The sequence below is a fragment of the Haloarcula nitratireducens genome (genome assembly GCF_019599505.1).
On sequence record NZ_RKLT01000008.1, the window covers coordinates 54870 to 111046 of the forward strand.

57 protein-coding genes and 2 pseudogenes (2 of these 59 cut by a window edge) are annotated in these 56177 nt (G+C 59.2%); 25 read left to right on the forward strand and 34 right to left on the reverse strand.

Annotated features, from left to right (window positions below; translation table 11 throughout):
* The 8 genes in view from EGH23_RS16930 to EGH23_RS16965 are tightly spaced (at most 28 nt apart) and all read right to left on the reverse strand, a layout consistent with a single transcriptional unit that may run on beyond the window.
* On the reverse strand, window positions 1–4219 hold the 5' portion of the coding sequence (locus EGH23_RS16930; protein ID WP_220581166.1) for a type IV secretory system conjugative DNA transfer family protein. Its footprint begins 101 nt before the window's first position; 4219 of the gene's 4320 nt are visible here — the first part of the coding sequence; its start codon is at window positions 4217–4219; its stop codon lies beyond the left edge, outside the window.
* Window positions 4185–6392, reverse strand: a complete 2208-nt coding sequence (locus EGH23_RS16935; protein ID WP_220581167.1) for a VirB4 family type IV secretion system protein — start codon at window positions 6390–6392, stop codon at window positions 4185–4187. Before EGH23_RS16935 ends, EGH23_RS16930 begins: the two co-directional genes overlap by 35 nt.
* Window positions 6385–7506 (reverse strand): TraC-like domain-containing protein, encoded by a 1122-nt coding sequence (locus tag EGH23_RS16940; protein ID WP_220581168.1) that lies wholly within the window; start codon window positions 7504–7506, stop codon window positions 6385–6387. Before EGH23_RS16940 ends, EGH23_RS16935 begins: the two co-directional genes overlap by 8 nt.
* A gap of 2 nt (window positions 7507–7508) precedes the next feature.
* A complete protein-coding gene (locus EGH23_RS16945; RefSeq protein ID WP_220581169.1) occupies window positions 7509–8624 on the reverse strand; it encodes a TrbL/VirB6 family protein in 1116 nt (371 codons plus the stop codon).
* Window positions 8625–8626: 2 nt separating this feature from the next.
* Complete coding sequence (locus EGH23_RS27230) at window positions 8627–9463, reverse strand: hypothetical protein (RefSeq protein ID WP_220581170.1); 837 nt, start codon at window positions 9461–9463, stop codon at window positions 8627–8629.
* A gap of 3 nt (window positions 9464–9466) precedes the next feature.
* Entirely contained in the window at window positions 9467–11203 is a 1737-nt protein-coding gene (locus EGH23_RS16955) for a DUF8186 domain-containing protein (protein WP_220581171.1), read from the reverse strand.
* 28 nt (window positions 11204–11231) lie between these two features.
* A complete protein-coding gene (locus EGH23_RS16960) occupies window positions 11232–11654 on the reverse strand; it encodes a DUF7985 family protein (protein WP_220581172.1) in 423 nt (140 codons plus the stop codon).
* Window positions 11655–11660: 6 nt separating this feature from the next.
* Window positions 11661–11909 (reverse strand): hypothetical protein, encoded by a 249-nt coding sequence (locus EGH23_RS16965; protein WP_049983715.1) that lies wholly within the window; start codon window positions 11907–11909, stop codon window positions 11661–11663.
* A gap of 443 nt (window positions 11910–12352) precedes the next feature.
* Here EGH23_RS16965 and EGH23_RS16970 point away from each other — a divergent pair, with 443 nt between their 5' ends.
* The gene (locus EGH23_RS16970) at window positions 12353–13045 is read left to right on the forward strand and encodes an HNH endonuclease (RefSeq protein WP_144927670.1); all 693 of its coding nucleotides are present in this window, start codon (window positions 12353–12355) and stop codon (window positions 13043–13045) included.
* Window positions 13046–13121: 76 nt separating this feature from the next.
* Here EGH23_RS16970 and EGH23_RS16975 read toward each other — a convergent pair whose 3' ends face one another.
* Together EGH23_RS16975 and EGH23_RS16980 are read right to left on the reverse strand one after the other, a co-directional pair.
* Window positions 13122–13682: a TATA-box-binding protein gene (locus tag EGH23_RS16975; RefSeq protein ID WP_220581173.1), complete on the reverse strand. Its 561-nt coding sequence runs from the start codon at window positions 13680–13682 to the stop codon at window positions 13122–13124.
* An 80-nt stretch (window positions 13683–13762) separates the two neighbouring features.
* Window positions 13763–13930: a DUF1931 domain-containing protein gene (locus tag EGH23_RS16980; RefSeq protein WP_119712803.1), complete on the reverse strand. Its 168-nt coding sequence runs from the start codon at window positions 13928–13930 to the stop codon at window positions 13763–13765.
* A gap of 127 nt (window positions 13931–14057) precedes the next feature.
* Here EGH23_RS16980 and EGH23_RS16985 point away from each other — a divergent pair.
* Window positions 14058–14336, forward strand: a pseudogene (locus EGH23_RS16985) (helix-turn-helix transcriptional regulator).
* 118 nt (window positions 14337–14454) lie between these two features.
* Here EGH23_RS16985 and EGH23_RS16990 read toward each other — a convergent pair.
* Window positions 14455–14760: an SHOCT domain-containing protein gene (locus EGH23_RS16990; protein WP_236044897.1), complete on the reverse strand. Its 306-nt coding sequence runs from the start codon at window positions 14758–14760 to the stop codon at window positions 14455–14457.
* A 115-nt stretch (window positions 14761–14875) separates the two neighbouring features.
* Complete coding sequence (locus tag EGH23_RS16995; protein ID WP_220581175.1) at window positions 14876–15442, reverse strand: DoxX family protein; 567 nt, start codon at window positions 15440–15442, stop codon at window positions 14876–14878.
* Between the two features lie 111 nt (window positions 15443–15553).
* Between EGH23_RS16995 and EGH23_RS17000 the strand changes: the two genes are divergently transcribed.
* Genes EGH23_RS17000 through EGH23_RS17010 form a run of 3 tightly spaced genes read left to right on the forward strand, consistent with a single transcriptional unit; the run spans window position 15554 to window position 17143 of the window.
* Complete coding sequence (locus EGH23_RS17000) at window positions 15554–15904, forward strand: ArsR/SmtB family transcription factor (RefSeq protein WP_220581176.1); 351 nt, start codon at window positions 15554–15556, stop codon at window positions 15902–15904.
* 3 nt (window positions 15905–15907) lie between these two features.
* Window positions 15908–16183 carry a DUF7521 family protein gene (locus EGH23_RS17005; protein ID WP_211087819.1) on the forward strand — a complete coding sequence of 92 codons (276 nt, stop codon included), beginning with the start codon at window positions 15908–15910 and terminating at the stop codon, window positions 16181–16183.
* Between the two features lie 27 nt (window positions 16184–16210).
* Entirely contained in the window at window positions 16211–17143 is a 933-nt protein-coding gene (locus EGH23_RS17010) for an alpha/beta fold hydrolase (RefSeq protein WP_220581177.1), read from the forward strand.
* 4 nt (window positions 17144–17147) lie between these two features.
* Here EGH23_RS17010 and EGH23_RS17015 read toward each other — a convergent pair whose 3' ends face one another.
* Window positions 17148–17594: a YHS domain-containing protein gene (locus EGH23_RS17015; protein ID WP_328766311.1), complete on the reverse strand. Its 447-nt coding sequence runs from the start codon at window positions 17592–17594 to the stop codon at window positions 17148–17150.
* 52 nt (window positions 17595–17646) lie between these two features.
* Between EGH23_RS17015 and EGH23_RS17025 the strand changes: the two genes are divergently transcribed.
* The 4 genes from EGH23_RS17025 to EGH23_RS17040 all read left to right on the forward strand — a co-directional run bounded on the left by EGH23_RS17025 (window position 17647) and on the right by EGH23_RS17040 (window position 21532).
* Window positions 17647–19356, forward strand: a complete 1710-nt coding sequence (locus tag EGH23_RS17025) for an ABC1 kinase family protein (RefSeq protein ID WP_236044898.1) — start codon at window positions 17647–17649, stop codon at window positions 19354–19356.
* Window positions 19357–19428: 72 nt separating this feature from the next.
* Complete coding sequence (gene budC, locus EGH23_RS17030; protein ID WP_220581180.1) at window positions 19429–20157, forward strand: meso-2,3-butanediol dehydrogenase; 729 nt, start codon at window positions 19429–19431, stop codon at window positions 20155–20157.
* A gap of 179 nt (window positions 20158–20336) precedes the next feature.
* Window positions 20337–20837 carry a CBS domain-containing protein gene (locus EGH23_RS17035; protein ID WP_220581181.1) on the forward strand — a complete coding sequence of 167 codons (501 nt, stop codon included), beginning with the start codon at window positions 20337–20339 and terminating at the stop codon, window positions 20835–20837.
* Between the two features lie 59 nt (window positions 20838–20896).
* Complete coding sequence (locus tag EGH23_RS17040) at window positions 20897–21532, forward strand: adenylate kinase (protein ID WP_080508370.1); 636 nt, start codon at window positions 20897–20899, stop codon at window positions 21530–21532.
* Between the two features lie 259 nt (window positions 21533–21791).
* On the opposite strand, the gene EGH23_RS17045 is transcribed toward EGH23_RS17040, so the two are convergent.
* From EGH23_RS17045 to EGH23_RS17060, 4 genes are all read right to left on the reverse strand, one after another.
* A complete protein-coding gene (locus tag EGH23_RS17045; protein WP_220581182.1) occupies window positions 21792–22892 on the reverse strand; it encodes a succinylglutamate desuccinylase/aspartoacylase family protein in 1101 nt (366 codons plus the stop codon).
* The gene (locus tag EGH23_RS17050) at window positions 22889–23506 is read right to left on the reverse strand and encodes a methyltransferase family protein (RefSeq protein ID WP_220581183.1); all 618 of its coding nucleotides are present in this window, start codon (window positions 23504–23506) and stop codon (window positions 22889–22891) included. Before EGH23_RS17050 ends, EGH23_RS17045 begins: the two co-directional genes overlap by 4 nt.
* A 5-nt stretch (window positions 23507–23511) precedes the next feature.
* Window positions 23512–25863 carry a copper-translocating P-type ATPase gene (locus EGH23_RS17055; protein ID WP_220581184.1) on the reverse strand — a complete coding sequence of 784 codons (2352 nt, stop codon included), beginning with the start codon at window positions 25861–25863 and terminating at the stop codon, window positions 23512–23514.
* A 124-nt stretch (window positions 25864–25987) separates the two neighbouring features.
* Window positions 25988–26185: a heavy-metal-associated domain-containing protein gene (locus EGH23_RS17060; RefSeq protein WP_220581185.1), complete on the reverse strand. Its 198-nt coding sequence runs from the start codon at window positions 26183–26185 to the stop codon at window positions 25988–25990.
* Window positions 26186–26317: 132 nt separating this feature from the next.
* Here EGH23_RS17060 and EGH23_RS17065 point away from each other — a divergent pair, with 132 nt between their 5' ends.
* The 5 genes from EGH23_RS17065 to EGH23_RS17085 all read left to right on the forward strand — a co-directional run bounded on the left by EGH23_RS17065 (window position 26318) and on the right by EGH23_RS17085 (window position 32303).
* Window positions 26318–26917 (forward strand): AsnC family transcriptional regulator, encoded by a 600-nt coding sequence (locus EGH23_RS17065; RefSeq protein WP_220581186.1) that lies wholly within the window; start codon window positions 26318–26320, stop codon window positions 26915–26917.
* A gap of 105 nt (window positions 26918–27022) precedes the next feature.
* The gene (locus EGH23_RS17070; RefSeq protein ID WP_220581187.1) at window positions 27023–29680 is read left to right on the forward strand and encodes a heavy metal translocating P-type ATPase; all 2658 of its coding nucleotides are present in this window, start codon (window positions 27023–27025) and stop codon (window positions 29678–29680) included.
* 20 nt (window positions 29681–29700) lie between these two features.
* Window positions 29701–29925 carry a DUF7123 family protein gene (locus tag EGH23_RS17075; RefSeq protein ID WP_220581188.1) on the forward strand — a complete coding sequence of 75 codons (225 nt, stop codon included), beginning with the start codon at window positions 29701–29703 and terminating at the stop codon, window positions 29923–29925.
* Window positions 29922–30923, forward strand: a complete 1002-nt coding sequence (locus tag EGH23_RS17080; protein ID WP_220581189.1) for a DUF63 family protein — start codon at window positions 29922–29924, stop codon at window positions 30921–30923. Before EGH23_RS17075 ends, EGH23_RS17080 begins: the two co-directional genes overlap by 4 nt.
* A 165-nt stretch (window positions 30924–31088) precedes the next feature.
* Window positions 31089–32303 (forward strand): NAD(P)/FAD-dependent oxidoreductase, encoded by a 1215-nt coding sequence (locus EGH23_RS17085; RefSeq protein ID WP_220581190.1) that lies wholly within the window; start codon window positions 31089–31091, stop codon window positions 32301–32303.
* Window positions 32304–32393: 90 nt separating this feature from the next.
* Here the strand turns inward: EGH23_RS17085 and EGH23_RS17090 are convergent, their stop codons facing one another.
* From EGH23_RS17090 to acnA, 4 genes are all read right to left on the reverse strand, one after another.
* Complete coding sequence (locus EGH23_RS17090; protein WP_220581191.1) at window positions 32394–32693, reverse strand: hypothetical protein; 300 nt, start codon at window positions 32691–32693, stop codon at window positions 32394–32396.
* A gap of 380 nt (window positions 32694–33073) precedes the next feature.
* Window positions 33074–33772 (reverse strand): methyltransferase family protein, encoded by a 699-nt coding sequence (locus tag EGH23_RS17095; RefSeq protein ID WP_220581192.1) that lies wholly within the window; start codon window positions 33770–33772, stop codon window positions 33074–33076.
* Between the two features lie 33 nt (window positions 33773–33805).
* Entirely contained in the window at window positions 33806–34360 is a 555-nt protein-coding gene (locus EGH23_RS17100) for a DoxX family protein (RefSeq protein WP_220581193.1), read from the reverse strand.
* 161 nt (window positions 34361–34521) lie between these two features.
* Complete coding sequence (gene acnA / locus EGH23_RS17105; RefSeq protein WP_220581194.1) at window positions 34522–37302, reverse strand: aconitate hydratase AcnA; 2781 nt, start codon at window positions 37300–37302, stop codon at window positions 34522–34524.
* Between the two features lie 240 nt (window positions 37303–37542).
* On the opposite strand from acnA, the gene EGH23_RS26435 reads away from it, so the two are divergent.
* Window positions 37543–38181, forward strand: coding sequence for a MaoC/PaaZ C-terminal domain-containing protein (locus tag EGH23_RS26435; RefSeq protein WP_236044899.1), 639 nt, complete (start codon window positions 37543–37545; stop codon window positions 38179–38181).
* A gap of 36 nt (window positions 38182–38217) precedes the next feature.
* Complete coding sequence (gene phaC, locus EGH23_RS17120; protein WP_220581195.1) at window positions 38218–39534, forward strand: class III poly(R)-hydroxyalkanoic acid synthase subunit PhaC; 1317 nt, start codon at window positions 38218–38220, stop codon at window positions 39532–39534.
* Window positions 39535–39875: 341 nt separating this feature from the next.
* On the opposite strand, the gene EGH23_RS17125 is transcribed toward phaC, so the two are convergent.
* The 6 genes from EGH23_RS17125 to EGH23_RS17150 form a co-directional block, all read right to left on the reverse strand.
* Window positions 39876–40127 (reverse strand): hypothetical protein, encoded by a 252-nt coding sequence (locus EGH23_RS17125; RefSeq protein ID WP_236044900.1) that lies wholly within the window; start codon window positions 40125–40127, stop codon window positions 39876–39878.
* 32 nt (window positions 40128–40159) lie between these two features.
* Window positions 40160–40798 (reverse strand): adenylate kinase, encoded by a 639-nt coding sequence (locus EGH23_RS17130; protein ID WP_220581196.1) that lies wholly within the window; start codon window positions 40796–40798, stop codon window positions 40160–40162.
* A 284-nt stretch (window positions 40799–41082) separates the two neighbouring features.
* Window positions 41083–43197 carry an acetate--CoA ligase family protein gene (locus tag EGH23_RS17135; RefSeq protein WP_220581197.1) on the reverse strand — a complete coding sequence of 705 codons (2115 nt, stop codon included), beginning with the start codon at window positions 43195–43197 and terminating at the stop codon, window positions 41083–41085.
* Window positions 43198–43202: 5 nt separating this feature from the next.
* Window positions 43203–43583, reverse strand: a complete 381-nt coding sequence (locus EGH23_RS26440; RefSeq protein WP_236044901.1) for a Zn-ribbon domain-containing OB-fold protein — start codon at window positions 43581–43583, stop codon at window positions 43203–43205.
* Between the two features lie 2 nt (window positions 43584–43585).
* The gene (locus tag EGH23_RS17145) at window positions 43586–44743 is read right to left on the reverse strand and encodes a thiolase domain-containing protein (protein WP_220581199.1); all 1158 of its coding nucleotides are present in this window, start codon (window positions 44741–44743) and stop codon (window positions 43586–43588) included.
* Between the two features lie 307 nt (window positions 44744–45050).
* Window positions 45051–45719 carry a S16 family serine protease gene (locus EGH23_RS17150; RefSeq protein WP_220581200.1) on the reverse strand — a complete coding sequence of 223 codons (669 nt, stop codon included), beginning with the start codon at window positions 45717–45719 and terminating at the stop codon, window positions 45051–45053.
* A 210-nt stretch (window positions 45720–45929) separates the two neighbouring features.
* Here EGH23_RS17150 and EGH23_RS17155 point away from each other — a divergent pair, with 210 nt between their 5' ends.
* Window positions 45930–46463 carry a hypothetical protein gene (locus EGH23_RS17155; RefSeq protein ID WP_220581201.1) on the forward strand — a complete coding sequence of 178 codons (534 nt, stop codon included), beginning with the start codon at window positions 45930–45932 and terminating at the stop codon, window positions 46461–46463.
* On the opposite strand, the gene EGH23_RS17160 is transcribed toward EGH23_RS17155, so the two are convergent.
* Window positions 46456–46881 carry a hypothetical protein gene (locus EGH23_RS17160; protein WP_220581202.1) on the reverse strand — a complete coding sequence of 142 codons (426 nt, stop codon included), beginning with the start codon at window positions 46879–46881 and terminating at the stop codon, window positions 46456–46458. The two genes, EGH23_RS17155 and EGH23_RS17160, sit on opposite strands and share 8 nt — an antisense overlap.
* Window positions 46882–46941: 60 nt before the next feature.
* Complete coding sequence (locus EGH23_RS17165; protein ID WP_220581203.1) at window positions 46942–47589, reverse strand: plastocyanin/azurin family copper-binding protein; 648 nt, start codon at window positions 47587–47589, stop codon at window positions 46942–46944.
* A gap of 116 nt (window positions 47590–47705) precedes the next feature.
* On the opposite strand from EGH23_RS17165, the gene EGH23_RS17170 reads away from it, so the two are divergent.
* From EGH23_RS17170 to EGH23_RS17180, 3 genes are read left to right on the forward strand one after another with little or no spacing between them, the layout of a single operon-like run.
* A complete protein-coding gene (locus tag EGH23_RS17170) occupies window positions 47706–48056 on the forward strand; it encodes an ArsR/SmtB family transcription factor (protein WP_220581204.1) in 351 nt (116 codons plus the stop codon).
* A 2-nt stretch (window positions 48057–48058) separates the two neighbouring features.
* Window positions 48059–48346 (forward strand): DUF7521 family protein, encoded by a 288-nt coding sequence (locus EGH23_RS17175; RefSeq protein WP_220581205.1) that lies wholly within the window; start codon window positions 48059–48061, stop codon window positions 48344–48346.
* A gap of 4 nt (window positions 48347–48350) precedes the next feature.
* Window positions 48351–48626, forward strand: a complete 276-nt coding sequence (locus EGH23_RS17180; RefSeq protein ID WP_220581206.1) for a DUF7521 family protein — start codon at window positions 48351–48353, stop codon at window positions 48624–48626.
* Window positions 48627–48638: 12 nt separating this feature from the next.
* On the opposite strand, the gene EGH23_RS17185 is transcribed toward EGH23_RS17180, so the two are convergent.
* The 4 genes from EGH23_RS17185 to EGH23_RS17200 all read right to left on the reverse strand — a co-directional run bounded on the left by EGH23_RS17185 (window position 48639) and on the right by EGH23_RS17200 (window position 51143).
* Window positions 48639–49544: a universal stress protein gene (locus EGH23_RS17185; protein WP_220581207.1), complete on the reverse strand. Its 906-nt coding sequence runs from the start codon at window positions 49542–49544 to the stop codon at window positions 48639–48641.
* Between the two features lie 24 nt (window positions 49545–49568).
* Entirely contained in the window at window positions 49569–50102 is a 534-nt protein-coding gene (locus tag EGH23_RS17190) for an SRPBCC family protein (protein ID WP_220581208.1), read from the reverse strand.
* Between the two features lie 32 nt (window positions 50103–50134).
* A complete protein-coding gene (locus tag EGH23_RS26445; protein ID WP_236044903.1) occupies window positions 50135–50434 on the reverse strand; it encodes a hypothetical protein in 300 nt (99 codons plus the stop codon).
* A 136-nt stretch (window positions 50435–50570) separates the two neighbouring features.
* Window positions 50571–51143, reverse strand: a complete 573-nt coding sequence (locus tag EGH23_RS17200) for a DoxX family protein (RefSeq protein ID WP_220581209.1) — start codon at window positions 51141–51143, stop codon at window positions 50571–50573.
* A gap of 379 nt (window positions 51144–51522) precedes the next feature.
* Between EGH23_RS17200 and EGH23_RS17205 the strand changes: the two are divergent.
* A pseudogene (locus EGH23_RS17205) lies at window positions 51523–52119 on the forward strand (permease); the annotation flags it as partial.
* 207 nt (window positions 52120–52326) lie between these two features.
* Window positions 52327–52920 (forward strand): helix-turn-helix transcriptional regulator, encoded by a 594-nt coding sequence (locus EGH23_RS17210; protein ID WP_220581210.1) that lies wholly within the window; start codon window positions 52327–52329, stop codon window positions 52918–52920.
* 247 nt (window positions 52921–53167) lie between these two features.
* Here the strand turns inward: EGH23_RS17210 and EGH23_RS17215 are convergent, their stop codons facing one another.
* Window positions 53168–54496, reverse strand: coding sequence for a permease (locus EGH23_RS17215; RefSeq protein WP_220581211.1), 1329 nt, complete (start codon window positions 54494–54496; stop codon window positions 53168–53170).
* Window positions 54497–54746: 250 nt separating this feature from the next.
* Between EGH23_RS17215 and EGH23_RS17220 the strand changes: the two genes are divergently transcribed.
* The 3 genes from EGH23_RS17220 to EGH23_RS17230 form a co-directional block, all read left to right on the forward strand.
* Window positions 54747–55346 (forward strand): AsnC family transcriptional regulator, encoded by a 600-nt coding sequence (locus tag EGH23_RS17220; RefSeq protein WP_220581212.1) that lies wholly within the window; start codon window positions 54747–54749, stop codon window positions 55344–55346.
* Between the two features lie 251 nt (window positions 55347–55597).
* Window positions 55598–55936: a four-helix bundle copper-binding protein gene (locus tag EGH23_RS17225; protein ID WP_167938963.1), complete on the forward strand. Its 339-nt coding sequence runs from the start codon at window positions 55598–55600 to the stop codon at window positions 55934–55936.
* Window positions 55937–56073: 137 nt separating this feature from the next.
* Window positions 56074–56177: the start of a DUF7967 family protein gene (locus EGH23_RS17230; protein ID WP_220581213.1), read on the forward strand. It continues 169 nt past the right edge of the window; 104 of the gene's 273 nt are visible here — the first part of the coding sequence; it begins with the start codon at window positions 56074–56076; its stop codon lies beyond the right edge, outside the window.

The following is a 56177-nucleotide window of genomic DNA, read 5'->3' on the forward strand; positions in this document are numbered from 1 at the left end:
CGAACCAGGGTTTGCTATCTGTATCAATCCCGTGAGCTTCAGCCCACTGTTCGTAGATTTCGTAGACCTCTCCGGCGGATACTCTGCTTTGCGGGTCTTCGACGAGGTGTGTCTCTGCGAATCGCTCAACAACCGCCTCTGGATCATCAGCAATATCGTCAATCAATGGCTGAGGCGCCTGTTGGATATGGTCAGCCTGTTGTCCCGCCGTTTCTTCGCCCTCACTTGTGGTGACGGTATCGAGTATGGTGTCCATTGAGTACGTACCGTCAGTATCGTACACGACCGGATTGCCTTCCTCAGGGAGAATGACGATAGCGTACGACGTGGGGCTATAATCGGGTGTCTGGAGTTCGGCTTCGGGGATGAATGGCTTCTTGACACGTACCCAGTCGTCCTCGAACGCCGATTTCGTCTCGTAGATGTGTTGCTCACCGTGCTCGTATACGATGTACTCGTCGGCAGCGTGATCGTAGCTGTAGATGGCCGGAACACGATCTTTCGAGAGTTTTCCAAGCGATGGGAGGCGGATGTGTTCCGTCCCGCTGGTATCATGAAGGACGATCTCGTCGCCATCACGCTGCCAGATGTTCTGGGTCCCGTTCTCGTCGTCGGTCGCCGGTCGCACGGCCGTCACTCCACCTTCTTCGGTCGCTCCGCCGTTGAACGTGAGATTCGAGTCAGTCGTGTAGAACCGTGTCTCACCATTCTGGAGGGTACGGACGGGTGGCGTGAGAATGCCGTCGACACGCTCGGCCCACTCAGTTTCGTCGTTTCCTGGGCGAACGACAAACAGCGGGATATCCCCTGCTTCTTGGGCCTTCCGGAGGTTCGTGAGCACCTTTGCGGGATTCTCGGGCGTCGTCGTCTCGACCTCGATGGCGAAGCGGTCGTCAACGTCGGGGTGACTCGCCCTCGCGTCAGGTTTCTCGCTGCCATCCTGTGCGAGGATCGAGACGGTGAAGCCGAGTGCGGTGAGCTCTTCTTCGATCTGGAGAAGTGCTGCGTCGTGGGCACTCCCACCAGCGGCCTGCACGCTACCAGTCTCGGGTGTCGAGACATCCTCTCCGGCTTCAGTGAGCCGGATGCGGAGCTCGTCAGCGTCGATATCGACGGTCGTATCGAGGTATCGTGATCGTTCTCGGATGTCCGCGAGTGCATCATACGATGGCGGCTCGACGTCGTCAAAGAGTCGTCTGAGTTCGTCGTCAACTGCTTCAACGGCCACCCAGCCGTTCTCCTCGCGGCAGCCCTCTCGAAGCTGCAGACTCCGAACCACCTTCGCAATCGCGACGTCCAGGTCGTCACTCCCGATATCGAGGACCTCGTGTACGTCGGTCGGTGTTCTCGTTGTTGAGGCGTCTGTTGCAGCCGGCACGCCGTGTTCGTCGCTGATGTCCTCGTGCATCGAGGAGAGCGTCTCAGTGAACTGCTCCTCTTCACGCTCAGTGAGCGGGGATTCACTCTCGGGGTGGCCCGGTGGAATCGGGAGTGGTTCGAGACTGAACGGGTACGGCCCCGTTTCACCGAACGTCGGGCTTGGCAGGCTGGCGATCCACTCTCCGCGCGGCAACGAACGAATTCGATTGGCGAAATCTGCAGGGTCCATCTCTTCGTGGGCCATCGCTCGCGCCAGTTCTCGGTCGACGTTGATTTTCCCGATGAGCGAACTGCCGATGTTGTTCAGGGCGTTCAGGTAGATTTTCCGCCCGCCTTCGGTCTCCATCTGTTCGGGGAACTGCATCGACAGGCCAACAGAGAGCCGGAATCCCCGGCCTTTCTCGAGGAGATCGTTCATGATGTCGGAGACCACGACCGACGCTGCCTCGTCGACGAGCAAGTTCACGACGTAGTCGTCCGGGTGCTGGGAGAGCGCCTGTTTGCGATCTTTGAGGGCTGCATCGAGATTGGTCAGGATCACACCGGTCATTATCCGGGCAGCGTCGTCGCGGAGGTCGCCGAGGTCGAAGAGGATGACCGTATCCTCGTCGAGAACATCCCGAAAGTCGAACTGGTTCTCGGTATTATTGAAAATCTGCCGCAGGTGCGTATCCTGTGAAATGTACGCAAGCCGGTTTCCGACACCGCCCATCACGTTCGCGAAGGTGTTCGGATCTAACTGGAGCTGCCGTCGAATCGTCCGCGTGACTTCCTCGTCGCTCGACCGTGGAGCGTCGCCGATGTTTTCGTTCGGTGGCCCGGCCTCCCAGAGCTGGTCGACGACGTGTTCGAGCTGTCGGTGGGCGAAGTAGTCCGTCGACGCTCGGTATAGCCCGTTCTCACGGCCGTATTCTTCGTCGAACAGTGCCTTGATGAGTGTCTTGATGAGAGTAGGGGCCACAGTCGCCCGCTCGTAGCGGTCGGTTCCTATCACGAGCTTCAAAATCTCTTCGTAGTGGTCGGCCTTCCGTTGGACGGCGTCTTCGCGGCGCCGTCCGCTCTCCATCGACGGTTCGAGATCGAAAAACGAGAACCCTGGGAGGACGTCCGGGATCGGGAAGTGGACGACGTTCTCTTCGAGGTCGGTCATTCCGAACCGACGCGCGTGAGCCCGCATGTAATTCTGGGCCATATCGTCGTTCTTCGGGATGATGAGGATCGTCGGCCCCTCGGTGTTGTCGTACAACGACAGCATATCGTTGATCAGGGCTTTCGACTTCCCAGAGCCGGTTGTTCCGAACCGGCCGTAATGTGTGGGCAGCAGTCGGGGCGGAATCTGTGTCGGCTCGTCTTCGGCCTCGCCGGTGTCGTCGAGGGCATACCCGATTGCCATCCCGTCGCGGAATTCACTCATGAGGTCCTGGTGGGGGCGTGGCAATGGATTCCGACTCTGCTGTTCCGCACGCGTCCCACGTGCCCCCTCGACAGTCAGCTGTTCCGAGGAGGGCACGAGTACGAAATTCGCGAGCTCTCGGCCACTCAGCACGAACTCCGGTCGGGTCTTCCCACGTCCGGTTGTGATCTCACGATCTAAGAGCCGCTGCAGCGCCGCTCGTGCATTCCGTTCTTTCGTGGCTGCCCGGAAGCCGCTGTCGCGTATCCGTTCGGCCTCCACCTCGTAATACGGCCCGTCGAGTGGATCGAAAACTGGCGCGAGTGACTGCAGGTGCTTGTCGAGCGCTTCACGCTCGCCGTCACTGGATGGAACGCTGAGTGCTCGAATATTCGCGGTGAACGAGCGCTTTGGGTTTTTGGCCTCGATGGCCCCGACGCGTTTTGCTTGTGGGCCACTCAACTCCTCCCGGCTTCGGTGGTCAGATTCGTCGTCAAACTGGAAGAGTGACCCGAAAACTCGCTGAGCCCAGGTATCCCGGCCATCGATGATGTCTTCCTTGCGAAGTTCGGCATCGCCCTGCCAGCTATCTCGCTGCTGGAAGACGACCTGGAACGCGATTGGCGCACTCGCCTCCGTCAAGTCATCGACGAGTGATGCGAGCGCACCGCCAGGCTGGTCGACAGCGTCGGGGCTATCGTCGACGTCGTCGGCAGTGAATGGCGAGAGTGAGGTCATCCAGTCCTGCTTTCGGGTCGCCGAGCCCTGCCACCGCACGCCGAGTGGGGAGACGGTATCGGTCGCTGGCCGGGCGAGTATCGTTCCCTCTGACGTCATCGTTGGTTTCGCTAGCGCCGTGAGTGGCTCATCCTCGAGAATCGCATCTGGTGGAGCGAGTTCGAGGGCAGTATCCCCAGCTTCGATGACGTGGTCGGCAGACAGGTCGGTGACCGTCCCTCCATCTGCAGCTGATTCAGCTTCCGTTAGTTCCGCTTGACTGTCGTCATCAGTCTCGAGCTCGTAGTGCTCGTCAGGGCCGAACTCGTACGTGAGCTCGCCCGACTCATAGTGCTCGACGAATGTCTCGCGGTCGAATTCGACAGGCTGTACGAGTCGGGATGCGACGTCGACCTCGGTACGCTCGATGTCGAACGTCTCGGGATAGATCGACCGGAGCCGTTTCTCCAGGGTATCCAGATGGTCGTCGGCACCGTAGTAGAATTCGACGGGGTCATCTTTCCCCTCGCTCAGCGCGAGGAATTCGAAGCGTAGCGGTGTGTCGCTATGTAGCGGATTGAGTTTGTCAGCTAGCCCTGTCGAGTCCGTTGAGGTCAGTTTGTGGAGGCTCTCCAGTGCCTGCGGCAGACGCTCCGGATTGAGTCGTTCGGAGGTTGGCGTCACGCGAAGGTACTCACGCATCGTCGTCACCTCCCGTTTCACCGCCATCAGTCTCTGTTGGCGTCCGCTCAGGTGTGTGGTGTCCGTTGTCGGTCGCTCGGCTTTCAATATCGTCTTGGAACGCCTGTACGTCCGCGTCTACAGCATTCTCGCCAGTTCCGGGGAGTGAGTCTCGCCGTTGCTCGGTTGGCTCGAAGTCGATGACCTGCTTCTCCTTGGGCATCGCTTTGACCTGGATGCCGCGCCACTCGCCGTCGACGCCCACGAGTGCCTCGGAGAAGCCGGCGTCCTCGTTGCCGGGTACGGCGTCTTGGACGAACCGCATCTGTGCGTAGTTCAGGCCGAACTCGTCGGCCCACTCCTTGTCCATCCCGTCGAGGCGGTGGAACTGCTTGACCGCACACTGGTCGAGAATTGCCTCGCTCTCGGCGTGCTCGAAGAACTCGTCGACGGTCTGGGTGACCAGCCGGATCGAGAGGTCGTGGTGGCGGTGATGCCGGAACACCGTTTCGAGGAACGCCAGGCTCGCGGCGTCCTGCATGATGTAGCGCGCCTCGTCGATGTAGAACACGACTTCTTTGTCCGAGACCTTCGCCCGCTCGTACACCAGCGAGATCAGCAACTGCATCGTCAGTGCTGTGCTGCTGTCAACGCTACCCTCCTGCTGAGCGAGGTCGAGGTAGATGACCTTCTCGTCCCGAATGTCGAAGTCGGACTCCTGGCCGAGATTCGCGTGGCGACCGTCGTCTTCGAAGGGGCGGAGCTGATCGAGCAGCCACGTCGCGTCCTCTTTGATCTTCCCTGCCTCTTCGTCGGATCGAACGACGAACTCCTCAGGGTCGTCGACCATGTCCTCGAAGACGTCCATCATATCGCGGATGGTCGGACTCGGATTGCTGTGCGTAGAGATGTCGTCGGTGATACCCTTCCGCTGGTAGGCACGTTTGAGGGCGAGTTCGAGCGTGGTGCGCCGATCTCCCAGTGAGATGCCCCGGAGGGCGAAGAAGTTCGTGAGGAAGCTCATCGCGTCGTCGAGCTTCTCGTTGAACGGGCTCGCGTCCTCGCCCATCGCCCGCTGGACGTGCTCGGGCGTCTCTCGAATTTCCAGCGGATTCAGCCCGAGCGTCCCACCGACGGTGATTCGCTTGGCGTCGAGCGCCTCTGAGACCCCCGCCCAGTTGTTCAACGGCTCGAGGATGATGCCGATACGGTCCTTGCTCTGCTCGATGGAGCGGATGAAGTTCTGCTTGGAGCTGAACGACTTCCCCGAACCCGTGTCGCCGACGGTGAACATCGCGTACCCGTTATCTCGGGCGAACGGGTCGATGACCACGGGGCTCTGGTTGTCCTTGTGAATCCCGAACTCGACGCCGCCCTCCTCGAGGATCGTCGCGTTGTGCGGCGAGGAGAGTAACGCACCGACGGCGCCACCGAGCGCAATCGATGTCCGGCCGAACTCGTTGTCGCCGATGGGCGCGGCGGACTGAAGGGCGAGGTCCTGCCGACAGATTGCGGTCTTCGGCGTGAGGTTCGCCGGGTCGTCGCGAAGCGCACTCTTGACCTTCTGGACAGCGTCTCTGAGGTCGTCTTTCTCGTCGGCCCGGACCGTGATGAACATCCCCTGGTCGAAGACGTTCGCGCCGTTCTCGACGGCCTTGTACGTCGCTGCGGCCTCGTTGGCGCGCTCTTGGAGATAGGCGCTCCGGATACTCTGTTCGAGGTCAGCATCGACCTGGAGGTCGTCCGCGATGTCTTGCAGTTCGTTCCGGGCCCGCTCCTGATTTTTCGGCGTGATGTGGGCCGTCAGATCGAACTGGACGTCGGTCATCTCGAAGAGGTCGCTCAGATACCCGTCGTTGGGATAGTCGGCATAGTTAGCGATATACAGCGTCGTCGTCCACTGCTCGCCGACCCGTGCGGCGCGCGTTTCCCACTCGACAGCTCCGGGCGCGGTGACGGTCTTGTGCGACTCGGAGATGTCGTCGAGGAGCTTGCGTTCGGCCTCGCCTTCTTCGAGTGTCTCCTCGTCGAGGACATCGGTAAAGTCCACGTCTGGTTCATCATCCGCAGTGAAGCGGTCCCAGAGGTACTTACTGCCGACGCCAAGGCCGAGACCCACCACAAGGGCAAGTACTGCACCCTCTGCTGGTGTCAGGTTCTGGAACCACTCGGCGACGGGGCCAAGCGCGTCACCACTTGCCTGGAGGATCACGTTACGCATCGTGTGGGTCCTCCCGGCGTGAGTGGCCGATGATCGATTGGTCGCGAACGGCACGTTCTGCCTCGTCGTAGTCGTGTTCGCGGCCGTTCCAAAAGTCCATATTCAGAACGAACAGCTCGACCGTGCTGAGTCGACGTGCGGACCACCCCGACGCCTGCTGGATGAACTCGGATCGCACGTCGTTGACGCGACTGTCGAGCTTCTCGAACATCTGCGCACGACGTTCGACGTCGGTAAGGTCCTCGCGGCGGGTGACGAACGGGTTGAACAGGAAGCCGATGACCGGGAACTGGGTCAGCTTCTCGGCGGGGGTGCCCTCGTCGCGGAAGCGGTCGTAGACCTCTATCGGGCTAACTTCAACGCCGATGTAGTACCGGACCTGCTGGATGCCCCGGTCACGCATCTCCTTCGGCCGTGTCTCCCGGTACTCTTCGAGGAGTTCCCGGAAAATCGGGTTCTCCGTGACGTCTTCGTCAGTGAGTCGATCCTCGATGGTCTCGGTGATCTGCTCGACCGGGAAGGAACGGGTTGTGGCGTGGAGTTTGAGCTTCGAGTCCAGCTCTTTGTTGGCGAACTCTTCGCCAGCGTCCTGGAGCTGCGCCCAGTCGTCGGACATCGCGAAGTCCATGTTGGCCGGATCGATCTCGATGAACGCCTCCATCGCGCCGTCTTCACGCTGGATGGCACCAGCGCCCGGCCACGCCCGCTTGATGTTCGTGAGGTCCTGTGTCCGCTCGTCCGGCTTGAACGGCGTGTAGTTCGCGAGTCCGCCTTCGTTCCGCTCTGTCTCGTTGGTACTCGTGTCGGCGTCGGCGGGCGCACTGAACGTGATCTGAGGTCGCTTGAGGTACCGATAGACGTCTTTGGTCCACGTCCAGGCGTTCAGGTGGGTTGGTGAGACGTAGATGACGGCGACGCCAAAGCTAAGCCCGCCAGCGACGAACGGGAGGGCAAGCGACTCGATCCCGGTGAGCCCCGCGATAAACAGCCCAATAATGGGGAAGGCGATGAGCATGCCAACGTCTCCTTCCTCGATATTGAGATACGGGATGCGACTCTCCTCGCCGAACTGATCCATGATGCGCCGTGCGGCCGCGTCTTGATCTGCTGACATTGTTAGTGGATTCCTCGATCAAACTCCATCCCATGGTCGTCACTCGCCGATTCCGCTGTCGCTCCACCAGGGTCATTCTCTGTTCGACGGTACGATGGCGTCCCGCCATCGTCTCCTCCATGCCCACCGCGGGCAGCCGCTTTTTGGGCGACAGCGTGGCCAGCGGCGGCTTTCGGCCCCCACCGAGCGGCGGTCGTCGCGACGCCGGCGCCACCGACGTAGGCTCCAGCGGCGACACCGCCGACGAGTGCTGCGCCTTTCGTCGCACCGCCGACGACTTTGGCCGTCAGCGGAGTCGCGTATTTGAACGTCTTCCACGTGATGTAAAGGGCGACCAGCGGGAGGGACGCAGCAACGAGATATTTGAGGAACGCTGTTCCTGGTGTGAGCGTCCCACCGCTGTAGATCAAGTCGTATCCCTTGAGGACCATCGCTGCGGGAAGCGGGAGGACAGCCAACGGGACAAACCGTTTGCAGAATCCCATTGCGATATCGGATACGACCGGAATATTTCCGTAGGCTAGTGCAAATGCAATCGGCATTCCGTACAGGTAGACATACAGCAGGATCATCCGGATGTAGAACAGCGCCTCCAACGCCCACATTGAGATTCCACCAATCACGGCGAACAATAGCCCCAGCCCTGGGTTTGTGATGGCTGCACCCAAGAACTGAAGCATTGCCGAGGCTACGGAGGAAAGCTCCGGCATCAGTGCAATGGTGAACCCGTCGACGAGGTAGAGCGTAAGAGTTCCAACCCAATACCACGTAATGATTAGAAAGGCCCCGACCCAGGCCGTCTTCTTCGTTTTTCGGGCTTCGTAGGTACTTCCAATATTGAAGATCCGAACCGTGTGACGGCCCTGAACACTCATTACAAGGAGCAAAAGGGCAATCAGCATGATTTCGCCGCCGATGAGAGCATCGTGAATCGCTGGCCAGGGTGCGTTGGTTGGTTCACCGAAGACAAATGCTCCGTTCGTCTCTGGGGTCGGGGTTCCGAACATCCCCTCAGTCAGAGTCTCATACCCCGACCTGAGACCGTCCATGAACAGCCCGATGAACCAATCAACGACGCCTTTGATACCCTCAAGGACGACGTCAATGAGATCAACCATCGTCAGGCCTCCGTGATCGTGACCTCACAGTCAGTCATCTCGTCAGACCCGGAATACTGGACATCGTAGGTACTCGTGACCCGATTGCCACTGACTTGAGTCTCGACGATAACCGTGAACTGCCCGCTGTTACCATCTGGGGAACACCCCATTCCGTCCTCACTCTCAGAACCGAACGGGAACGAATTACTGAACAGGTCGGCCGTCTCGCCAGGGGAGACTACTACCCGGTCGGTTTCGTGCATTCCACTGCCTCTGGGGTTCTCAATTGGATTGGGAACGTCCCCGGAGAAGATTAGTTCAGTTATCGCTTCCGGACCGCTTCCTGTGTTCTCTACCGTGACGAATGCCTCGCCATTCTTGATCCGGTCTGTCTCGCTCTCACCATAGACTTCGTCCCACGGCTTATCTGGGTTATTCCGATAGAGTCCGACATCCTGTATCTGCATCTCTGGACGGAGTTCAGTCGTGGTCTCAACTACTGTCTCCTCGCCTTTCAACGCGAGTACGCGATACTCACCGGGCGCATACGCGGTGCCAATCTCGAACGAGACCTGTTGAGCACCCGCGGCTACGTCACGCTTCCCGAATAGCTCGCCGTTCGGTTGGATGAGGTTGACTTGGTCGACGTCGGCCTCTTCGGAGAGTTCGACGACGAGTGTTGTCCCCTCGACAGCGATACGCGTGAGTGGGCCGTTGCCATCTGGAGAGGTCGTTCCGTCACCAGGCGTCCCAGAGCCGCCATTGTCGTTCAGACAGCCAGCGACGCTTACGAGCGCAGCACCTGCGACTGTTCGGAGGGCGGTTCGCCGACTGATGTGTGGATGGTTTTGAGTCATGGGCTATGGGTTTCGCTGGAAGATGTCTTCTGGACCGAGCATTCGGAGAAGTCGCTTGCCAGCGTAGAACATCACGAAGAACGGGATGAGCTGCCAGCCCACCTCGAAAATGAACGCGAACCAGCCGTCGATGGTGCCGAGCGGATGCCAGCGAGCAGTAGCCGTCGCACTCACATATGCGGGGTTGTGCCCGAGCCACGAACCCGGATGGTACCGTGCCGTGTAGATCCCCGGCTCGTCAATCGTCACGATCGCCACCCCGGAGGCGTTGGTCTCGATGCGTTGCTCCGCGACGGTGATGTACCCGTTGCGAGTGGTCCCGCCGATTGGATATCGTCGGTCGGGATCGCTGAGCACGATTGGTGCGCCGGTCTCGTTGTCTCGGAGCTCGATGCGGAGTGTGGCCTGGCTTTCGTTCTGCTGGAGCACCTCAACAGTCAGATTACTGCGCCGGAGCTGCCGTTCAGAACCAGCGTCAGGTGCCACAATCGAGGCGTTCACACCCCGCACGATCCCCGCTACTTGGAGGGCGTTGCGGTCGACGCTCTCCGCGCGAACCGCAACACCGTACGTCGTCGTGTACGACTGGTTGACGATGTCGATGTTGATGTTCTCGCCGAGCGTGCCGACGGGAGACGGTCGGTCAGTGCCCCAGGTGTCGATGATCTCTGGGCCATCGCGAACTGGTTCAGCACGCGGGCCGATTCGCGACGGGTACGCGTGAACATAGACAGGAATCGCATCCGACTCGACGGTGGAACTGTCGGTCCGGTTCGACCTGACGAGCGTACCCCAGTTGGTGTTCCGAGCGGTGTAGAACCGCCAGACGCCACGGACTCGTGCGTTTCCATTCTCCGTCAGCGTGTACCCCTGCCACGGTCTGGACTGGAAGATAGCAACACCGGCGTCACCATTGGGATACTCGGCGTAGTAGGGGTACGCCGAGAGGTCGTAGATCTCGACGGCGATCGAGTCGGAGACGTTGAGCGATTCGGTACGGTACGTGACCTCGACATCGGTCTCGTCGCCTCGGTCGATTCGCGTGGTCTTCTTCAGTCGGACGCTGATCTCGGCTTCAAGCGTGAGGTTTGCACTCCAGTCATCCTCGATCTGGTAGTCGAGGGCCGGCGTGTGCGAGCCGTCGCGCTCGACGATGGTTTCGCCGTCCTTCTGCAATCGAACCTCCTCGACCTCGCTGCTCGTGAGCGACCACTCGATCGTCGTGTTCCCCGAAGAGCTTCCGTTCGGGACGCGAACACGATAGTCAACGAACCCCCGCATCGTGCCGTTCGGCGCGATATAGAGCGGCGTTTCACCCGACTCCAAGTGACCTCGCGTCGACGGCTGCACTGCGAACCCCGTGGCGTGGGCGTCCTCGATGAACACCCCGTCTTCGAGCGACGCGTGGCGCGGATGCACGGACGTATCCGACCCACCGGCTTCGAGATCAGCGAAGTCGTTTCGCGTCCACGTTGCAGCTGTCGCCGGCGGGCGCGTGAACGTGATGTCCGTCCCGTTTGCGAGCTGGTGCATCGCGGTCCGGCTCTCGCCGTAGCGCTGCTGGTACTCCTCCTGGCTGATGTAGGTGTCCGCGTCGCGAGACCACAGCGTCGCGGATTCATTCTCAGTGAGCCCATTCCCCTCCGTACCTGGCCGTGGCGGGCTTGCAGTGACGAGACCCGTGACTAAACTCGTCACGAACAGGGCGGCCATGAGCACGGTGAGCTCTCGGTGTTGCATGGGGCTTTCGGCAGGGACGGGAAGCTGCCTACCAGGGGGCGAGATCGACGCACTGCGCCAGCGGGAGGTTCATCATCGATCCGGCGACTGTGTAGAGTGGCCCGAGGGCGACAAGGACGACCGCAGACTTCATCGCGGAGCGCTTGTGGCGCTTGAGGCCCTTCTTCTGGTCGGGCGTGATCGTGAACATCTCGATAAGGGAATCGGCCTGCCACACGACCGCGAGGCCAACAATCCCCAGCGCCGTGGTGAGCTGGAAGAAGCCCTCGATCATACCAGGGAGGTTGTCCGCACTGCAGACGGCGTTCGTCTGTGCAGCGGCGGGTTCCACAGCGAACAGGCTTAAGAAGACGATGACGAGTCCCGCCTGCTTAGGGAGCCTACTTGCTGCCGTCGACTGGCTTTCGGCGCGATTCGGAGTCGTTTCGGAGGGCGTGGTGTCCTGTGACATAGTGGGTTACTCCTCTGCGTCGTCGACGAGTGTCTTGAGATCGGCGTAGCGGTTGGTCTCGGCGACGATTTCGTCTTTGCTGTAGCCCTGTTCGCGGGCCCGTTCGAAAAGGTCTCGAAGCTCGTCGGGATCGACATCCCGAACCGCCATCTCTTCGCGGAGGGCGCGGCGATAGAGGGCCGAGGCGTTGATGTGGTCGTTCCACATCAGGTACAGCTCATCGATGTCTTCGATGGTGACTGACCGTGTAATCATGTGTGCGGGTTCAGGTATGCACCGATTAAACCGTGGTACACGTTGACGTGGTAGTTGTATGTGAGGTAAATACTTTCTGGCTACTGGGATAGATCCTGAATAGAACTCGATTACCATCCCGATCAGAAGACTCACCACTCAAGGACCGTATTAACCAACAGTGGTGCCACATCGATCTACGGTGTTGGTTAACCATGTCATGAAACGTCTGCGGCAATCCAGTTCGAGAACTGTGCGGTGCTGTACCCCCTCTCTACTGCGCTATTCGGTCACTTCGCTCCCTGCGTTGCTCCTTGAGGAAGAGAACTCAGCACCTCAATTCAGTTAAAATAATATTCCGTTAATCGGTTATTTCTGTATGAGTCTCGAGAGCATCACTCACCAACGGAGTACCTGCGGGCACCACCTATTTCATAATCCAGCAGCACTCAATTGTAAAACTGATGGGCACGGCCAGATACGACATCCATCCCCAATGGGACGACCCATCGGCGTATGGGGGTGAGTATCCACCGGATTGGGACGCCCGTCGTCGGACGGTCTACGAACGCGATGACTGGACGTGCACGAATTGTGGGCGCAAGAGCGGCCCTCACGCCGGCGACGATGGTGTTCGCCTCCACGCCCACCATATCGTCCCGCATTCGGCAGGCGGCTCAAATCGTCTTTCGAACTTGACGACACTCTGTGAACCCTGTCATGCCGAACTCCATGGGCATGACCTGTTCGAGACACCGCAGCAAAGCCGGCGATCGAGCAGCGCTCCGCATCGAAACGGTCCACCGCTCGTTCCTCGACTTCTCGCGTATCTTGCCCTCCTCGCCCTCGGAACCGTTGGTGGCGGGTTCGCCTACTCCTGGGCAATCATTCAATTGCTGACGATGTCGATGACATGGCAGACTCTCATCGCGGGTGGCGTGATGGGCGTGATTGTTGTCGTCGGTTACCATCTCCCGAAGGTAGTGGCCGGAAGTTCGCTCGGTGCCGGTCTCCTGTTCGGCGGAATCCAGTACTACGCAATCGGCTATCCGCTCGTCAAGACGGGTCTCGTGACCGGCGTTCTTTGGCTGCCGGCAGGCATCATTATCGGAGGCACTCTGCTCAAACGAAGCAACCCAACCATGACCAAGCTCTGATATGAGTGCAAAAGTGAAGCAGTATCTTCTCCAACTACTATCGAGTTGCCGTTCTCGATCGATAACAGATTCAGGCTCACTCGAGCAAGCCGAGCTCGGTGAGCTGGTCCTCGATCACCTCGAGGGCTTTTTCGGCATCCTCAATCCGTTTCCCACCTGTAATGACGAGCTTCCCGCTCCCGAACAGCAGTGCGACAACAGACGGCTCGTCGAGCCGGTAGACGAGACCAGGAAACTGCTCTGGTTCGTACTCGATGTGCTCGAGACCAAGGCCGATCGCAATCGCATTCAAATTGAGTGTGTGGTCGAGATCCGCACTCGAGACGATGTTTTGAATCTCAATCTCAGGTGAGTCATCGACCTGAATACCCACGCCCCGAAGTTCGTCGAAGACCTGTTCGAGCGCAGCCGTAACATCGGCGACGCTTTTGGCGCCGGTGCAGACGATCTTCCCCGAGCGGAAGATGAGGGCCGCGGCCTTGGGGTCCTGCATGCGATAGACGAGGCCGGGGAAGTGATCGGGGTCGTACTTGGTTGCCCGGAGGTCGTCTGCGAGGGTTTCGAGATCGAGTTCCTGGCCAATACCGGTCGATGCGACCACGTTCTCGACCTGAATCGACTCTGTGAGCGTACCCATATCACTACATAGTTCACACGCCGCTCTTAAAGACCGGTCGCACTATCGAGAATGCGCCCCGGGTATTGGCGCTGGCCGCGTTAGAGGTCGCGAGGCTGGACCGTCTTCCGGTCGTTGGCCTCAGCCCGCTTCGCGGCGTCGTCGAGCAGGTCAGCAACTTCCTCGTCGAGGGCGTCGTAGAAATCGGCCGAGACGTTGTGGTCGTTGAGCGCTTCTTTCACGGCTGATTTGACGATCAGGTCTGCCATACGCAGCGACATTTCTCCCGTCCTCTGTATAAACATACAGGTATCTGATTCGGTGTCTGTGGGGTTGTATTGCCCTCTGAGGGGGAACAGACGTATGCGATAGCGCTTCGTATCAGTGAGCAGGACGATGTACGACCTGACCGGCTTCCAGCGCGACCTCCTGTACGTTATCGCCGGCCTCTAAGATTCTCACGGCCTCGCTATCAAGCAGGAACTCGAAGACTACTACCAGAACGAGATCCATCACGGGCGACTTTACCCGAATCTCGATACGCTCGTCAAGAAAGGCGAGAAAGACCGACGGACGAACGTCTAGACGCTCACGCGGCGCGGCCGCCGTGAAATCGAAGCCCGCCGTGAGTGGGAACGTCAGTACATCGAGATTGGTGAGTCTGCGCCTGCGTAGGTTCTCTCGTACAGATCAGCTACCCCATTGTCTATGAATCATCTGAAAATCCGCGATGGGCGTGATTTCCATCTCGGATGATGTCGGTAGTAGCTCTCCTCTTCGGGAGCGACGTACGTCAGCGATTCGCCGTGAGGCGGCCACGGCGGCGTTCGAATTCTTCGTCGTCGATCTCACCGCGGGCGTACTGCTCACGGAGAGCCACGAGCGCTCTATCCTCAGCGGGTCCATCAGTCTGAGATCGAGCCACCAGCCAGTAGACGAGGTAGATGGGAAGACCGATGATGAGGGCCATCCAGAGGAGGCCGAACAGCATCATCCCCCATCCCCATAGTCCCCAGCCGGTCATGTGTCCGTCGTCCCACATTCCGTAGTGCCAATCCCACATCACCGCGTCCGGGACGGCTGCGTGCGTCAGGGCCATACCCCCGATAACCGCGACCGTCAGCGCACCGACGACGATCAGTCCGAGGGATCGAGTACCGCGTGGTTGAATTGAGTTTGTCATGTGTATCTCTCCTGAAATGGTTCGGCGTGGGTTAGCCGAGGATGTACTCGAGGACGGGGTAGCGCTCGACGAGCGCCTCGCCGCCGACCTCGTACTGTTCGATGTACTGGTCGAGCCCGAGGATGCGGCCCGCACCGAACGCCGCAACCGCGAGGAACACGAGCATGTACGCGAAGTCACCGTTGATGACGCCGTGGGCGATGTCCCAGTTCCCGAAGTAGAACATGAGCATCATGAGCGCGCCGAAGAACGCCGCGAGGCGGACGACGGCACCGACGAGCAGTCCGAGACCGATGAACAGCTCGCCCCACGGGACAGCGACGTTCGCGAACTCGACGAACCACGGGGTCGACCCCATCCACGCGAACATACCCGCGAGGGGGTTGCCGTTGGTCGCCGCGACGTTCGCCAGATAGCCACCCGCCGAGAACGGCTCGGCGGCCACGATCTTCGTGAATCCCGAGTACGCAAACGCGTAGCCCATCATGAGCCGTAGCGCGAGCACGAACCAGGCGCTCAGGCTGTGGACACGACCACCGATGGTCAGTCCGCCGACCTTGCTCTCTAGCTGGTTGACTCCAGAGGGAATCGTAGACATTGTTACTTCACCGAGTGAGTGTAGGCAGGGAGAGACGATATACCGGTGAGCCAGTGTTCTGAGTCAGAAAACCGGGCGGCTATTTTACCCCACTAGGACGAGTATGCGAGTGTGACTGAGGAGTTGAGCCCACCAGCCGTCTTTGCCACACTCGACGACGAGTACGCTCGCGATATTCTCGTGGCGACGAACACGGACCGACTCTCTGCAAAAGAACTCAGCGAGGAATGCGATATGTCACGCCCAACCGTCTCTCGTCGCGTCAACACACTCGTCGAGCAAGGACTTCTCGAAGAGTACACGCACGTCGATCCCGCTGGTCGGCACTATCGGGAGTATGAGGCACGTCTCGAACGTATCGAAGTCCTCCTCCAAGACGAGGGGTTTGACATCCAGATCGATGTCCGGCCGAATCCCGCGGACCGGATCACCTCCATCTTTGAAAACATGCGGGGAGACTGATTCATGGAACACACATTATTCGTCATCGCCAAGTTGTTCATGACCGCGTTGGCTCTGGTTATCGCGTACCAAGCCTATCGCGGCTACCAACGCCACGGAACACAGCTGATGCTCTACGTCGCCCTTGGGTTCGCACTAATTGGCCTCGGTGGACTCCTCGAAGGAGTTCTATTCGAACTGCTCCAGGTATCGATCTTCCAGGCGGGTCTCGTGGCTGCACTAGTCGCGGCGGCGGGAATGCTTTCCATCCTGTATGCGCTCTATGCGCCGAATCCCTGAATATCCCACTCGACAAAGTGTTTTGGTATGTCCTCATCTGACTTCCCTCTGGGATACGTCAAGTTCGACGATGTTCGAGAGTCGCTCCCAGAATCGACACCCATTCAGGTGTCAGAATCAGTCACACTGGAGACACTGCATCTTCCTGGTCCAGACCCAACAATCGTATTTGTCCACGGTGGTCTCGGGTCACTTCGGAACCCGTATCCACAGCTTGGCGCTTTTAAAGGGAGCCACAAACTAGTCACGTACGCGCTCGCCGGCAACGGAGAATCGACCACACGCCAAGAGCAGACCCTTTCGGGACATGTTTCCGATCTCGCGAATCTCCTCGATGAACTCGACATCGAGTGCCCTATCGTCCACGGCCACAGTTATGGTACCGCCCTCGCAATCGAGTACGCGAAGCGCAACCCGACGGCCGGGCTCGTTTTGCATGCTGGGGGTGACCACGACCTAACACCCACGTGGGAGAAACCGCTCTTACGACTGTTTCTCGCACTCCAACTCTACAAGATTCCCGCGAACGACGCGCTCATACGGCAGTTAGCCTACATCGTAGGCTTCCACGAAGGGACGTCATGTGCCGTTGTCGAAGATTTCCTGCAATCGAACCCACTTCCCCACCGTCGCTCAGCGTGGACGACTGTCACCGAGGCCTTCTGGGGGTACGACGGTCGCCCCGATATTGAGCGAGTCGATGCCCCAACGCTCGTCATCCACGGACCAGCCGACGGTATTGTTCCCATCGAGGGGGCACGCGGAACCGCGAGGCGGATTCCCGAGAGCGTTTTCTGCAGGCTACAGCGTACCGGTCACGTCGCTATGATTGAGCGCCCGAATGCGTATAACAGTCTGCTTGAAGCACTCATCAAGACGGTTCGAGAGGACCGGGATTTGGAAATGACGGTTCGAGAATCGGTCGACGAAAACGGTAGCGAAGTATCCGAAGTTCGCTAAGGAATCACGATCGTTCTGCAGCTTTATTCGCCCGTTCGAGATCGAACTGAAGGTCGGTATCGTCCTCGAGACCGACGCTCAGCAATTCCGGGTCGGCGACCGTCTGGTTGAACTCACCGACGGCGCGGCCGTAGTGCAAGCGCGGTACCATTACGCCACTCGCATCACAGAGGTGGGGTCGTGGCTCGTCGACGAATCGCTTCGGGTGCTCTTCGAAGAAATCACGACAGTCGGACGAACAGAAGTAGAACGTCGTCCCCTCGAAATCGGCGGTGATTTCGCTTGAGTCGCTGGCTTCCATACCGCAGACCGGCTCAACTGGTATACTGGCAGTACGCCTCGCCCTTCCATAAACGTCAGTCGGCCATTTGCTACTGTGCGTAGGCTCCCTACTCGGTGTATACTGCGGGCTGTTTCTCGAAGCGCTGTCGACATTCTTCGCTACAGAGATAGTACGTCACCTGGTCGTGCCGGACTGAAGCTACCGCTTCGTCAACTCTGAGTTGCATACCGCAGACGGGATCCCTCGGCATTCTGTTCACAGATCCGTCTCCAAGCCGATTGGGTATTTCGAAGTAGGTCGACGGGCACGTATTAAGGGCCGTCGGAAGAACTCTATGACAACGCCCATGGTTCGATTTCTTCTCCGTCTAATTCGTATTCTTGGGACGTTCATCCCGTTCATCCTACGCTTTCTCCGTGATCGGCATCGGTTTCTGATCGTCGGTGGGTCACGCACTGTGCCACGGGACCAGCACGAGCAGCGTGCCCGCCGTCTACGGGAGGCGATGCTCAACCTTGGGCCGACGTTCGTAAAGATCGGCCAAGTTCTCTCGACGCGCCCAGATCTCGTTCCGCAAGTGTACGCGGAGGAGTTCGCAGTGCTCCAAGATGCGATCCCGGCGGGTCCGTATCGCGAGATGATTCCGGCTCTCGCCGAAGACGTCGGGTATCACTCGTACGACGACTTCGATCCCGAACCCATCGCCGGCGGATCGCTAGCACAGGTCTATCGGGCGACCTATCAGGGAAAACAGGTGGTCGTGAAAGTAAGACGCCCCGGAATCAAGGACCTCATCGAGACCGATCTGCGCATTATTCGTCGCCTCGTTCCCCTTGCACTGTTTCTCGCACCTGATCGGTTCAGTTTCTCACTCCGGAACATGGCGGACGACTTTGAGCGCATCATTCTGGAGGAACTGGACTTCGAGCGAGAGGCCCAGATGATGGAGGAGATTCGGGAAAATTTCGCTGCCGACGAGAATGAGACCGTTACGATCCCACGCGTGTTTCGTGACGTCTGCTCCGAACGTGTCCTCACCATGGAGTACGCCGAGGGAACGAAGGTTACTGACCTCGAGGAACTCGAAGCGAAGGGCTACGATCCGGAGAACGTGGCCCGACGAGTGGCGAATGCCTACTTCATGATGGGACTCGATCACGGTGTGTACCACGGCGATCCCCATCCTGGAAATCTCGCTGTCGACGATGATGGCCGCATCGTCTTCTACGACTTCGGGATGAGCGGTCGGTTCACGCCGGCGATGCAAGCGAGCGTGGTCAACCTCTATCTGGCCGCTGTCAACCGGGATGTCGAATCCATCATCGACGAACTTGTCGCCCTTGGTGCACTCGATCCCGACGCCGACAGGGCCGCCGTCGGCCACGTTCTCGAGTTAGTTATCGATGACCTCGAAGGGAGTGGTGATGTGAACTGGCAGCAGATAATCGACGTGGTCGTCGGAATGCTCCGAGAGTTTCCGTTTCGTATCCCGCCAGACGTGATGTTAGTCATTCGGGTGGGATCGATCGGTGAAGGTGTTCTTAGACAGCTCGATCCCGAGTTCAATATCCTCGCAGCTGCGCAGGCGTTCCTCCGTGAACACGGCTTCCTCCAGCGAGCAGCCCGGATGAAACTCGCCGAAGCTCAGTCCGACATCGAAACCTCCCTCTGGGCCCTCCTCCGGCTACCCACGAAATTGGATCGTGAACTGGACGCACGAGAACAGGAACGCACAGTGATACCTCAGGAGATCGCACAGAGCCAACGACGGCAGACTCGTTCGATCGGGTACGCCATCCTCGCAGGAGGAACATTTGTAGCGAGTGGTCTCGCATTATCCGTAAGTCAGATCTCTGCTACTGTTGGGGTCGTCGTCGCACTCGGCTTCACCATTTTATTCATTCATTCATCAAGGCACCAGCGTCGATAACTGGTATCTCGAATACGGAGTACCTCCACGACGCCTCAAATTATTTTGTGGCGTCTATGCGAAGTACCTGATATGCTCAAAGATAAAGTTGCGATCATCACTGGTGGTGCAACCGGGATCGGTAAAGCAATTGCTTCGAAGTACATTGATTACGGAGCCGAAGTCGTTATCGCAGGTCGCACGGAAGAAACCGGCCGAGAGACTGCCGAAGAACTCGGCTGTGAATTCCACCAATGTGACGTCACGGAGTATGAGCAGGTAGAGACCCTCGTCAACAGTACGGTTGACGAATACGGACAGCTTGACGCAATCGTAAACAACGCTGGAATTGGCCAAGTAGGGTCCATCGAAGAAATGTCGCTCGAAGAGTGGGATACGGTCATTCAAATTAATCTCACGGGGGTTATGTACGGCTCGCGGGCGGCGATCCCGTATCTCAAAGACAATGAGGGGTGCATCATTAATGTCGCGTCGGTTTATGGCCTCGTTGGCGGTCCTGGATCACCTGCCTATTCGGCAGCAAAAGGTGGTGTCGTGAATTTCACACGAGAGCTCGCCATCGACTACGCCACAGAAGGGATACGTGTCAATAGTATCTGCCCTGGATTCGTTGAAACGCCGATGACAGACGACTACCTCGACCAGGAACAGTTCTACGAGTTCGTCCGAGACGAGACACCCATGCAGCGAGTGGCCGAACCCGAGGAGATCGGCGGCATTGCGATGTTTCTCGCCTCTGATGAGGCGACGTACATCACAGGCACAAACATTCCTGTCGACGGAGGCTGGACTGCCCACTAGTAACTACGGTCGCACATTCACCACACTTGGTTCCAACATTACGCGGGAGACCAGTCGGATAGTAGCAGCGCAAAACGTGCTACTATCTACCGAAGGCAAGCACCGTAACTCCCTGAGATGCTTCTATGAAGTGAGGAACTGCCGCCATATTATTTAATCTCTCTAACCAATCTCCCAGTATGGAACAGAATCGATCCGATCTCACACTACGTGTTGGGAGTATCGCCGACGAGTCAGTTGGTCGCGTTACTCCGGATACGTCGGTAGCAGAGGTCGCCCAAACGATGGTCGCGCAAACCAAATGTGCCCGCTACGTCGTTGTGGAAGAAAACGACCAGCTCGTGGGCATCATTACAGATCGAGATTTGATTGGCGCGCTCCTCACGCCAGATAGTGAGTTCAACGTTCTCGCAACGGAACAGAGCGAATCCAACATAACCGCCGGAGATGTGATGACTTCCGACCCCCTCACCGTAACGCCTGAGGCGGAGGTACCGAGGGTACTGCGACAAATGAACGAAGCGGCTGCCCGCCATGTTCCCGTTGTCGAAGATGGCTCAGTTGTGGGAATCGTCACCCTTGACGATCTCATCACTCACCTCGCGGGAGAAGCTGCCCATGTCTCCGCACAGATGGACAATCTCTCCGGGATCATCCGGTCAGAGTCCCAGAGAAAGTAACCTCCGCATCTGAGACTCTCGATACGTGTCTTTTTCGTGACTGACATCAAAAGAGAGACATGGCCGAACCACGGATTCTAATCCTCGGTGGACCAGGCGCAGGAAAGGGGACGCAGAGTAGAAAGGCTTCTGAGGAGTTTAATGTAAAGCATATCACTACCGGGGAGCTCCTTCGGGCAAATAAGGACAGGGATATTTCAGAATTTGAATCGGAGTATGATGTCCCGCGCACATATATGGATCAAGGTGAGCTTGTTCCGGACGAGGTTGTCACTCTGCTCGTTAAAGAGGCTCTATCGCAAGTCAATGGCTTTGTTCTGGATGGGTATCCCCGCAACGTAGAACAGGCTGAGGAACTCAATAATATGACCGACGTTGACGTTATTCTATATCTTGACGTAGACGAGGAGGAACTTGTTCAACGACTCACGGGTCGCCGTATAGACCCAAAAACAGGGGACACTTATCATATAAAATATAGTCCGCCTGAAGATCCTGAAGTTGAAAGACGACTTGAGCAGCGGGATGACGATACTGAGGAGACAGTCCGTGAACGTCTACGTGTATTTCGTGAGACCACTGAACCAGTTATTGAATACTACGAAGAACGAGGCCAACTGGAACGTGTCGACGGAAAACAGTCTCCTGATGAAGTCTGGGTTGACGTAAGGAAAGCGGTTGAAAACGCGCAATAGGTCGCGAAAAAATTGGGGTGAGCGTTACTATACCGGGCATCACCTAGCAGATCTGTACAGTTTACACACTGGTACCCGGCGAGTCTGTAGTTGAGAGGGCACGATCTTGCTGAGGTGATCTCGACGATGTTCGATAAAAGCCGACCATCATACCGTACGAATTAGAACTTGGAACGGTTATTAGCCGAAGAACGATCCAGTAGGCAATTATGGGGGGCTCTCCGAACCGATGAAGAGCCTGTCAGCAGACGCTGGCCCGTCAAGAGAGCGGATCTCGTCCTTCATACTCACCGCTCTCACCATATTCCGGCCGCTGGAAACCACCCTCACGGTAGACATCGAACTCACCCCGCTCGATGTCGTCCCGGATGATGTCTGCGGTCGTTTCGTCGACGCTCACGAAGTGACACAGCGGATGCCCCGGGTACGCGACTGCGTTCTCGAGTACACCGACGACGAGGCCAGTTGACGGTGCACGAACGACTTCGACCTCATCTTTGAAGTGATCGGAGATAGTGAACAGCTGCTCCCCGTCCTCGACGAGCGGCTGTGGGCCCCACTTCATATCGACGAGTCCGCCGGTGGCAGCACGAAGCCACGTCTTCTCACCGTCGCGTGCGACCACACGCGTCCACCCAGGCCAAGAGACCGGCCGGTCTGGCAGAACCTCATGTTCAGCGAGGACACTCGCCACGCAGTGAAGGGCGCGTTCGAGATGCGTCGATTGGAACCGGTGGGCGCGCCCCATTTCCACAGTTACGGTCGGAACCCCCGTCTTCGATGCTGCCTTTCGGAGCGTCCCGTTTGAGCCTTCACCGTCGAGAATCACGCTCGTTCCGAATGCACGGGCGATGCGTTCGACGTCAGAGTCGCGCATATCTGCCCGAACGTGATACATCGTCGTCCTGTTGCGCGTCGAGGTGTGGAAATCCAGCCCTAGGTCGCACTTCGAGACGAATTCCTCGAAGATAGTATGGGCGAGACGTTTCGCCATCGTTCCCTGTGGATTCCCGGGGAACGACCGGTTGAGGTCCTCGTCATAGATCGGGATGTAGCGCTGTTGGGCCATGAATCCCGGGACGTTCAGTACGTGGAGGCAGACGAGTGCCCCATGGATGTCCGGGGGACCGTAGGTTTCTGCGACCTCTTGGACGATCTTGATGCCGTTCAGTTCGTCGCCGTGCACGGCAGCACTGAGGAACATCGCCGGGCCATCATTCTCTCCGTTGACGACCGTGACCGGAATGTCGATCGGGTCGCCGTGGAAACTTGTTCCCACCGAATAGCGGAACTGGCGCTTCTCTCCGGGTGAGATGGTTTGGCCGCCGACCTCAATCGGTTGTGTCGCGGATCCAGTCATTGAGAATCACTCTCGGACTGCTCTGAATGTGTCTGCGCTGCACGTCTACTGGGTTTACCAAGGAATCGTGGAACCGCCTCGCAGTATGACTCGTATTCGCCCCCGTACTGCTCGCGGAGCCACGGCTCTTCGGCGAGTGGTGCGAGCAGGAACCACACGATTCCACCGATAGCGAGAATGACCGTTTGAATCGAACCTGCGAGGAGGCCTCCGCTGGCGAGCATGGTGATGAACCCCACGTACTGTGGATTGCGAGAGAAGCGATACGGTCCCTCAGTTTGAAGGTGGCCTTCGAGACCACTGCTCTCCCAGAATCCGAGTGTCCACATCGCCCAGATAGACAGCGCTGTGCCTGCTACGAAAACAAGCACACTGACGAGTTGCACCACCACCGGTGGTTCGTACCAGTGCCACCAGTCGAGGTATGCAATGCCGAGCAGACCCACGACGTATAGCGTCCAGGCTGTCCAGCTGACCCAGAACGTCCAGTTCCGCGTCCCGTGCGGCCAGAACCGGAATGTCGGACTGACGATGGTGGCAAGGAGGCCACCCAGTAGGAGTCCCCCGGATAGGAGACCGACGCTGAACAATGTCTGTGTCGCCTGGAGTGCCATAGGGATCACGCATCAATGCCGGGCACGGAAATATCGGCGCTGCGGAGACGACGGGCGTTGATAGCGACGATGATTGTCGAGAGAGACATGAACACCGCGCCGATCGCCGGCGACAGCAGGATACCGATAGGCGCGAGGACTCCGGCAGCGAGTGGGAGCGCGAAGACGTTGTAGCCGGTCGCCCAGACCAGATTCTCCTGCATCTTCCGGTAGCTCGCCTTCGAGAGCTTGATGAGACGGACGACATCCAGGGGATTGTTGTCGACGAGGATGATATCGCCCGACTCGATGGCGACGTCGGTCCCTGAACCGATGGCAATACCGACATCTGCTCGCGTGAGCGCCGGCGCGTCGTTGACGCCGTCGCCGACCATCGCGACCAGTTTCCCCTCGGACTGGAGCGCTTCGACTTTCGTGTCCTTTTCGTCGGGGAGTACCTCCGCGAAGTACTGGTCGATGCCGAGTTCCTCCGAGACAGCCCGTGCGACGTCCTCCGAGTCACCGGTCAGCATCGCCACCTCGATATCCATCGCGTGTAGCGCCTCGATGGCCTGCCGGCTTTCTTCCCGAATAACGTCCGCCAGCGCGAATGCTGCGACGACTTCGGATTCGTCGTGGACCAGGTAGATAACCGTCTCTGCGTTCGAGCCAGCTTCCTCCGCGAAGGCAGCGATTTCGTTGGACCGCTCGATACCGAATTTCTCAATCAGGTTCGGTCCACCGATATGAACCGTCTCGCCGTCCACAGTGGCTCTGACGCCGAGACCGCGGAAATTCTCAAAGTTCGAAACCTTCGCTCGCTGGATATCCCGTTCCTCGGCGGCGTCTCGGATGGCGCGAGCGATCATATGCTCGGAGTCACCCTCGACACCAGCGGCGACTTCGAATGCTCGCTCTTCAGTCCAGTCGCCTGCCGTCTCAACGCCGACGACGCCCTGTTCGCCCTTCGTGAGGGTCCCGGTCTTGTCAAACATCACCGTGTCCAGATTTCGAGATTCCTCCATGGCGATGCGGTCGCGGATGAGCATCCCGTTTTGGGCAGCCGTGGAAGTGTTGATCGCGACCACGAGCGGGACGGCAAGTCCAAGTGCGTGGGGACACGCGATGACCAGGACCGTCACGACGCGCTCGAGGACGGTGATGTTGTACCCGGTGGCGACGACCCACGCGACGGCCGTAATCGCCGCGACGCCGAGTGCAATGTAGAACAGCCAGCCAGCTGCCTTGTCGGCGAGTAACTGGGTTCGAGATTTCGATTTCTGAGCTTCATCAACAAGCCGCATGATGCCCGCCAGCGTCGTCTCTTCGCCCGTCTTCGTGATCTTGATTCGGAGGCTCCCGTCCTGATTGACCGTCCCGGCGACCACTTCTGATCCGGGTTCCTTGCCCACGGGCCTGGATTCGCCCGTAATCATTGATTCGTCGACCGAGGACTCCCCCTCGACGACTTCCCCATCCGCAGGTACACTCGCACCCGGACGAACGAGAACGACGTCGTCCTCGCCGAGTTCGGAGACAGGAACCTCTTCCGTGTCCCCACTCTCGGTGACGCGCTCGGCGATGTCGGGCATGAGCTTCGCCAGCTCGTCGAGCGCACCGGATGCCTGCCGGACCGACCGCATCTCCATCCAGTGGCCCAGCAGCATGATGTCGATCAGCGTGACGAGTTCCCAGAAGAACGGCGTCGTGCCCGGGAGGAACAGACTCCCGATAGAGTAGACGAACGCGACGGTTATCGCCAGCGAAATGAGCATCATCATCCCCGGCTCACGGTTCTCGAGTTCCGTCCGGGCCATCGAGAGGAACGGCACCCCACCATATCCGAAGACGATCACCGCGAGAACGGGCGTGATCCAGGCGCTGCCAGGGAATGTCGGTGCCGTGTACCCGAAGACGTCCTGGATGAACTCGCTGAAGAAGATGACTGGCACCGAGAGGACGAGCGACACCCAAAACCGCCGGCGGAACATCCCTTCGTGGCCCGTGTGGTCCGTGTGGGCTCCGTGATCGTCGTGTGAACCCCCTTCGTGACCGTTCGCCCCGTGGTCGTGCGTTGCTTCTCCGTGGTGAGTGTGTCCGGTTTCGGCTTGGCGGTGCCCGTCCTCGGCTTCGTGCTCGTGATGCGCGTGTTCGTCCGGGGAGTCGGATTCCGTGGTGGCCTCATCCGCCGCAGTGTGTGCTTCGTGCTCTGGGGAGTGGGTCTGCTGTTCGGATGACGCGTGGGTTGTTGCCAGCGCTTCAGCATCTGCTTCTAGCTGGCAAATTCGACAACAGTAGACGGATCCTTCGGATTGATGCGAGGAGTTACCCTCTGCAGAGGGGTTTTCGGAGTTCTCGTGGTCTGGATGGTTGCTCATGGCGTGGGTTTTGGTGCCGTCCCTCATTATATTGTCCAGGCCCTGACACTGCGCGGTGCCATCGGAAGGGCCGGTACCGAACGAGAACGGCGGCGCGTTCGTCGACGTCCGTTTTCGGCGTTTCTCAGGCGGAGGCGGTGTATCCAGCGTCTTCGACGGCATGGACGAGTGCCGTGACGTCAGCATCGCCATCGACGCTCGCCTGTTCGGCTTCTCGATCGGCGGTCGCGTCGGTCACGCCGCTCACCTCTCGAAGCGCGTCTTCGACCGTCTGTTCACAGTGGCCGCACGTCATTCCCTCGACGGTGATGGTCATCGACATACAAGAACACCTACGCTCCCCTTTCTTATGTGGATTTTCCCTTCGATATAGCGGCTGATAGCCAATCCAAAGCTTGGGAAACTAAGCAGTTCCCTCCGAGTTGCTTTAGTTGATGGTCGCCATTGGTTCACTATGCGCGATCTCGACGAAACCGATCTGGAAATCCTCCAGCTCCTGCTGTCGAACGCTCGTCGACCATACAGTGATATCGCGGACGCCGTCGGTCTCTCGGCACCGGCCGTTTCGGATCGGGTGGCGAGACTGCAGGAGAGAGGTATCATCAACCGATTCACCCTTGACGTTGATCACTCACAACTCCGGAAGGGGATTCCTGTATTGCTGACGCTGGACGTCTCCTCTGAGGGGCCAGGAGTCGCGTCACTCAAAGATGTCCTGCTCAACGAGGGAGCGGTCGAACACGTATTCACCACCGCTGAAGCCGATTTAGTCGTCTATGCGCGCGTTCCGGACAACGACGTTGCGAGCTGGCTCGACGACACGCTCGAAGACGGAGCGATCGCAGATTTCGAAGTGACGCTCCTGGCAGGCGCTGACTGGTCGCCTGATCTGGGCGGAACGGAGTTCGCCCTTTCCTGTGCTCAGTGCGGGAATACGGTCGATACCGAGGGGACAGCGACCCGTATCGACGGGGAGTTGTACCAGTTCTGTTGTCCGTCGTGTGAATCCCGATTCGAGGAGAAATACGAGCAGCTCCAGCAAGGTGCTGATTGATGAGAGATGTCTGCTAGGCTGCTTTGGATTCGAAGTTTCACAGCCCTATTTTCCGAACACTTGAAAGGGCAAATCGATTGAACAAGGGGGCCGTATGAGCATATAATGAGTCAGCGCCGAAGCCAAATCAACATCCAGGGGATGAGTTGCGCGAATTGTTCGCAGACCATCGCCGACGCCGTCAGGTCCCTAGATGGCGTCTCGGACGCGAACATCAATTTCGCGACCGACGAGGGAAGCGTCGAGTACGATCCGGACGAGATCTCACTCGGTCGAATCTTCGATACCATCGAGGACGCCGGCTACTCGCCGGTCACGAATTCGGTGAGCATCGGTATCACGGATATGTCGTGTGCGAACTGCTCGGAGACAGTCCAAGATGCGCTTGAGCGAACGGCAGGCGTCGTCAGCGCCGACGTGAACTTCGCGACCGACGAGGCACAGGTCACGTTCAACCCGGCTGAGGCGATCCTCACGGACTTCTACGACGCTATCGAGGACGCTGGCTACTCACCCGTTCGCGAGGACGCCGAAACTGGAGATGGATCAGGAGGTGACGCGAGAGAGGCGGCCCGGCAGGAGGAAATCAAACGCCAGTTACGGCTGACGCTGTTCGGTGCGGCGCTCGCGGCCCCCATGCTGTTTTTCCTCGCCGAGAAGTTCCTCCTCGGCGGTGGCGTCCTCCCGGAGACAATTCTCGGGATCAAGTTCGGCTGGGCAGAGTTCCTGCTGGCGACACCCGTCCAGCTGGTCCTCGGCTGGCCGTTCTACAAGAACTCCTACAAGGCGCTCGTCAAGAACGGCCGCGCCAACATGGACGTGCTGATTGCGCTAGGCTCGACCACTGCGTACGTCTACTCCGTCGCAGTCTTGCTCGGCGTAATCGCCGGGGGGCTGTACTTCGACACGGCGGCGCTCATCTTGGTGTTCATCACGCTCGGGAACTACCTCGAAGCTCGCTCGAAGGGGCAGGCCGGCGAAGCGCTTCGGAAGCTCCTCGAAATGGAGGCCGAGACGGCCACTATCGTCGATGAGGACGGCAACGAGGAGGAAATCCCGCTTGAGGACGTCGAGGTCGGGGATCGAATGAAGGTCCGACCCGGTGAGCAGATTCCGACTGACGGCGTCGTCGTCGACGGACAGTCCGCGGTGGACGAGTCGATGGTGACCGGCGAGTCCGTCCCTGTCGAGAAGAGCGAGGGCGACGAGGTGGTCGGCTCGACCATCAACGAGAACGGCGTGCTCGTCGTGGAGGCGACGAAGGTCGGCAAGGACACGGCGCTCCAGCAAATCGTTCAGACGGTCAAGGAAGCCCAGTCACGCCAGCCCGACATCCAGAACCTCGCCGACCGCATCTCGGCGTACTTCGTGCCGGCAGTCATCGCGAACGCCGTTCTCTGGGGCGTCGTCTGGTATCTGTTCCCCGAACTCCTCGTCGGAGTTGTCGACGCGCTTCCGCTTTGGAGCCTCGTTGCTGGCGGTCCCGTCGCTGCGGGTGGTGTGTCGGTCTTCGAGTTTTCTATCATCGTGTTCGCGTCGGCCGTGCTCATCGCCTGCCCCTGTGCGCTCGGGCTGGCGACGCCTGCCGCCACGATGGTCGGGACGACTATCGGCGCACAGAACGGCGTCCTGTTCAAGGGCGGTGACATCCTCGAGCGAGCGAAGGACGTGGACACGGTCGTCTTCGACAAGACCGGGACGCTGACGAAGGGCGAAATGGAGCTGACCGACGTTGTCGTCTTCAACGGTGACGGACAGCCGATCACAGACGGCGGCGACACCGCTGCCGATGGCGGTCCCGCGAGCGGTGCGAGCGGGTCCTCGTCGGATCGCCGATCCGACGGCGGCCAACTAACTGCACGTGACCACCTCAGCGAGGACGACGTATTGCGGCTCGCAGCCACGGCCGAGAGCGGGAGCGAACACCCGCTCGCCCGCGCTATCGTCGACGGAGCCAGAGACCGCGGGATCGACGTGACCGACCCCGAGGACTTCGAGAACGTCCCCGGACACGGCATCAAAGCGACCGTCGGTGACAGCGAGGTACTGGTGGGCAACCGGAAGCTGCTTCGCGACAACGGAATCGACCCCTCACCCGCCCAGGAGACGATGGAACGCCTGGAGAACGAAGGGAAGACGGCGATGCTCGTCGCCTACGAGGGCGAACTCGTGGGTGTGGTCGCCAATGCCGACACGATCAAAGAGAGCGCGAAAGACGCTATAAGTCAGCTACAGGAACGTGGTGTCGACGTGATGATGATCACGGGCGACAACGAGCGGACCGCCCGCGCGGTCGCCGAGCAGGTCGGCATCGCTCCCGAGAACGTTCGCGCGGAGGTTCTCCCCGAGGACAAATCCGATGCCGTCGAGAGCATTCAGGACGAAGGCCGGAAGGCGATGATGGTCGGCGACGGCGTCAACGATGCGCCCGCCCTCGCCGTCGCGTACGTGGGGACGGCCATCGGCTCGGGGACGGATGTCGCCATCGAGGCGGCGGACGTGACGCTGATGCGGGACGATCCGCTGGACGTGGTGAAGGCGATTCGCATCTCGGACGCGACGCTCGCGAAGATCAAGCAGAACCTCGTGTGGGCGCTGGGCTACAACACCGCGATGATCCCGCTGGCGTCGCTGGGCCTACTCCAACCGGTGCTCGCTGCCGGTGCGATGGCGTTCTCCAGCGTGTCGGTGCTGTCGAACAGCCTGCTGTTCCGACGGTACACCCCCGATCACGACTACAAACTGCTCGGAAAACTCCGCTGAGCGCCAAAGCCACTTGATCCATGTCATCTATTTCCCGCCGCACGGTGCACGCGTACCTCGTCGAGACAGCCGATACCGAGCCCACGTATCTTCGGGCTCGGGATATCGCTAGCGACCTCGATGGATCGCTGAAAGCCGTCGCACAGTATTTGAGCCAGCTCCAAGATGACCTCACTGACGTGTCGCTCGAACAGTGGGGGCGCTCGAAAAGTATCACGTGGCGAGTCGAGGTGAGCGAGTCGTGAGCACCGTCACACGACGTGTCGAATCCTTCCTCCCCGACACCGGGACTCGGGAGTGGTGGGCGCTGTATCTGCTTGCCCCGGTCGTCCTCATCGGTGCAGCACTCCTCGCATTCCCGACGCTCATCTACGACCGATTCGTCTGGCAGTATCTCTGGGGCCCGGTCGTCGCCGACGCTGCCGGCCAGCCAGTCACGCACGAGGGAATACGGGCCGTCCGGGGGTATAATGCCGTGAACACGGTGACCTATCTCGGTGCAGTCGTGTACAGCCTTCCCGGCCTCCGAGCGTATCTCAACCACCTCGGTGTCACGTTCGACGCGCGACTCGCATACGGGTTCGCACCGATAATCGTCGCCGGCGGGGCGATGCGCGCTCTCGAAGACCTCGGACTGCTCGGTGACTACGCGGTATGGTTCATCACCCCGTCGATCTATTTCGTCGTCACAGGCGTCACAGTCCTCGCGCTCGGCCTTGGCACACTCGTGCGCGACAGAGGCATCGGTTCTATCCCGTCGACGGTCGGCGTCGTCGGGACAGTCTGGGCAGCCAGCGCCGTCGGATGGGCACTCTGGCACGGACTCTCGACGGCGATGCCGCTCCGCCTGTGGGTCCCCGTCGCGACGACGGGGATCGCCCTCGGCGTGACCGCGCTCTACTACTGGGGGACGAACTTCGTCGACGGCACACAGCTCCGGCACCCACTCTTCCTGCTGGCCGTCTTCGGACAGACGTGGGACGCCGCACAGAACCTCATCGGCGTCACGTTCCTCGGCTATTCACCCAAGCTGGTCGTGACGAATCTCGTGTACCAGGCGACCGGATTCTCGGGGTCGACGTTCGTCCTCAAACTCCTCGTGACCGGCGGGATCGTCTGGTACCTTGCGGACGCGAAAGACGAGATGAACCACACCTGGTGGTGGCTCATGACGTTCTTCATCGGCGCGATCGGACTCCCGATGGGCGTCCGTGGGTCGCTCCGGATGATGCTTGGGGTCTAATATCAGGATGATAGGAAAACAGATGATTTCAAACCAATATACCATGGTATTCACCTCCGTCTCAGAGCAGTGCTCAGTCGTCGCTATGATCACTGAGAGTGTACCTCTGGGACAATGGAATATCTGGTCCCTCGATCACCGGACGTTCCTACGATTACCGATACGATGAATCAGACACCGACAGTTGCGGTACTGGGTGGCGCAATGGCCGGATTAGCGGCTGCAGAGGGGCTTCATAGCGATGGATTTGATGTCGAGCTCTACGAACGCCAGACGTACAACGAGAAACGCGTCAACTGTGGCGAAGCGATGACCGCCGCCTCTGCAATCCCCCTTGAGAAGACCGCAGAAAACGGGTTCATTAATCCGCTTCCAGAGATGGAAGTCGAGGTGTACGATGGCGTCCAGTCGGATCGTCAGTGTACCGGACGCGGGAGGTTCACTGCATCGGATGCCTACATCACCGATCGTAACGTCGTCGAACAATCGTGGGCAGACCGCCTCGCACAGAGAGGGGTAGACGTCAACGAGAATCGGTCGATCACACCGACTGAGTTATTCGAGTTCGCAGACGGGTACGATGTCGTCGTCGACGCCACTGGCCAACCCTCGCTTACCAGCAAGGCACTCCAATCGACCGGCGAATACTCCGGATACCTTGTCGCACTCAACGCCGATGTCGTGGGGGACTTCAGCGACGTATACCCCAACAGCCGGATTATACTCGAAAACTACACCGGATACACGTGGGCTTTCTCAAAAACACCGAATCGCGCCAACGTCGGGATCGGATGGGCTGTCAGTGACCGTCCGGATGACTACATGGCTGCGTTCAAACGTGCCTGTGAGCGTAACGGATGGCCCGAGCCGACACGGGAACGGACAAACGTCGCGATTATCCCGGAAGGCCCAAGTCTCGATCCCCAGCGAACCTATCACCCCGACTACTCTATCGTGCGTGTAGGTGATGCTGCCGGGATTGCAAACCGGCTTACGGGAAAAGGAATCTCACAGGCCATTCAATCGTCGTATCTCGCAGCGGAACTGGCGGCTGAGAATCGATTGGAAGCATATCCGGAACAGCTGTATCGGGAAATGAAACCTGAATACCTGCTGGCAACGGTTATTCGATACTTCACCGAGACACGACAGCCACAGATCCTCGGTAAAGCAATTCAAGCCGGCTCTGGAATGGACATCGAAGCTGTCGATCGCTCGCCGCGAGACGTATTGATACAGCTCGCACGACACCCACGGTTATTCGTTCAGATCTTCGGGAAACGGAAGGTACTCCAGCGCGTCTATCAAGCAGCGACCGATCAGTGGGAGTATACTTCGATACCGGACGGTGAGAGCCCGATCGTCGATTCCTCTTTCTAGTATGATGAGAGTTGTATCGGTGATGCAGCTTCTCACTCATCGTCTTCTGCATCGACAAAGTACGACAGTGGGAGTTACGTGAATCAACGGTCAGGGGCGGAAGAGCGAGTAAAACCACGCTTCGGTATCTGGATGGAGGCCATCGCATACCGCATGAACCGCCATAGCTACTGACACTGCAAAGACAGCGTGGAGTAGATGCGCCGGGACTGACTCGGTTAGCAATGCACTCACACCGATCACCGCAGAGATAGAGGCGCCGACGCCGACTCTAAAAAAGAAGGCACGCTGAATTACTAGAACGATGTCCTGATAGAGAAGCACGTAACAAAGAACTGTGAGACCACTGCTGATGAGTGTCGGGATCAGCAGGAGCAGCACCGAACTCATTGTAAGTCACTCCCCGAGTATCCCAGCCGAGGGTGGATGTACCCCAACCCAGCGATCAGAGCCGTCACACCGAGTATAGCACCTGTTTCGACAGTTACGAGAAGATCGTGCGGAAGCGGTGTAAGTGTTCCAAGATGAGCGAGTCCGAACAGTAAACTTACGAGCGGAACTCCGACCAGTAATCGACCGTACGTTCCCTCATACTGGTGCCAGATTCTGAGCGTTTTCGCGGCTGTGTATCCGGTACTCATGAGGATGACACCAGTCAAGAGGATGTCTGGAATAGTTGGAACCATGGGGGGTCTACGTCACCCAACAAGAAGTTCGTTATCCACGTGCAGATATGCTCCCACACCCCGAGCTTGTCTGAGTGACTCTTATTACTGACCGTCGGAGTCATCGTGGTTACGGGACTCAGCCACAATTTCTCGCCATTTACCCCAATCCGGGAGGAACATCGGGACATTCTGCTGATACAGTTGGTAGTCCTCGCCGAACTTGTCGACCATGTCGCGCTCTTCCTTCCGCGCAAGCCACGCGAAGACCACGACTACGAGCGGAAAGAGACCGACAGAGAACACTGTTGGCCAGTGAATGATTCCTTCGCCGAACAAGGCGATGAACAAACCGGTGTACTGCGGATGACGTACGTAGCCGTACAGCCCGTCCGTGACAAGTCGATCATTCTGCCGAGCCCGATAGACCTGCCGCCATCCTTGAGCAAACAGTCCGATGCCGACGAGAGCCACGGCATAGCCGAGTAGCATCGAAACCAGCATTCCAGTCTCACCGAAGCCGACGAGTGTCGACCAGAGATTTGTGCTGGCGGACTCGCGATCGAACCCGAAAAATCGAACTAACAGGTAGATCGTGAGCGGAAACCCGTACATTTCCGCATACAACGCGATGATGAACGCCTGTACTACCCCAGCGCCAACCCACTCTCGCCAGCTATCTGGAGCAAAATACCGATAGAAGAACCAGGAAACCACGACGATAACGATTAGTGCGAGTCCCCAGGCTGCGGGGTTAGTAACGGAAAAATCGATTGCTGAAACCATCATGACGTTCAGAGCCATTCTATGGGCCAATTCTCTACCAGAGTAAATAACTCATCCCAGAAGGTATCGGGTCCAGGGATACCGTTCCACGAGTGGTACACCATCAACCTTGTACTGTTCAATATACGCATCAAGACCGAGGATACGTCCTGCGCCGAAAGCGGCGACAGAGAGGAAAACGAGCATGTACGCGAAGTCCCCGTTGATGTAGCCGTGTGCGATGTCCCAGTTCCCGAAGTAAAAGAGGAGCATCATGAACGCTCCCCAAAAGGCCGCCAGACGGGTGAATGCGCCGACAATTAGTCCGAGCCCGATGAGTACCTCACCCCACGGCACCGCAACATTCACGAACTCAACGAACCTCGGCGTGTTCCCCATCGCGACGAATATATCTGCAAGTGGACTCCCATTGTTCGGGACAGCCCCCGTTAGGTAGCCTCCAGCACTGAACTCCCCAGAGAGAACCTTATCTACACCGCTCTGGAAGAACGCGACCCCCATCATCAGTCGAAGTGCAAGAATGAACCAGACGCTCAGGGTGTGAAGCTTCCCGCTCGCTGTAAATCCGCCAATTGTGCTTTCTAATTGAATCTCTCGTGATGACATACCGCAGACTGAATCGTCGATATCACATAAAGATGCGCTCCCCTGCCAGTTTCGGTAGAGTGTAACACTTCCTCTGGGACCAGAAGCTGGCTGCGCGGTGGATCACTTCCGACAGTCACCGATCAGCTTGGAGTTCGTCGGGAGGTACTAAAGTGGTGGAGTTACCCTTGAGAAAGTAACCGTCGGAGGACGAGGTGGAGGATGCCTCCGTTTTCGACGTATCGAACTGCTGCAGGCGTCCCAACCTGCGCCGTGACCGGGAATTCCACCGTCGGGCCGTCGGTGCGTTCTGCAACGACTGTGAGATCGTCGTTCACGTCGAGGCCGTCGTCAAGGCCGTGAATCGCAACCCGTTCCGAGCCATCGAGACCGAGCGATTCCCACGAGTCGCCCTCGGCGAATTGGAGTGGGAGGACACCCATGCCGACGAGGTTGTCTCGGAAGATCCGTTCGTAACTTTCGGCGATAGTGGCACGAACGCCCAGGAGGTCGGTCCCCTTCGCGGCCCAGTCGCGACTCGACCCAGTGCCGAGTTCCTCGCCGGCGAACACGACGAGCGGCGTGTCGTCCTCTCGATAGCGGCGGCTCGCCTCGAAGACAGTCGTCTGCTCGCCCGTCGGCTGGTGAATCGTGTAGCCGCCCTCAACGTCGTCGAGCATCTCGTTCTCGATGCGGACGTTGGCGAACGTACCACGCATCATCACCTCGTGGTTGCCCCGGCGGGCGCCGTACGTGTTGAACTCGTGGGGTTCGACGCCCTGGTCGACGAGCCACTCACCGGCCGGTTGCTCGCGAGAGAACGGGCCCGCCGGGCTGATGTGGTCGGTCGTGACCGTGTCACCGAGCAGCATCAGCGTGCTGGCGTGTTCGATGTCTGTAACGCCCGGTTTCTCTAGCGGGAAGTCCTTGAAAAAGGGCGGCTCGCGAATATACGTCGAGGAGTCGTCCCACTCGTAAACGTCACCGCTCGGCGCATCGAGCGCTTCCCACCGCTCGTCACCCTCGAATACCTCCGCGTACTTCTCCTCGAACATCGACGAGTCGACGCTGTCGTGAACCGCCGCGTGGATCTCGTCGGCGCCGGGCCAGATGTCCGAGAGGTAGACTGGATTGCCGTTATCGTCCGTCCCAAGCGGGTCGTGTTCGAGATCGATATCCATCCGACCGGCCAGGCCGTAGGCGACCACGAGCGGCGGACTGGCGAGGTAGTTCGCTCGCACCTTCGGATGGATGCGTGCCTCGAAGTTGCGGTTGCCCGAGAGGACGCTCGTCGTCCAGAGGTCCTCGGCATCGATTGCGCGCTCGATGGGCTCGGGGAGCGGCCCGGCGTTCCCGATACAGGTCGTACAGCCGTAGCCGACGACGTTGTAGCCGAGGTCCTCGAGGTACGGGAGTAGTCCCGACGCTTCGAGATATTCGGTGACGACGCGACTGCCGGGCGCGAGACTCGTCTTGACGTATGCGGGGACGTCGAGCCCACGCTCGACAGCGTTGCGAGCGAGGAGGCCCGCCGCGAGCATCACAGACGGGTTCGACGTGTTCGTACAGCTGGTGATAGCGCTAACCACGACGCTTCCGTGGCCGATCTCGGTCGTCTCGCCGTTCACGGCGACCTCAACCCGTTTGTTGAGGTCGCCAACATCCGGCCCCCGAAAGTCGGGGTCAGGTCGGTCAGTGTCGGGCGCACTGCTTTCACCGAGCCACCGGGTGAGTGCGTCCTCGTCGACGTCGTCGAGTTCGTCCTCGAATTCGCCGTGGACCAGCCCCCTGAAGTGCGTCTGCATGTCGTCCATCGGGACGCGATCCTGGGGCCGCTTCGGTCCTGCTAGACTCGGCGTGATCGTCGAGAGATCGAGTTCGACCGTTTCGGTGTACTCGGGGTTCTGTTCACCGAACAGCCCCTGTGCATCGAGATATTCGCGAACGAGTTCGATGTGCTCCTCGTCACGTCCCGTGAGTTCGAGGTAGTCCAACGTCGCCTCGTCGACGCCGAACATCGAGATGGTCGAGCCCTGCTCAGGGGCCATATTCGCGATAGTGGCCCGGTCGGGGACCGTGAGGTTCGCCACGCCGGGGCCGAAGAACTCGACGAAGCGGTCGACGACCCCGACTTCGCGGAGCTGCTCCGTGACGTGCAGGACGAGATCAGTCGCTGTGGCTCCTTCGGGAAGTTCGCCGGTGAGACGGACGCCGACGACTTCGGGAAGTTTCATCGTGATGGGCTGGCCGAGCATGGCGGCCTCAGCTTCGATGCCGCCGACGCCCCAGCCGACGACGCCGATGCCGCCGATCATCGGCGTGTGGCTGTCCGTGCCGACGAGCGTATCGGGGAGGAGCCAGTTCTCGCCGTCGCGCTCACGAGCGTGGACGACGCGACCCAGATACTCGAGGTTCACCTGGTGGACGATGCCCGTCCCCGGCGGGACAACGCGGAAGTCGTCGAACGCCTGCTGTGCCCACTTGAGCGCTCGATAGCGCTCGCTGTTGCGTTCGTACTCCAATTCGACGTTGCGCTCGTAGGCGTCCTCGCTCCCGAAGAAGTCGACCTGTACGCTGTGGTCGATCACGAGGTCGATTGGAATCTCTGGCTCGACGACGGCAGAATCCTTTCCCTTCCGGTCAACTGCGGAGCGGAGCGCTGCGAGGTCGACGACGGCAGGAACACCGGTGAGGTCCTGCAAGACGACCCGCGACGGTGTGAACGGGAGCTCGACATCCGGAACGTCAGGTTCCCAGGAGGCGACGTTCCGAACGTCCTCGGCGGTGATGGTGTCACCGTCGACGTTCCGGAGAACGGATTCAAGCAGGACTCGGATGCTAACCGGGAGACGGTCCAGTTCGCAGAGTCCCGCCTCTTCGAGGGCAGTGAGATCCGCCATCCGGTAGGAGGTTCCATCGAACTCGAATTCGCGAATCGCATCGAAGGGGTTAGAGTCGGCCATGTTTCACGATACGGCGAACAGACCCTTGAATAGTGCCACTGTTGATGGGGGCAAGTGTAACCAGACCCAAACTCGAAGCAATCCTGAGCACAACCGCCGTGCGCCGCGTCGAACACCTCCACAACACTGCCATCCCGTAAGCACCGTTCGGAATCACGAGAGTCGTGGGGTACTGCAACGTGTTGACCGAGAGTTGTGGGTGAGGATTAATGGGCGTTCTCGGTGTATCTGCACGGACGTATGCCGACCGATCCAGTTTGCGGCATGGAAGTGAGTACAGCAGATGCCGAAGCACGTGTCGAGCACGAGGGGACGACCTATTACTTCTGCTCGGACGACTGCAAGGCGCTCTTCGAGGAAGATCCGGAGAAACAGCTTCAGACGCCACACCCTCATCTCAGTGAGGTACAGGGTACGGCCGTTCCGCGACTTCCGTATGGCCGAGCGAAGGGCGAGTTCGATCTTTCGATCCAAACACCCGGCTCGCTAGGAATCGGTGACCGGGTAACGTTCACAAAGACCCTCACGGAAGACGACGTACGTAAGTTCGCCGAGGCGACGAGTGATACCAACGCACTCCACCTCAACGACGCGTTCGCCGAGAAGACGCGATTTGGCCGCCGGATCGCACACGGGACGCTCGTTTCCGGAATGATCAGTGCCGCCCTCGCGTGTTTCCCGGGGGTGACGATCTACATCTCGCAGAACCTCGAATTCAAACGCCCGGTCGACATCGATGCTACGCTGACAGCTACCTGTGAGATTATCGAGGACCTGGAAGACGACAAGTACCGGATAACGACCCGGATCGAGAACGAGGACGACGAGATCGTCATCCACGGGACGGCGACCGTCCTGATCGATGAACTCCCTGAGTGACGAGTACACACGGTATCCCGCCACAATACGCGAACCATGAATCCGTTCACCTTCCCCTTAGATCTGCAACGACGTACCATCAAACACACCGCTGAGTCCGTCAAGAAAGCCACAGTCGCACCCCAACGCGCCAAACGAATGGCTGAGGTCGAAGTCGGGCAAACCCCGAGTGAGGTCGTGTACACCACCCCTCAGTTCGAGCTGCTACACTACGAGCCGCTCACGGACGAGCAACACAACGTGCCGATACTGGTCGTCTACGCGCTGATCAATCGGTCCTACATCCTCGACTTACAGCCGGACAAGAGCGTCGTCCGACGATTGCTCGAAAACGGGTTCGACGTCTATCTGATCGACTGGAACGAACCTTCGAGACTGGATGCGAGTCTCTCGCTCGGCGACTACGTCAACCGATACATCGACACCTGCGTGGATGCCATTCGCGAGCGTGATGGACTCGATGACGTCAACATCCTCGGCTACTGCATGGGTGGAACAATGAGCACTATGTACGCTGCACTCCACCCGGAGAAAGTCCGCAATCTCGGACTGATGGCTACAGGGCTTTGCTTCGATGACACGGGAGGAATCCTCGAACAGTGGGGCAGCAGCGAACAGTATGACCCGGCGACGGTGACGGAGACGTTCGGAAACGTCCCCGCCGAATTCCTCGCAGTCGGCTTCGCGCAGATGGATCCCGTCGACAACTACGTCACGAAGTACGTCCGACTCTACGACAACCTAGAGGACGAAGCCCAAGTCGAGTTTTTCGCCCGAATGGAGCGGTGGGTCCGCGATGGGGTAGACGTCGCCGGGGAAGCGTACCGCCAGTTCATCGAAGACATCTATCAGAAGAACAAACTCTATCGGAATGACCTCTACCTCGATGGGCATCACGTCGACATCGAGAACCTCACGATGCCGGTGTTACAGATCGTCGGCTCGTTCGATCACCTCATCCCGCCCGAAGCGAGCAAACCGTTTAGTGACGTGATTCCGAGCGAGGAGACCGATATATTCGAGTTCCCGGCCGGACACGTCGGGATGGCCGTCTCGGGGAAAGCACACGCCGACCTGTGGCCGCGAGTGGCGACCTGGTTCGCGGAGCGATCACGATCACAGCAGACAGAGAAACAGCGAACTCGGACAGAACCCGGTACGGATGGAGGGCTCTCTAAGCGAGTGGATGCGGTACAAGACCTCAACGGGATCGGACCGGCGTATGCAGACCGATTGCGTGAGGCTGGAATAGAGACGGTAGAGCAGCTGATAGCCGCAAACCCATCGAAGCTCGCGGCACAGCTCGACATCCCGGAACAACGGCTTACTTCGTGGGTCGAGCAGGCGAAGTGACACCGTGACGAGCAGTGACCTCAGAGGGTGGTTTCGATCCTCGGTCGAGGTGGATTAGAATTCGATTGCTCCGATCATTGGTTCACCAACACATTTTGGACAGGTGTCAGTTTCGTATTCATCCATGCAATGTTGATGGCAACGAATGCCACAGCTCGTGCATACGAAGCTGTCGTCATCTTTCGCACATGGTGTCTCGCAGATGTAGCACTGGAGCATTACCTATGACTGAGGGAATCAACTGGCATAAGCTCTAGTGTCAATCCGAACTCGCAACGGCTCTCTGGTTATTCAGAACTCGAACTTGTCTTTTACGAAGGACAGGTGAAATACCCACGGCTTCACAGGCGTGGGAGAATATCAATTGATTGCCAGTACGAGGACGACGCCGGCCGCGAGCGACAGCAGCGGGTCCCCGGTCTTGCGGGCGACGACGGTGGCGGCCGCCGCAACCCACTCGGGAACAGCCTGTCGACGAGCGTAAGGGCGGCGATCTCGACGACGACCGTCTTAAGAAGAGCGACGAGATCCGCCTCGAAGAGTTCGATCCGGCCGGCCAACCGGAGGCTACTGGCCTTGGTGGCGTACATCATGACCACTATCCGAGGACGAGTGCGACAACCACTCAGATCGCCGCGTCGATGGTTTCTCGTAGCTCTGCCCAGACTTCCTCGGGTGTTCCGTCACCGTCGATTTCTTCGAGCACGCCCGCCTCGCGGTAGTATTCGACCATCGGCTCGGTGCTCTCGTGATAGACCCGAATCCGCTCTTTGACTGTATCCTCGGTGTCGTCCTTGCGCTGGATTAACTCGCCGCCACACTCGTCGCAGACTCCTTCTTCCTTGGGAGGATTGAACTCGACGTGATAGTTCGCGCCACACTCTTTACAGACTCGCCGCCCGGTTAGGCGCTTGATGATTTCCGATTCGCTCACCGCAAGCAGACAGACCACGTCGAGGGCGGTGATGTCCGCGAGATACTCGGCCTGTTCGGTGTTGCGTGGATACCCATCGAGCACGTAGCCCTCACCGCCCGAGAGCGCCTCGGCAACGATTTCGTTCACCACGGGGTCGGGGACGAGTTCGCCCGCCTCCATGAACTCACGGGGCGTGCCGTACTCGGTCTCCATGTCCTTGTTCGCCCGGAGCGCGTCGCCCGTCGTGATGTGTGGCACGTCGTATTCTTCGGCGACGTTCACGCTTTGGGTTCCCTTGCCCGCACCCGGTGGCCCGAGCAACAACACGTTCGGTTGGCTCTCGCTCATATCGGTTCATCGAAGCGTGGCCTCAAAGAGCTTGCAGGTATCGCCGTTGTTTGTCTGTTGACATCCTCCCCACCCTGCTCGCGCCAAAGGCGCTCGTTGAGGGAGGGTTTTGCACCTGTTTTTCGGATAATGGACGGCCTCATCGCCAGTACGCTCGCCACTTGATTTTCCAGAAATCAGAAAATCAATTCAGTCAGACGTACTTCACCTGTGCAGTAGCGCGGAGACCCTCTTCTCAACCGCGAGCGAGCAATGTGAGCGAGCGGTAGGGGAAGACGAGATTGTCAATACCCCGACAACAGTTCCTCACTATCTACTGTCAGTCGCAAATCGACCGCGTGGACGCCATCCGGCGACACGACGAGCGGATTGACGTCGAGTTCGGTGATTGCCGGGTAGTCGGTGACCAGTTGAGACACACGCTGGATAGTTTCCACGACGGCATCGAGATCCGCAGGCGTCCGTCCGCGAGCGCCCCGAAGCATGGGGGCTGCTTGGATTTCCGCAGTCATGTCGCGGGCTTCGCGATCACTCACCGGCGCAACACGGAACGACGTGTCCTCGAAGATCTGGACGAAGATCCCGCCCAACCCGAACATCACGAGATGACCGAACTGCGCGTCGCGCTTCGCACCCACGATCGTCTCCGTGCTCTCGTCCGGGTCGACGAGTTCTTCGACTCGTACGCCGATGACGGTCGCGTCGGGTTCGTGATCGGTCGCCCGTTCGTGGATCGACTGGTAGGTATCCTGAACCTCCTCGATTGGCACACCCACCTCAACGCCACCCATATCCGATTTGTGGATGATGTCGGGACTGACGATCTTCATGACGACCGGGCCATCGATCTCCGCTGCAATCGCCTCGGCATCCGCGGCACTCTCGGCGAGACCGCCTGCTGGAGTCGGAATACCGTACGCATCGAGTAGATCCATCGCTTCGACCCCGAGGTACTCGACGTCGCGGTCGACTGCTTCCGCCAGTATCCGGCTAGCCCGCTCGTGATCGACATCGAACTCCGCCGGGGATTCGTACGCTCGTTCCGTCACGTCCCGATACTCGGCGAGTGCCGCGAGGCCCGGCACCGCTCGGGCGGGATCGAAATAGTTGGGGATGCCGTATGTCTCCAGTATGTCGGCTGCATGGTTCGCTTCTTCTCCGCCCATCAAACAGGCCACGACCGGTTTCTCGTGCCGTTTCTGGAGATCACCGAGAGCGTCGGCCAGTTCCTCGAAGTCAAAGAGGGCCGTCGGGACGGAGAGGACGACCGCACCACCCACAGTATCGGCACCGAGGACGATATCGAGCGTCTGTCGAAAGCGGGCCAAATCTGCGTCGCCGATGATGTCCAGCGGGTTCGTCACGTCGGCCTCCTCGGGAAGCAGTTCCGCGAGGTCGGCGCTCACCTCGTCTCCGAAGTCGGCAATCGTCAGTCGCGACTCACCGATAGCGTCGGCAGTCAGCACGCCCGGCCCCCCACCGTTCGTGATGATCGCCACCTCGTCGTGGTCCAGGAGGGGTTGTCCGGCGAGTACCTGCCCGAAATCGAACACCTCTTGGATGTTCATCGCACGGAGAGTCCCTGCCTGATGGAGTCCAGCGGTGTAGGCTTCGTCACTTCCGGCGATCGATCCGGTGTGCGAAGCCGCGGCCTCGGCGCCCGCCTCTGTCCGGCCAGATTTGATGACCACAATCGGTGTGTGTTTTGTCACCTCGCGGGCCGTTTCGATGAATCGCTGGCCATCGTCGACGTCCTCGAGATACGCCAGAATGACGTCGGTGTCCGGATCGTCGCCCCACTCGGCGATGAAGTCGACCTCGTCGAGGACGGCCTCGTTGCCGAGCGAGACGACGTGCCTGAATCCGACACCATGCTGGGCCGCCCAGCCTAGCACCGCCGCGATGAACGCGCCCGACTGGCTCATCAGCGAGATGTTCCCCGCTGGGGGACGCCCCTGGGCGAACGTCACGTTCAATCCGCTGACTGTGCAGATGAGACCGACACAGTTGGGGCCGACCAGATTGAGATCGTACTCCTCAGCGACCTCGATCAGTTCCTGTTCTCGCTGTCGGCCTCGGTCTCCGGATTCGCTGAATCCTGCCGTGATGACGACGACGTTCTTGAGATCGGCGTCCGCAATCTGACGGACGACGTCGACCACCCCTGAAGCCGGCACCGCGACGACGGCCAAATCACTCGAGGATGTATCTGGAACTGCATCGATCCCCGGGTAGCACTGCTCGCCCAGTACCGTCTCGCGGTTGGGGTTGACGGGGAGTATCTCTCCTTCGAACGTCGACAGATTCTCCAGCAGCGCTCGGCCGACCGATCCTTCTCGGTCAGTCGCACCGATGACTACGACGCGTTCTGGGGCGAAGAGTCCTGATAGATCGGTCATCGTCATCATACCCCCACCGGACGGAACGTGATGAGTGCCAGGCCGTCATTGAGTGTCTCCGTGCCGAGGGCGACCTCGTCACCGATGGCGATATCGTCGGCCGTCGCGTCCCGGAGCTGTCCGGTAAGGGTGACCTCGTCGTCCAGTTCAGCGAGGACGACAGTGTACGGGGCCTCCCCGTGGAACTTTGGAATCGTGACCGAGATCTCGGTGAACGACACGATCTCGCCACGGTTAGAGAGCGGTTCTCGGGTTAACTCGGTGGAGCCACAACTGGGACAGAGCTGACGGGGTGGGAGCGTCGCATCTCCGCACGCTTCACATGAGAGATACCGTTGTTCGCCCGACGCAATCGTCTCCGTGAAGGTATCAAACCACGCGGGCATGCTCACGCACCCCCGAGAATCGTCACCGTCGTGCTCGCACCGCTGCCACCGACGTTGTGCGCGAGCGCGACCTCGGCGTCGGCGACCTGGTTCGGATGCCGTCCCTCAAGCTGTTTCGTCAGTTCGACTATCTGGCCGACGCCGGTCACCCCGACTGGATGGCCCTTTCCGAGAAGGCCACCCGACGTGTTGACCGGGAGAGAGCCGTCCAGTGCGGTTTCGCCCTTGACCGCCCCGCGTACTCCCTCGCCTGGCTCGTAGAAGCCGAGCGCCTCGAGTGCCAAGATCTCCGCGATGGTGAAGCAGTCGTGGACTTCAGCTACGTCGATATCGTCGGGCGTAATACCTGCGTCTTCGTACGCCGCCTCGGCGGCACGCTCGGCCGCTGGCGTCTGGGTGATTGCCGAGCGGTCCTGCAGTGCGACGGCGTCGCTCGACTGGCCAGTCCCAAGAACGGTGACTGACGTGTCGAGGCTCTGCTTCGCTGCAAACTCGTCGCTAACCACGATGGCAACACTGGCCCCATCAGAGACCGGACACGCGTCGTAGAGGGTGAGTGGCGTCGCAATTGGTTTCGACTCCACTACCTCTTCGACGGAGAGTTTCTTCTGAAACTGTGCGAGAGGGTTATCGACCGCGTTGGCGTGGTTCTTGACCGAGACGGCGGCCATCTCCTCGCGTGTCGCGTCGAATTCGTGCATGTAGCGCCGGGCCATGAGCGCGTAGATACCAGGGAACGTTAGCCCCTGTTCGTTCTCGTAGATATCGTCGGCCGCGTTGGCGAGAGCGTCGGTCACGTGCTCGATGTCTGCGACGGACATGAGTTCGACCCCACCCGCGAGCACCGCGTCGGCCGCCCCCGACTCGATAGCTAGTATTGCCTGACGGATGGTCGCTCCGCCGGAAGCACAGGCGCTCTCGATACGAACCGACGCCGCCTCGCGAGCCCCGATGTGGTCCGCCAGAAGTGCTCCCATGTGTCCCTGGTCTTCGATGAGATCGCCCATGAAATTCCCTACGTAGACCGCATCGAGGTCATTGGGCCCGATACTAGTATCGTTGAATGCCTTGAGGGCTGCTTCACCGAACAGTTCGCGCGACGAGGACTCCGAGTGCGTCCCGTATTTCGTACTCGCTGCGCTCGCAATTGTCACGGCCATGATCGTGCTATACTACTACGACAGGGTGATTAATGATACCGCCGACGTTCCGGAAGATGGATTCAAGGAGTACTCGATTGCTGACCGGAAACGGTCCAGTTCGAAGAGGCCCGCTTCTTCGAGAGCAGTAAGGTCCGCTATTCGGTAGGCGTGCCCGTTGAACGTGAACTCACGTTCGCGTCGAAAGGATCGGCCTTGACCATACTATGAGGTTAGCTGATCCAGTTCTTGAATCATTGCACTCGAGCAATCGCAAGAACTGGGCAACGCACGCACTCGACGTAGTCAATCACGGGATATTTTTCGGTCACAGAATCCGATCGAGTGCCTCCGAGATCGAGCGTTCCCTGACGATCCGGAGTCCCTGAACAGCCACTTCCGTCGGTTCGCCCGCCGGAATGATCAGTGCTTGTGCATCGACAGCTCGTGCTGCACGGGCTTTCGTCTCGATCTCCCCAACGGGAAGCAACGCTCCCTCGTCGTCGACGATTCCCGTGATGAGCGTCTCCGGGGTGAGCGACTGCCGACGGAGGCTGGCGACGAGGGCAACCGTGAGTCCAGCTTCCCAACTCTTCCCGCGAAGTGCGAGCACGCCGGACGTGGGCGGATCGAACGTGACGTGCGTCGCCGTGTTGCCGAGTGAACTGTCGGTAAGACGTGTGGCTGTCGTGATCGCTTCACGAAGTGCGAGCTGGAGATCATGACGGACTTCAATCTCATTCAAATTCACAAACAACTCGCCCTCCCCCTCGGCGAACTCGAATGTCACCGGGATCACGAGGCCGCTATCGGAACCGTCGACTGCTGGGAGATAGTACCGTGTTGGTGCGGGAAGCGTGGCCCCACCCGCAAGCGTTGCCAGCGACTGAAACCCTTCTCCCGCTCGCGTGAGACCGAGAACCACCCCAGCGCCGACGACGCCCCCCAAGCCGAGCCCTGCGAGGAACCCTCGCCGTGACAGAATCGTCTCTTCCACCCGTCCTACAACGTCTCTTTCCGTATCGGACGGGCGAGAGACGGACGCGGAGTCATCGGTGGGCATAGCAGTATGGTGCGTGGCTACGCTGGGTATCCGTGGTACTCTGTAACAGGGGTGCAGTAATAAAGGCTCTTCGTGTACGCGTTTCGAACAGGGTACGCCTATTTCGGTGCGCGCTGATGTATAGACACAGTCTCGTCACCACTCATGACACTCCGGTATCGGTCACTGGTCGGGCTCGTGGGCGTGAGCAGCGTCGTGACCGGGGTCGGCGTGTGGATCGCCTACCAGTTCGAACTTCTCTTGCTCGGAGCGACGACCGTCGCGACCTGGACACTTCTGGTCGGACTCGTCGAGGAGGCATTCGTCCGGTTCGTCCCATTGATACTCGTCTTCTACGGCTGGAGTTACTGGCGAGGCCAGCTCCTCTCGAAAACAGAGGGGTTGCTCGCGACCGTGGCCTCCGGGCTGACCGTTGCGCTCCTCGAATTCGTGCTCAAACTCGAGTACCTGTCGCGGCTGGAGGCGACAGTCCGGTTCGACTCGCTCGTGCTCCCGCTGGTGTTCGTTCACCTGCCGTTCGCGTTACTCGCCGGGCGATTCGCGTACGCGCTCGGTGAGCGGATTCACGGCTCCGACGATATAGGGCTTCCATCGCTTTCGCGACGAACCCTAGCGGCGCTCGTGCTCGGATATCTCGCACTTTCGCTCGCCCACATCGGGTACAACGTACTCATTTGAGAGCCGCTCGAACAGAGGGAAATACTGCAAGACCGACGATCACCACACCCTGAACGAGGTGGGGATACTGCAACCGTTTCCCGAATCCGATGACGACTCCTTCGACGAGGACCCAGACGACGAGCGCGACGCCGACGGCGATGGCCGCCGGCCACGCCCATCGTTTTCGACGGAAGAGACCGTACACGACGACCAGCGGGAACACACCGAGGAGACTGAAGAGGACGAGACCGGGAACCAGATAGCTCTCGAACGGGGAGCCAGCCAGAAGCGTCGGCGAGATACCGATAAGACGCCCTGAGGGAGCGAGGATGAACTGGCCTCCGCCAGCGAGTCCCGACACGCCGAGCACACCAATCGTCGCGATGAGTGCCCAGAGCGCGAGTGGTCGATCTTGTTGCTGTGTTGAAATACCCATCCGTCGACGCTCCTCGGTCCTGATGAGAAGTGCTTGCTACGGTGGGAAAGCTATGTGGGTCTACTGGCTGTCCTCTTCGTGGTCGTCGCCGAGCGCCGTCCGGATCATCCCGTTCAGCTCGTCGAGCTTCTCACGGACGCGCTCGGGCTTGTCGGCCGGCGGCTCTTCGAGGGCGACCTGCTCGTGGGGGTCGGGCTCGCCGACGATGACGCTGCCGATCATTCCGAGCGTCTCGTGGGGCGTGCAGTAGTAGTGGTAGACGCCCTCGGTCTCGAAGGTGTGCTCGAACGTCGCACCCTGCTCGGAGACGATGCCGCTGTCCCACGCGGCCGCGCCGTCGGGCGAGAGCTGGGGCTGATCGTTGTCGGGGTGGTAGGCGGTCGTCGAGTGACTACCGCTTTCGTTGTGCCAGGTGACGGTTCCCCCGACGTTCACCCGCACGACGTGTGGCTCGAAGTGGTAGCCGCCGTCCTCGGTGATCATCCGCACCTCGGCCGTATCGGACGGTGCCCCGACTGCTTCGTCGTGGCCATCCTCGTCGTCGCTGTGACCGGACTCCGTACCGCTATCGTCGTGGCCAGTCTCAGTCGGCGTGCCGTTTGCCGCTCCGCCATCGTTGTTCTGCGTTCCAGTGCACCCGGCAAGCCCAACGACTGCCGCACCGCCAGTCAGCTGGAGCATCCGTCGACGTGAGAGTGAGTCGGTCATGGCATCGGTCACCTTACAGGTGAACCTACACACTCGGGGGACATAGTCCGGAAAGCAGATTTGCTGGGTCAGCAAATCGGCGTTTCTTTATATACTCTTTCACAATAACACTGACTGTGAGTGAGGAGCGAGATATCTCGGGGATCCTCGAAATCCTTGACGACGACTATGCACGCGCCATCCTCGAGGCGACTCGCCGAAAACAGATGTCCGCCAAGGAACTCAGCGAAGTGTGCGATATGTCAGTCTCGACTGTGTCCAGACGGGTCAACACGTTACTGGAGTACGATCTGCTTATCGAGCGAACGCACATCGATCCGGATGGGCACCACTACAGCGAATACGAAGCCCAACTCGACCGCGTCGACATCCAGCTCCTCGAGTCGGGATTCGACGTCCGTATCGAACTTCGAGAAGACGCCGCCGACCGCTTTACGCGCATTTGGGATACTATGAGGAACGAATAACCATGCACCCTGGACTCATCGTTGCAAAGCTCGTTACAATGGTTCTGGGATTCCTGATCGCCTATCAGGCGTACCGGGGCTACCGTCGGAACAACAGCCGACCACTGCTCTATGTCGCGATTGGCTTCGTCTTCATCAGTTTCGGGGCCGTCATCGAGGGTCTCTTGTTCGACGTGGTCGGACTCACACTCTCCGACTCGGGCACGGTAGCGACCATCATCGTGGCTGTCGGTATGCTCTGTGTCCTGTACGCGCTATACGGACGCGACACCAAAGAAATGGAGGAGTAATCGGGTGGTCGCGACAACGACGGCGGTTCTGATCGGCGTCCGCTTGCTCGTACTCGCACTCGGTATCCTGATCACGTACTACAGTTTCAAGGCGTATCGACGAACGGGTGCGTACTATATGCGAAATGCTGCAATTGGCTTTGGAATCATCACTCTTGGTGTGTTCATTGAAGGAGTATTGTTCGAGTTCGGGGGGCTTGATCTCGCTCTTGTCCACATCATCGAATCGGTCGCCATCGGGCTCGGATTCGTGGTCCTCCTCATCTCGCTTCGCCGGTAGCTCAAGCCGCGTCTACACTCCTCGAATAGTCAACACTGGCTCATCCGAGTTCCGGAGAACCCGCTCGGTCACACTCCCGATGAGCCGTCGTGAAAGACCGGACCGTCCGTGTGTTCCCATCACGACGAGGTCGATTCCGTGTTCATCGCAGTATGCCCCTATTACCTGATGAGGAACGCCGTGGGTGATCTCAGCAACGACTGAAACACCGTCGGCAGCTGCCCGGGACTGGACGTCTTCGACGATAGTCTCCCCGTTTTGCTCCAGTACTCGCCGCAGTTCGTCCCACGTCCATCCCGGACGAGACGCGTAGGCACCTCTATCCACAACGTAGAGGGCATGAAGTGTCGCATCGTACGTCCGAGCCAAATCAAGAGCGTGAGTGACTGCCTCTCGTGCGGGCTTACTCCCGTCAGTCGGGACGAGGATATTCTCAAAGCCTCCCTGGGTCTCGGATTCTGATAGCGCCTCCATCGGCTTTGGCTTGACGCTGAGAACGGGAATATCGACAGTGCGAACGATTCGGGTCGTTACACTGCCGAGCAGGACTCGGTCGAGACCAGTGTGTCCTCGGGTTCCCATACAGACGAGGTCGATCCCGGTATCGGTGATGTAGGAATGAATTTCACGCGCTGGAATGCCACGGCGAACCTCAGTTACCGCGTCGAGACCATGTTCTGCGGCTCGAGTTGCGATCTCCTGGGTGGCGGCATCACCGGCGTCGTACCACGTGTCTGGGAGTGTCTCCAGGTCGGTTTCCAGCGCGGTCAGTTCCAGCTTTCGTTCTATCGGCGAACTGTCGACGACGTGGAGGGCGTGGACGGTTGCGTCGTATCGGCGAGCGAGCTCAAGTCCACACTGGATTGCAGGCTCGACGTTATCGCTTCCATCGGTCGGGATGAGGATATCGGTGTACATGGTTGGATGTGTGCGTTGATGTTGCTACGAGCTCTCGTCCCTCGGTTTTGGCGGCTCATGTGCTGTCGACTCGATGCGTTCCTTGAAGAAGACGAGCTCCTTGTTGGTGTGGTCGTAGAGTTTGGCCTTCCCGTCGAGAACGGTGGTGAAGAGCCGTTTTAGCAGCCGACCCCGACGGTTGTTCGGGAAGTCCATCCAGACGGCGTGTGACATCCGGGTTCCATCCTCGGTTTCTTCGAGCCGAATCGTACCACCTTCGGGGATTCGAACAGTGAAAAGTCCACGAAGAACCGGATAGTACGCTGTCCCAGTCCAGACCGCCACGTGTGGATGATCGATGTACTGAAATCGACCGTGCAGGTCGGCGTACATCCCAGCGACTTCTTCCGCTTGGTGAAATGTCGCACCCTCCTGTGGGCGATTATTGGGTGTGTCGTACTCGAGTCCGTAGTGTTCCTCGGGGTTCGATGCCGTCCAGTGGACGGGGTCAGTTACGTAGTCCCAGATCTCCTCGGGCGATGCGTCGATGACGATTTCGGCGTTGTCGGTGACGTACATGGTGGTCTCTCACGCTCTCATTCTTTCTTCGCTCACCGTGCGAGCGCGTTGTACAACCACGCGAAGGCGTACACGAGAACGAAGCTAATGACAGCTGCCTCGACCATACCCGCCACCGTCCCGACGACGGTCGGCTCGAAGAACAGGTGCCACTGTTCCATCATCGCTACCGCGCCCTCGTACACTCCGACAGCACCGAAGACACCGAGCAGTAGCATCACGGCTGCTGCGACAATCGCTCCGGATGCCCCGAGCGCAATCGCGTTCAGTTCTCGGACTGCATCCTCAGCCCGGTCAGTACGGTTTGCGGTGTTGCTGGTAGTCGTGCTCATATCTAATGATACGTCGGCATCATTCAATGCGATTGTCGTTACGATTCGAAAGCAATCCCCACGGTAGGGGATTCACCGACGTTTCGTCGACATACGAAAACGGGACAGGAGGACGTTTTCGAGGCTTCCTTTCGAATCACCCGAGCAGATACCGGAGCCACGGATTGGACTGCACGATCTCGAGGTCTTCGAGATAGGCATCCAGCCCGAGAATCCGCCCAGCACCGAACGCGCCCAGCCCGAACAGTAGGACGGCGTACACGATGTGGTCGTCGACGACCCACCCGTGGGCGACTGGAAGCCCTGCCAGAAGCCCGCCGGTCAGCGACGCGAGCCAGTAGAACAGCATCATCACCGCACCCCAGAAGGCGCTCCAGCGGACGAGCGCACCCAAAATAAGTGCGAGTCCGGTCAACGTGAGCCCCCACATATTCAGCTGGTCGATGAGGGGGTTACCGGCCATACTCCCCCAGAACCCCATCAGCGGATTGCCTTCCGGGACGGCGTTCATCAGGAAGCCAGCGGCAGTCCAGTTGTTCTCCGGGTTGGCGTCCAGATACGTGACGAGCTTCGTGACGCCGCCCTGGAAGAGCGTCCACCCCATCACGATCCGAAGGAGGAACAGTGAGTATCCGACCCAGTGCTCGGAGTAGTCGAACGTGACGGGACGACCCCAGATTTCCGTTTCGAGGGTTTCTGTCGTTGCCATAGTGTAGCTAGAATCATTCATAATTTATTACAATTGACTTATTAAGGGGTGGATATCAGGGCGAGAAATCTTCGAATCGAAACCGACCAATGAGTGTGGTCGCTACTCCCGATTTGCTGGTCTGCTCAATCTGATGGATATGTATTCCCGTATGCACGCTCGCTCTCTCTGAGTAACCGGGAGTTCGTGGGCGGCGGTTTCAGACAGCATTTAGACTCAAATAGTGACCGCATACGCTCCCCTCGCAGTCGTTTGGCCCCGTGCGATGCGGCGAACCCAGACGAAGCCAGTTCACGATTTAGATTCTATGAGTAAGTGACGCCCCTGTTTTTGATTTGTAAGAACAATCAACAAAGATGATGCCTGCGATGGTGTACATATGCAGGCCGCGCTCGTCGAGGGGGTTCTCGAATCGCTGCGGATCGGTGTCGGATTTCTCTGGACAGCCGCGTGGGCGATTATCATGGGGCTCGTCATCACGAGCCCCGTGCAGGTCTACGTCTCGAAGGAACGGATGGCCAACGTTCTCGGAGAAGGGAACCTGAGTGGACTCACAAAGGCGACGCTGTTCGGCGCGGCGAGTAGTGGCTATAGCTTCGGTGCCGTCGCCATCGGGAAGGGACTGTTCAAGAAAGGAGCACACACGGTGAACTTCCTCGCGTTCATGTTCGCCTCGACGAACCTCATCGTCGAACTCGGGCTGATGATTCTGATTCTCCTGGGGTGGGAGTTCCTCGTCGCGGAGCTCCTCGGTGGCGTCATCCTCATCGCGGTGATGGCGCTTCTCGTCCATCTGACGCTCCCCGAGAATCTCTTCGACCAGGTTCGCCAGGAACTGAACCAGCGAGACGACGAGGGGAGAATCACCGAGGATCCGACCTGCGGGATGGAAGGGAAAGACGAGTACTCGCTTACGACCGATGGGGGCGAGACGCTGAAGTTCTGCTCGAAGCGATGCAAGCGGTCGTTCGAGAAGCACCCATCCGAATTCGCACAGCAACACCCACAGGCCTCTGGAACGGGGACGTCCCAGAGTTATGAACACCACTGACCGTCATACCTCGATACATCGTTCCGAAACCAAGCAGCCCCGAGACTAGCCTCGGTCAATCACAACTGGTACAGCGAAGTCTCACCAACTCTCGGGCATGAACGAGTATCACGCTAGATCGAGGTGGGAGGGATGAATCGACGGCGAGCCGATACGGTGGTCGGTTTCCTCGTCGCTGCCGTCCTCATCGTCGGCGGTGCGCTCAGCTGGGATGCGTACCAGCAACAGCAAGCATTCAAGGAGATGGAATCGATGATGGGAATGTCGATGGGGGCGGTTCACGGAACGAATCCGCTCTGGTACGTCCTCGGAACCCTCCTCGTCTCGGCTGTCATCGGTGGGGGGTATCTCGTGGTTCGGGACGACCTCACCGGCACAGATGCACCCGACCGCTCACAGGACGAGGAGGAGAACGCAACCGCTCGCGAGAGCGCCGAATCACCAGAGGAGGCAGTGCAGCCGAATGGAGCTATCAATCCGGAGTCCCAGCCACAGGCTCGCGTGTTAGACCTCCTACCGGAAGACGAACGCCGCATCCTCGAGCCGGTGCTCTCCTCACCCGGCATCACGCAGATCGAACTGCGGGACCGCTCGGACTTCTCGAAGAGCAAGGTGAGCCAGACGGTCAGCGCCCTCGAGAAGCGCGGCCTGTTGTACCGCGAGCGCCAAGGGCGGACGTATCGCATCTATCCGAGTGACGACTTGCAGCAGAATCAAGCGCACTAGCAATCGCTACCGCGAACTAGAACCGTTTGGTACCATCGTCATGGGTACTGAACTCGAGACGAGCTACGTCCGTGTGACCCCGTTTTCACCAGCCGTGTCTATATTGCGTGCAAGTACTATTTCGCCAGGGTCGCGGGGTGTCTCTCCCAGCCCGAGGCGTCAAAGCCATCGACGAACTCGTCACCACGATCACCGACCACTGGCACAACAAAGATGCTGACCGACTGAACGAGAGAGACCGAGAGCGTTAGTCGGCTGTGTGAGCGTGCTCACCGTGCTCCTCATCTCCAATCGAGTCCGAACGGTGCAGCCAGTAGAGGAATAAGAAGAACACCGTTGCGAGGACGTTCAAGACCATCTTGTAGTTCATCTCGATCTTCACCTCTGCAATCTTCACACTCGACGGGTCCGGGATGACCCCCGCGCCGAGGAAGAGGAAGTGGATGACAAAGCCCGTGAGCACGGCGGAGACGAAGATCATTCCAGAGAGGATGGCCGCGAATTTCGTGCCGTAGTACTCACGGTACGCGTCCATGATCGGGGGAACGATGAGGTCGGCGTAGATGTATGAGAGCACCGATCCGAACGGCAGGCCGTTGGCGTAGAGAACGGCGCCGAACGGGACGTTTCCGACCGAGCAGACGAATGTCGCGACGCCGATGACCGCACCCAAGACTGCCGTCCAGAAGACGTACACCGGGAGTCCGAACGTCGGCCCGGAGAAGACGGAGGTCCAGACGCTCTCGGGAATGAAGCCAGCGATGAGCCCGGCGAAGATGAAGCCGATGGCGATTTCGTCCCAGAGCATCCCCCATTCCGACCACTGCTTGTCCGCGAGCGCTTTCCAACCCGAGAGGGAGGTCGCCTGCTCGCGAATCGTGGTATTGGCCTCTTCCGGGTCGAAGCTGTCCTTACAAGACTGCGAGCAGAAGTAGTAGGTCTGACCGTCGTGTTCAGTCGAGTAGTCGGCTTCCTCGGGGTTGACCTCCATCCCGCAGACCGGATCTTGGACGGTCGAGTCGCCCTCGTCTTGAATGTTCTCTCGGGCCTGCTCGATGACCTCGTCGGGCGTGAGGTAGACGAAGCCGAAGGCCATCAGGCCGATCAGCATGAAGCCGCCGACGACGTCCGCGACGAGGAACTGCCAGCCCAGCAGGAGGTAGATGACGATACCGATCTCGATGACGAGGTTGGTCGACGCGAACATGAACGCGCCGAGGGTGGCCGCCGCCGAGCCCCCTTTCTTGAAGAGGTTCTTCGCGGTCGCGATGGCGCTGTAGGAACACGACGAGGAGACGAACCCGAACAGCGACCCGTACCCGATCTCCCGGAAGCCGTGGCCCTCTAACAGGTCCGAGACCTTCTCGTCGGACGTCCAGGCTTCGACGCCGCCAGCGATTGCGAAGCCGATCACGAGCGCCCACCACGTGATCCACGCCATCGCAGCGGTCGTCGTCAGGAACTGGCGCGTGCTCTCGACGAAGAACGGCCACAAGGGCTTCGATGTCGTGACGACACCGAGTGCGACCGTCGCGAGCGCGATGACGGCGAGAATTGCGTATTCTTTTTTCTCCATATAGGATACATGGGGTTCGATCTTTTACGGAGCTTCGGCTAACACTCCATGGGTGAGACAGGGCCGTAATTTTCTGTCCGTAACGTGTTGACGACTGAGATACCAGACTCTGAATCAGCTGGTGAGTTGGACACGGACAGCTACTCCCTCAATCCGCGTTTCGCATGACTCGTGAGGGCGAGATCCTCGTTTCATCAGCACCGTCTTCAATAGCAGTAGTCAGAAAACGTCCCAGCCCATCCATGTACCTATGGCTGAGCTAGATTCAACAGATGCAGTTATCTTGGAGCTGTTACTGGATGACGCCCGTCGCTCGTTTCGCGAAATTGCGGAGGAGGTGGACCTCTCTCCACCGACCGTTTCAAATCGTGTCGACCGACTGCGTGACCTCGGCGTCATACGGCGGTTCACGGTTGACGTGGATCGAACGAAGTTCGCCGATGAGGACGAGTGTCTCGTGGAAATCGACACGCGACTCGCCCATGCTGAAGACGTCTTCTCCCAGTTACAAGATGTCGACGGGGTGGAACACGTCTTCTACACAGTCGACTCGACGGTGGTCGTCAAGGCGGTTCTTCCCCCAGCCGAACTCCGCTCGCTGCTCACTGACACGCTGAGCGACGATCAGATCGAGGATTATCACGTGTCGTCAATTCTGGGTTCTTCATGGCAGCCGCAGCTCGGAACAGACGACCTAACGATTGAGTGTACGATTTGTGGAAAAACGATCTCGGGGGATGGTCAAAAAGTAGAGGTAGACTCCGGAGACCTGTATCACGTCTGTTGCTCGTCGTGCGTGGAGAAAATAATCGAGCAGTACGAGTCCCTGAAACAGGCAGCCGACGAGTAGACGCGGCTGTCTGAATCAGGTCCTTGTCCGCGATTACAAACCCCGGATTGATCAGTCTGTTATTTTGGGGTGTGAAACAACTGGAGCGTCGATTCGCCCCAACGTGAAGTCAGACGCTGATTCATCTATGCACCAGATGAGCGATATCTGCCTTTTCGAGCGCTTAAGCGGACAGAGCGGAATCGTTTGCTTCCCCACTTGGATCGGTAGCCACAACTCACGAAAAGGAGCCGGCCGTAGTACTGAACGCGATGGCTCAAATCAACGAGTTGCTCGACGATTCGACCCGCGAGTGTATCGACAACTGTCACGAAGCCGTGAAGGCGTGCGCCCATTGCGCCGACGAGTGCATCGGTAAGGGCGAGGAGATGGAAGAGTGCCTCCGACTCTGTCGCGACGTAGTCACAGTCGCCTCGACGTGCGCTCAGCTCTGTGCATCGGGCTCGCAATTCAACAGCGACATCGCGGAGACGTGCGCCGACGTGTGTGAAGCCTGCGCCGACGAGTGTGAACAGCACGACCACGACCACTGTCAGGCTTGTGTCGAACCGCTCCGCGAGTGCGCGGAGTCCTGCCGTTCGATGGCGTAAGCCACAACCGCACCGATTCTCGGACGCCAACTTTCTTCGTCGCTCTCAGGCAATCACCCGACCAATCGAGGATACGATAGTCTGGTCGTTCGCACGTGATCGAACGACCTAACGTCGGGGTCATCCTCCCTGTGCGTATGACAGACGAGACGGACGACGTTCGTGTGTGGCTCGTTGACCGCGGGTACAACAACCGCGACCTCATCGTCCTCAAGTACGCGACTCCCGATGGCACGCGGTT

Excerpts from the sequence above, each read along its gene's own strand:
- EGH23_RS16935 (WP_220581167.1), bottom strand. The coding sequence starts at position 6,392 with ATGCGTAACGTGATCCTCCAGGCAAGTGGTGACGCGCTTGGCCCCGTC.
- EGH23_RS16940 (WP_220581168.1), bottom strand. The coding sequence starts at position 7,506 with ATGTCAGCAGATCAAGACGCGGCCGCACGGCGCATCATGGATCAGTTC.
- EGH23_RS16945 (WP_220581169.1), bottom strand. The coding sequence starts at position 8,624 with ATGGTTGATCTCATTGACGTCGTCCTTGAGGGTATCAAAGGCGTCGTT.
- EGH23_RS27230 (WP_220581170.1), bottom strand. The coding sequence starts at position 9,463 with ATGACTCAAAACCATCCACACATCAGTCGGCGAACCGCCCTCCGAACA.
- EGH23_RS16955 (WP_220581171.1), bottom strand. The coding sequence starts at position 11,203 with ATGCAACACCGAGAGCTCACCGTGCTCATGGCCGCCCTGTTCGTGACG.
- EGH23_RS16960 (WP_220581172.1), bottom strand. The coding sequence starts at position 11,654 with ATGTCACAGGACACCACGCCCTCCGAAACGACTCCGAATCGCGCCGAA.
- EGH23_RS16965 (WP_049983715.1), bottom strand. The coding sequence starts at position 11,909 with ATGATTACACGGTCAGTCACCATCGAAGACATCGATGAGCTGTACCTG.
- EGH23_RS16970 (WP_144927670.1), top strand. The coding sequence starts at position 12,353 with ATGGGCACGGCCAGATACGACATCCATCCCCAATGGGACGACCCATCG.
- EGH23_RS16975 (WP_220581173.1), bottom strand. The coding sequence starts at position 13,682 with ATGGGTACGCTCACAGAGTCGATTCAGGTCGAGAACGTGGTCGCATCG.
- EGH23_RS16980 (WP_119712803.1), bottom strand. The coding sequence starts at position 13,930 with ATGGCAGACCTGATCGTCAAATCAGCCGTGAAAGAAGCGCTCAACGAC.
- EGH23_RS16990 (WP_236044897.1), bottom strand. The coding sequence starts at position 14,760 with ATGGCCCTGACGCACGCAGCCGTCCCGGACGCGGTGATGTGGGATTGG.
- EGH23_RS16995 (WP_220581175.1), bottom strand. The coding sequence starts at position 15,442 with ATGTCTACGATTCCCTCTGGAGTCAACCAGCTAGAGAGCAAGGTCGGC.
- EGH23_RS17005 (WP_211087819.1), top strand. The coding sequence starts at position 15,908 with ATGGAACACACATTATTCGTCATCGCCAAGTTGTTCATGACCGCGTTG.
- EGH23_RS17010 (WP_220581177.1), top strand. The coding sequence starts at position 16,211 with ATGTCCTCATCTGACTTCCCTCTGGGATACGTCAAGTTCGACGATGTT.
- budC (WP_220581180.1), top strand. The coding sequence starts at position 19,429 with ATGCTCAAAGATAAAGTTGCGATCATCACTGGTGGTGCAACCGGGATC.
- EGH23_RS17035 (WP_220581181.1), top strand. The coding sequence starts at position 20,337 with ATGGAACAGAATCGATCCGATCTCACACTACGTGTTGGGAGTATCGCC.
- EGH23_RS17040 (WP_080508370.1), top strand. The coding sequence starts at position 20,897 with ATGGCCGAACCACGGATTCTAATCCTCGGTGGACCAGGCGCAGGAAAG.
- EGH23_RS17045 (WP_220581182.1), bottom strand. The coding sequence starts at position 22,892 with ATGACTGGATCCGCGACACAACCGATTGAGGTCGGCGGCCAAACCATC.
- EGH23_RS17050 (WP_220581183.1), bottom strand. The coding sequence starts at position 23,506 with ATGGCACTCCAGGCGACACAGACATTGTTCAGCGTCGGTCTCCTATCC.
- EGH23_RS17055 (WP_220581184.1), bottom strand. The coding sequence starts at position 25,863 with ATGAGCAACCATCCAGACCACGAGAACTCCGAAAACCCCTCTGCAGAG.
- EGH23_RS17060 (WP_220581185.1), bottom strand. The coding sequence starts at position 26,185 with ATGTCGATGACCATCACCGTCGAGGGAATGACGTGCGGCCACTGTGAA.
- EGH23_RS17065 (WP_220581186.1), top strand. The coding sequence starts at position 26,318 with ATGCGCGATCTCGACGAAACCGATCTGGAAATCCTCCAGCTCCTGCTG.
- EGH23_RS17070 (WP_220581187.1), top strand. The coding sequence starts at position 27,023 with ATGAGTCAGCGCCGAAGCCAAATCAACATCCAGGGGATGAGTTGCGCG.
- EGH23_RS17075 (WP_220581188.1), top strand. The coding sequence starts at position 29,701 with ATGTCATCTATTTCCCGCCGCACGGTGCACGCGTACCTCGTCGAGACA.
- EGH23_RS17085 (WP_220581190.1), top strand. The coding sequence starts at position 31,089 with ATGAATCAGACACCGACAGTTGCGGTACTGGGTGGCGCAATGGCCGGA.
- EGH23_RS17090 (WP_220581191.1), bottom strand. The coding sequence starts at position 32,693 with ATGAGTTCGGTGCTGCTCCTGCTGATCCCGACACTCATCAGCAGTGGT.
- EGH23_RS17095 (WP_220581192.1), bottom strand. The coding sequence starts at position 33,772 with ATGGCTCTGAACGTCATGATGGTTTCAGCAATCGATTTTTCCGTTACT.
- EGH23_RS17100 (WP_220581193.1), bottom strand. The coding sequence starts at position 34,360 with ATGTCATCACGAGAGATTCAATTAGAAAGCACAATTGGCGGATTTACA.
- acnA (WP_220581194.1), bottom strand. The coding sequence starts at position 37,302 with ATGGCCGACTCTAACCCCTTCGATGCGATTCGCGAATTCGAGTTCGAT.
- EGH23_RS26435 (WP_236044899.1), top strand. The coding sequence starts at position 37,543 with ATGCCGACCGATCCAGTTTGCGGCATGGAAGTGAGTACAGCAGATGCC.
- phaC (WP_220581195.1), top strand. The coding sequence starts at position 38,218 with ATGAATCCGTTCACCTTCCCCTTAGATCTGCAACGACGTACCATCAAA.
- EGH23_RS17125 (WP_236044900.1), bottom strand. The coding sequence starts at position 40,127 with ATGATGTACGCCACCAAGGCCAGTAGCCTCCGGTTGGCCGGCCGGATC.
- EGH23_RS17130 (WP_220581196.1), bottom strand. The coding sequence starts at position 40,798 with ATGAGCGAGAGCCAACCGAACGTGTTGTTGCTCGGGCCACCGGGTGCG.
- EGH23_RS17135 (WP_220581197.1), bottom strand. The coding sequence starts at position 43,197 with ATGACCGATCTATCAGGACTCTTCGCCCCAGAACGCGTCGTAGTCATC.
- EGH23_RS26440 (WP_236044901.1), bottom strand. The coding sequence starts at position 43,583 with ATGCCCGCGTGGTTTGATACCTTCACGGAGACGATTGCGTCGGGCGAA.
- EGH23_RS17145 (WP_220581199.1), bottom strand. The coding sequence starts at position 44,743 with ATGGCCGTGACAATTGCGAGCGCAGCGAGTACGAAATACGGGACGCAC.
- EGH23_RS17155 (WP_220581201.1), top strand. The coding sequence starts at position 45,930 with ATGACACTCCGGTATCGGTCACTGGTCGGGCTCGTGGGCGTGAGCAGC.
- EGH23_RS17160 (WP_220581202.1), bottom strand. The coding sequence starts at position 46,881 with ATGGGTATTTCAACACAGCAACAAGATCGACCACTCGCGCTCTGGGCA.
- EGH23_RS17165 (WP_220581203.1), bottom strand. The coding sequence starts at position 47,589 with ATGACCGACTCACTCTCACGTCGACGGATGCTCCAGCTGACTGGCGGT.
- EGH23_RS17175 (WP_220581205.1), top strand. The coding sequence starts at position 48,059 with ATGCACCCTGGACTCATCGTTGCAAAGCTCGTTACAATGGTTCTGGGA.
- EGH23_RS17185 (WP_220581207.1), bottom strand. The coding sequence starts at position 49,544 with ATGTACACCGATATCCTCATCCCGACCGATGGAAGCGATAACGTCGAG.
- EGH23_RS17190 (WP_220581208.1), bottom strand. The coding sequence starts at position 50,102 with ATGTACGTCACCGACAACGCCGAAATCGTCATCGACGCATCGCCCGAG.
- EGH23_RS26445 (WP_236044903.1), bottom strand. The coding sequence starts at position 50,434 with ATGAGCACGACTACCAGCAACACCGCAAACCGTACTGACCGGGCTGAG.
- EGH23_RS17200 (WP_220581209.1), bottom strand. The coding sequence starts at position 51,143 with ATGGCAACGACAGAAACCCTCGAAACGGAAATCTGGGGTCGTCCCGTC.
- EGH23_RS17210 (WP_220581210.1), top strand. The coding sequence starts at position 52,327 with ATGAATCGACGGCGAGCCGATACGGTGGTCGGTTTCCTCGTCGCTGCC.
- EGH23_RS17215 (WP_220581211.1), bottom strand. The coding sequence starts at position 54,496 with ATGGAGAAAAAAGAATACGCAATTCTCGCCGTCATCGCGCTCGCGACG.
- EGH23_RS17220 (WP_220581212.1), top strand. The coding sequence starts at position 54,747 with ATGGCTGAGCTAGATTCAACAGATGCAGTTATCTTGGAGCTGTTACTG.
- EGH23_RS17225 (WP_167938963.1), top strand. The coding sequence starts at position 55,598 with ATGGCTCAAATCAACGAGTTGCTCGACGATTCGACCCGCGAGTGTATC.